We start from the raw sequence: 56499 nt of genomic DNA on the forward strand, positions 1-56499 counted from the left end.
TAGGGATGGCGAGATCAAAACCCGCTGCCTTACCGCTTGGCGATACCCCAACAGCGCTCCTCAACAGTCATGAGACTGGCAAAGAACTTTTAAAATGGCTGGGGTACTAGGATTCGAACCTAGGGATGGCGAGATCAAAACCCGCTGCCTTACCGCTTGGCGATACCCCAACAGCGCTCCTCAACAGTCATGAGACTGGCAAAGAACTTTTAAAAATGGCTGGGGTACTAGGATTCGAACCTAGGGATGGCGAGATCAAAACCCGCTGCCTTACCGCTTGGCGATACCCCAACTAGAGATGGTGGCTATGACGGGATTCGAACCTGTGACCCCCGCATTATGAGTGCGATGCTCTAACCAACTGAGCTACATAGCCAACCTTGCTTCCGGTGAGTCGTTACCTCGTCACCGTGCGGGCCGAATTATGCGTATCTGGCTCTGGGGCGTCAACCCTTTTTTTGCCAGAAAAACGCAATTTGAGTGCGTTTGACCAGTTATTGGTCTCTGTTGCGCAAAAGCCCAACAATCTGCTTTTTTTTAAGACATTGCCATGATTGCCCGGGCAATGGCAGATAAAAAACAGGCCAGCAAATGCTGGCCTGTCATGGGATTAGACGTTGAACAGGAAGTTGGTCTTGAGTGAGTCTTTTAGGGTGTCATGAAGTCTCATTTTTTAATTCAATCTCTTTATTATCAATAAATTAAAGAATTTTTGGTCTCACGATGTTTCAGGTGGAATCACTGGTAGCCAAGTATTTTGTGTACGCAGTTGCGTACTCAAAATGCTATTGTGTACACAGCTTGAACAAAGGGGGCTAGGGTGGCGCTTAAGACAGATCGGGAAATCGCCAATTTGAAGGCGGAGGATGGCCAACGACAGGTGGTTGCTGTTGCTAGTGGGGCTGGTGGTGGGTTGTGTATCGAGGTTCGCAGTGGTGGGCGTTCGAAAACATGGCTTTACCGTTATCGTATCAATAATAAGGCCCGAAAATTCACATTGGGCTCTTACCCAGCAATGAGCTTGGCGACTGCGCGAGTTGAGCACGGTAAGGCTGTTGCTTTGGTTAAGGCAGGAGAAGATCCTGCTGCTGTTGCCAAAGCATCCAAAGTGAAGCGGTCGGCTATGCCGACATTTGATGCGTTTTTTGAAGAGTGGTTGGAGTGGAAGCAAGTTGCCAAGCCTGCCCGAGCATCTACCATTGAAGCCTATCGTCACACACACCGACTATATATAAGCAAAGCCATTGGTAGTCTGTTACTGAAAGATGTGACGCGAGCAGTGTTGTTTGCTCACTTGTCTAAAGTAAGAGGACGTAGTATTCAGGCTGCACGTAAAGGGCTGACCATCTGCGCCCAGATGCTCGATTATGCAGTCAATCTAGAGCTGATCGAGTTGAACCCTGCCCGTACCATCAAACCATCAACGATCGGAGCTGATGCCCTACCGCCGCGCCAACGTTGGTTGTGTCGTGAAGAGGTGGCCGCTTTTTGGCAAGGGCTAGCAGAGGGGGGATACCATCCCGCACAGGCTAACTGTTTGCGCCTTATCCTGCTGACGGGTGTAAGGCGTGGGGAGGCTACGGGCATGACATGGGATCAGGTCATCGGCAACAAGTGGGTCATCCCGGCTAGTAATGCCAAGAATGGCAAAGAGCACACGATTACTCTTCATCACATGGCATTAGAGATCATTACTCATCAACGAGCAATCAGCTGTGGTAGTCCCTGGGTTTTTGAAGCTATTCGAGAGCATGAAGCGGGACAGGGACATATTGACGGCAATTCTCTGCGTTGGGTGATAAATAAGGTACGAGCTCTTGCTATGCCACAAAGTGAGCCCTTTACCGTTCACGACTTACGTCGTAGCTTTGCCAGCTGTTGCGCTGAATATTTAGATGCAAATGAAAGTGTGATTGAGCTGGCCCTTAACCACAGCAAACGAGATCGTCTTGTTGCTACTTATCAAGCAGGCAAACGTTCTGAACAGGTGGTTAGACTGTTTAAACAATGGGGTGATTTTGTTCAGATATTAACACGACTAGAGCAAGCCAAGCCTGATAACGTAGTTTCAGTTAATTTTAGAAGGCGTGAATAATTTTTTTGTGTTTGAGTCTGAACGAGTAAAGCGATTCGTCAGTCTGACGAGATAAGCGAAAACAGCTAGGAAGTATAACGTTATCTAGCTGTTTTATCACAGCTTGCAGTAAGTCAAGAGCTTGATATCTTCGCATACTCCGCTCTTATTAGGTTTTCAACGATTGAGTTTTTATTTTCATTTCGCTTCGTGCAAATCTCATCTAAAATATCGCCAATATCATGACTCATATTGATGCTGTATTGTTTTTTTGTTTTGTTATTTTCTCGATATTTTCTTTGGCTCCATGCTTTTTTAAAATTGATGACAAGCAGCTTGAATCTATCATCATTAACTATACAAAGTACGTCAAGGAATGAAATGATGTCGTTTTTGACCCCAATCGAACGGGGCATTACTAGCGGTGTATACCCTAAATTCAATGTATGGAGATAATCATAAAGCCAAGTGGCTTTTTTGTTTGATTCATCTTTAAACCAACTTACTACCTGTTGATTTTGTAAAGCATGTTCAGTATATTTTTGGATGTCTTTTATTAATTTAAGTTTGTCATGCTTCGCGTTGGGAAGTCTGTTGATTAGGTGGATTATGTTTTTTTTAGTGACTGCGTTATTGTAAATTCCATCCATTTTTACAAAGTGTTTTGCATTAAAGGCTTGGATGTTTATGTTGAGTGTGCATTGGTATTCTTTATGTCCAAACAAACCTTGACCTGAATCTATGCACTCCAAATGGCTCATTAACCTCCATATATAACAATGTAGCCTAGTGTACTGTTCATCTAACCAGTTAAAATCCTTTTTTGTAAGGCATTTTTTTTCAAATTCGCAGGCGAGAGTACTAATCCATTTGTCGATTCTGTTAGAGTCATTACTTCTGTGGTTATATGTCTCCATGAATATTTTTGATGCATCAGTCATGCAAGCACGCTGTAATTTATCTTCCAGTTCAGCATTACTTGGAACTCGGCACTCAGTGTATCCGTTTATCTCGCAAGTCCTATACCAGAGATAATCTACGAAAACTTCATCGTATAGTCTAGTCCTAACCATCTCGCCTTCTGAATAAACAGCCATATCCAACTCCTAAAAACTACATTGTAGTTTTTTTTGTCGCATTCATGTAGAGCTATGTGTAGTTTTTTGTGATTCATTTCACAGGTTTTTTAGATGTGGATTATCTACGTGATCTAGGCGAAACCCTTGCCTCTAATGGAGCCTACGCATGATTTTAGGTATATCTGAGTAATGATATTGCTCAGTGCCCCTCGCACTACGCGGCCAACATCTAGAAAGTAGAAGCTCCGCGATCATACTGCATGTACAATATTACGTTGTTGAACCAGCTATGAACCAATAGCAGGATAACAGACATGAAACTCATTAAATTGAAAGAAGTCACAGAAATGACCACTTTATCCAAGGCCACTATCTATCGTTTAATCAAACAAAGGAAATTTCCTGATTCCATATCCGTAGGACCACGAGCTGTAGCTTGGAGAACAATGGATATATTGGAGTGGGTCCAAAAAAAAGTGGATGCCCGTAGATGTGCTGATTGAATAACTCAAGAGTAATTTAAACATAACGAAATTAAGGGTTTTGTGAACTCTTCACGTATAGTCCTTGGTGTTTTCATGAATATAAGTGGTAACCAGTTCGGTATATGTATTATATATCTAAAATTCATGTTCATCTCTATTGTGAGATTTGTGTTACAGACGCATGAATGTTTATCTTCTCTATATTCTTGAGCTAAACATAAGCGGTATGTCAATAGGAAACATACCGCTTATGTTGCAATAAAAGATTGTAACTGTTTTAAAAAAGTCTGTTGATAGTCACTAGTCCTTACCTAGAAAATTACACCAACCATTAATCGGATGAGTGGAATAGCTTGCTAAAGATAACGTTGTACATGTCTCAAAAATGGCATGTGCGTACTCATGCCCGTAAAAGGAGGTAAGATGAATTTAGCATCGGATTATATACTTAGCCAACAAGAGTTAAATAATCTGCTCGCTGAAGCAGATTTTTACTATGGCTCCATCGAACGTGTTCAGTTAATTCGAATTATGCAGGTTGTTACAGGCTGTTTGGATATGTATTCAAGGGTCTGTGCGATGCGTGTGGATTTGCGTTTTCCACAAACAAACTGGAAAGGAGAACCAGATATTCCAATCTGCTTTCCGCGCGTGGACTCTCAGGTGATTACGCGCTTTTTTGAGTCACTAAAGAGCCAACTGAGAGCTGAACACTTACGTAAAGGTAGACGAGGTTCGCCATCTCTTCCTGAATATATCTGGGTTCGCGAGCAGGACGAAAGTCCCCTTCCTCATTACCATGTGGTGCTGCTCTTTCATAAAGATGTCTATGCGTTCTTGGGGAACTACACCAACCATGAAGCTGATAACATGGCGACGAGGATACAGCGTGCTTGGTGTAGTGCGTTATCGCTGTCCTACCCTGATTACTCATCCTTGGTGCATTTTCCTGCTAATCCGGTGTACGTATTTGATCGTCGTACAGCGGCGATATATTCCACCACGTATCACAAATTCTTATTACGGATCGCTTATTTAGCTAAAGTCCGTACTAAGGTGACTGGAACACGTAATTTCGGTTGCAGCCAGGGCACGGCCAGCCGGTAAGGCTTCTAGCCCCCACGCCTTCACTCCGATACCACCGAAGCCAACGGCCGATGGTCGAGCGAGCCGCGCCGGTAAGGTGATCAACATCAGTGATCGTGCGTCCTTTATGTAACAGCAAGATGGCCATCAAGCGACGAGCATGCCCTTTATCACGCGTGGTATGGATGATTTTGTGAATGCGGCGCCGTTGTGGTCGTGGCAGGGGTGGTAGGATAGGCATCAACTCAGTCCTTTGGGTGTGGCTTGTTTTGTTTGGCGACTAATGAGATCGCACAAACTGGACTGAGTTCCCTTCCTCCAATGATCTACTATTCGGAACAGCTATTTAGGTGAAACCTGCATATGTACATTGTAAAGTCATGCTGATTCAGTCTACACAATAAAATTGCAGATAAGGCTACATATGACACCTTGCAACCTCACCTGGGATCAGACCCTACGCTTTCGCCTGCTGGAAATCGTGTTGCAGTGGGAAGGGCGCCTCACCACCAATCACCTCTGTACCGCCTTCAATATTGGGCGTCAGCAGGCATCGCGAGACATCAACCTCTATATTAAGGAGTTTTCACCAGAAGGGTTGGAGTATGACCGTAGCCTGAAAGGGTACAAACCTACCGCCAGTTTCAAGCCCCGCTTCAGTGAAGGAAAAGTAGATGAGTACTTGATACTGTTGCACCGGGAAAAGCAGCACCTCAATCACCATGAGGAAGGGGTGCTTATCCTGCCTCTTATGGCTATGCACTACGGCCATATCGAGATCCTGACTGTACCCAACCGCTACATCGACCCTGTGATCGTGCGTGGCTTGGTGCAGGCTGCTCGTAGCCAACTGAGGGTGGATGTAGACTATGTGTCTCTCAGTTCTGAAGAAGAAAGTGGTCGCAATATCGTGCCCCACACACTGATCTACGACGGGATCCGCTGGCATGTGCGCGCTTACTGTGAGAAGCGTGGTGAGTATCTCGATTTTGTGATGAGTCGCTTTCGTGGCGAGCCCGAGTTACTTGATGTCTCGACGCATGGCCGCGATCAGGATGGTGAGTGGAATACCAAAGTGACTGCAATTCTGATCCCCAACCCAGCCCTGAGCCTAGGCCAGCAAGCCATCATTGCCACCGACTATGCCATGTTAGATGGCCAGCTACGGATTGAGCAACGGCTGCCGCTGATGCACTATGCACTGGAGCGGATGCAGGTGAGTTATGACGGTGACCATGGGGGTAACCCTCTGCTCCACCCTCTGGTGTTGGCCAACCGGGATGCGTTGATTGCCCAAGGCTGTACATTCAAGCTGAAGACCGCCGACCTGCTCACCCCCCAGTGAGCATGACTGGAGTAAGCCGTTGTTCTTGATCTCGCGAGTCAGCTAGCTACAAGGGAAAGTGCGAGAAGAGCCGCTATCGCTGGTACTATTAGCTTGTCGTTCTGCCTATTTTAACAGCCCTTTGGAGTTCTCTATGCCTATTCCCGCTGCGCCTATCACCTTCCATTGTCCCCATTGTGGCTGGAGCAAGACCACGGCTCCACGCAGTGATGTGATGCTTCGCGGCCGTACCTGGTTTGATAGTTGTCCGCTGTGTCAATGTGACAAGCTTGAGAGACGCAGCGCTACCATGGTTGAACTGTTGGCTGCCAAGGTTAGAGATGTGATTGGTAAATAAAAAGCATATAACGCGGCAGACTCATGCCTGCCGCGTTATAACTTGACTAATATGGCTTTTTATATTGAGGGAAGGTTCTTAGTTCGTCGTAATCTAGTCATTGCAGACTCGAGTACAGCATCAGATTCCGAATGCGCTGCATCTGATAGATCCAAATCACGCTCTGAAGCCTGCCACTGGTTCAGAACGTCTATCCGTTTAGCCATAGCAAGCAAGGTCTCTTGGGTATCGTCATATCCCTGCTTCATCCAGGACTCTATACGTTCCTTATCGAACCCCATCAGGTCCGTGATACCACGAGAAATAGCTTGTCTGGGTCTGAGTTCAACCACGGTAATGTTCGAGTCTTTCGGGCGTTCCCAAAACGAACCATCAGATAGCAAGGAGGCAAAAATCAGATTACAACCCTGATCAATCAGCGGTTTGATTGGCGTATTGCCCGATTCGGTAGCCCAGTCCCCCTGACCACCATCGGAATAGCGTTGACCACCGACCTTACGGTTTTTGTAGAGCAAGGGTAAAGCTGCCGATGCCAACAATGCCTCCCTCATCTGCTCGTCGGCCAGCGCTTGCAGATGCAAATAAGTTGATGCCTCTGTATTGCCAAGATTGATTGCCGCTTTGATGACGCAAAATAGGTCATCAATCCCTCCGGCAGATTCATAGAGGGAGACCCACACCGGCAACCCTTTTCTTAATAGTTCGGGATTGAGATAGGACTGCAGGAGCCTCTCGACCCGGCTGCTATCCAGAACCTCGTCAATCGTCGGATCAGGGACATCCACCCCCCACTCTTTAAGCAGCTTGATCGCAACTTGTAGCGATGAGAAGAGCCTGGGATTCATGCCATAGCCATAGAGCAGGAAAGGCACGACAGCCAACTTGTTGCTCACTCTAATAGGGGTGCTTGCTATCAGCTCTCGCCACAATTCTTCAAGATGCTGCGCCGCAATGTGGAGCGTATCGGCTGAAGCAACAATTGCTCCATTGAGGGCGCCAATACTGGCGCCAGCAACCATGTCCACCTTGATGCCTGACTCAGCGAGAGCCCTGATGACACCAACCTGATAGGCTCCCTTCGCACCACCACCAGATAAAACTAAGCCAACTTTCACCGCCTGCACTGCTCGCTCCTCAACCATCATGCTACTTCTCCCAACAACTCCTTGGTCATGGTGTCGGTAAAGCGTGACACCTTGGTAAGGTATGGAATAGTCAGTGGTTTTTCTAAAGGCATAAAAAGGGCATAATGGCTGATGGGTTGGTGGTGAAGATCCAGTTCACTACCCAAATAGCAGAGTGCATGCTGATAATCAGCGCTTAGGACACTCTGGGGCACGGTAAAAAGAAGTTCTGTCGGTAGGCGATCAGCATCTTCTGAGGAGTGTTCGGCATCTCTGGCGACTCTGAACTGCAGCTTGTTTTTTAGCCGCTCCAACAGTCTTGCTCGCTCGGTCAATGGGAGCGTCGACAAATGCTCGCCAAAGTCCCCCCAGGCCAACTCATCCAGCACAGCAAAACAGCGGCTTGCGATGGAAAGGTGACAAAAAAGCCCGGCATCCCAGCGGCCCAGCAGCAGATCGAGTTGATCCTCTGCGGCCACCTTTCCTTCAACGCGGCACAAGCGTTGCTCATGCTCGGCCAGTTTGTCGCGAGCAAAGGTGCTAAACGCCTCCATCGAGCTATGCAGATCGGCGGCAAAGTCAGCAACCTCCGCCAGTTGAGTCTTCAAATGCTGTACCGACTTATCAATACGCAACAAATGGCGGTTGGTCAGGGTTAACCCTTCGGTCAACGCCTCCAGATACTCACCTGTCTGTTGCAATCCAATTAACACCTCTTGATTAATCGCGGTTTGGCGGCGCTGGCTGGTTCCCACCAGACCATCCCAGAGGCGATTAAAATAGCCGCTGCGACATTTTTGTACCTTGATATGATCCTGTGCTACCTGTAAGCCATTGATCATGTCGAGGGCAAACTTGAATTTTAGGTTGGGTAACGTGTCAAACACGGCGTGATCGATGATTTCCATCAGCAAGCTCCTTCAGTGGTAAACTGAGAAGATTTATCCTTGACACCATTTTCATCGGTCAGATCCAGCTTTAGTTCTTTACTGTCTAACATGATGGCCGGAAGATCGCTCTTGATATCCCCAAGTTGCTTGGCTAATACCGTTTTTTGTTCTTGATTCAGCAGGGACTGTTTTTTACCCTGAATAAGATCGCCGCGAATTCGGTCAACAGTCACCATAAAATCATCAAAGAACTGTTCAAATGAACTTTCTATTGGTTCTGCAACTTCTTTCTCGATATAGCGGCTTAAATTGATAAATGTATTATTTATATTGTTTTTCGCATTTTCCGCTACCTTAACTACATCGATACGATAAACCTTCAGATTATATTTATATGACTCCCTGCCCCAGTCATCAGTATCAAAGACCTCGCAAATCCAGCCCCATACCCCGCTTTTATAACGATAGCCAGTTTTCTGCAGGTTTTTCTCTTCAATCATCTCATTAAGGATTGAGCTACCACTAAAATTGGCTGGGATTGGGTTAATATCTGGCAAACTCAAATTGACTTTGAGCCCCTTCTTAGCAAATCCCTGGTTGATGCCATCAATAATCAGCTGTGCCTCATCACAAAGTTGCTGCGATTGAGACTTAAGATCTTCTTTTAATTGATCGATAGCAGTCTGAAGATCATTTGTAATCTTTTCATGTAACTTATTGATTTCGGATTCAATCCCCTTGATCAAATTCTGAGCATCTTCCTGATTTTCAACATCGATCTCTGTCTTACCTTCTTGGAAATATTTCTCTTTTTGCTGTTCCCAGTCTTGCGACTCTGGCTCTCGAGATGCTGAAAAAATCTCTTTGATTAATGTTAAAAAAGACTTTTCTTTATCTTTCTTTTGTCTTTGTTTTTTAATCTTTTCTTCCTTTTCTTCCTTTTCTTCCTTTTCTTCCTTTTCTTCCTTTTCTTTCAGACTCTGACTAAATATACGATCAATTCCTTGTTCGAGCTGCGCATTTGTAGCGTCGCTACACACCTTTGAAAAATCCTTCAGTTTAGTTAACAGTTCGAGGCATTTCTCCAGTGCGTTCTCACGACTGGCTTCAATTTTTTTAATGTCCTGCTCAATACGATTGATATCTGATTCGAGAGTTGCAATATCACTCTTAAGAGCACTATCACGAATTTCAACAAAGTTATTCATTCGCTCACTCTGCTCCACCATCTTCGCGGCGCTGGAAGCCAGAGCCAACAAGGATGCCTTAGCATGGGCTTTTTTGATAACCTCGGTTAATGGAGCATCAAAACGGGAGTCATCCCAGAGATCACTGATGCCTTGCTTGACCTCATCAATATCATTAATTTTGTCTTGCCAATGACGACGATGGATGGCCGCTTTAGCAAAATCAACGACCCACTTATGCTCTTGGTGATCAGGCAGTTCACCTTGATGAATCAAGGCATGCTGGGCTCGGTTGGCTAAATAGGCAAATTTAGCTGATACGAGAAATATATTGGATTCAGGCACCTTACCCTGCAATAGCGTTTGGGAAATATATGCCTTATCAATAGAGTCATCCGCTAGATCGAACTTATTGACCAGAACATAGAGCCGATCCTCCACAATATCTGCTATAGATAGCACTTCACGGCGAACTTCGGCATCTGATTCAGATTTGACTTGTGTCGCATCCATAACCACCATGACGGCAGAAGCGCGTTGCAGTTGTTCGCGCATCATCTTCTTGAGTACCGCCATTCCCATCTCATTAGGGCCTGGTGTGTCCAGTAAGGTAAAGTGTCCTTGATTGGATGCCTGTTCATTCAGGTGGCAGAACGCCACCTCGATCATTGGCAGATCGTCAATATTCTGGTAATCGGCATAGGGAAATTCGCACTCCACCTTCTGACAGAGGCGTACCAGGTCATTAAGCTCTTTCAGAAAACTGAAAATATTCTCTTGACCTTGGTATTCAGATGCAAAGCTCATCCTGACCTTGATACGGTCAGCCAGAGACTTCAGGTCCTGCTCTTCGTGTTCAATCTTTTCATACTGTTCCGGTCTGGCCAGTTGGGTTGCAAGAGCGTGCAAAACTCGATTGAGCGGCTCAACGTTGGGTAGCTTCATACGTGGCTCTGGTTGACCCGGCACGTGACGGATGCGAGTTGGCAAGGCGGTCATCGGAGTGCTGCGGTTGGGCAGTACCTCTAGACCTACGATGGCGTTATTGGTCGTCGATTTACCCGCTTTCATGGTGCCCACAACGGCAAGCACCATATCCAATTCCTCAAGCTTGCTCAATTCTCCTTCCAGGATGGATATGGCATTGCGTACCTTGTCCGGGTCATAAGATTGTGCATCTTTGCTGTCGGCGATCAGAAGATTGGGGATCTGGGTAAGCTGATTGAGTTTTTCGATTTGCAGCTTGATAAGGCGTATTGCTTCGAGTCGGAGTAGTTCAACTGATTTGGGAGTCATTTTTTATCCTGTGATGAATAAACGTAAAAGTAGTACTTTGACTGCGCTCTTGATTCACTTCACGCCCAGTAAGAAGTCTCTTGTGAAGCCATCATACAGAAGCCCGATATCCTCTTAAATACCTGTATAAATCCACATGTCACATTTTCAGGCGTAATCCTGAGTGAACGGCACTATGCCGTGTTTTTGATATCGAGGCCTTGCCCCAACCCAAATCCCTCCGCCGTTACTCGACGGGGGGCTAATGAGTTCCTTTGTTGATGAGCTCAAGCTGATTGTCAGAGATGGCCACATGTGGCTACCGAGATCACTCTTTCTATCCCTTCGTACACCAGAAATCGCCCATTACTGCTGGGCAAATGATGGAAATCAAAAGAGGAGGCATTTGCCTCCTCTTGGATTGGGAATGGGTTGGTACTATTGGTCCCACATCTGGCAGCCAAACTCGGGGGTACCGGTGGCGGGTAGAACAGATGCCACATCTTTGGTTGGTAGTGCGAGCTGTTTGCCGTCAGCAGTTACGATGCTGATCGACTTGGCTCTACGCAGCTTGCCCCACATGTCAAAGAAATTGTTCTCACCGACCTGCGAGTCAGTCTCATATGGCTCATTGTATTGGCTGCCATCGACAATGATGGAGAAAGCCTGCCCAGCATAAGAGCCGTACTCCTTACCCTGCACGGTGGCAGTCATGCTGACCTTGCGGGTGTCATTGCAGGCGATATAGAGGTTATTTTGCTCGTTGACCACCGCCGTGTATTCGCTGGTGCCCTGACCCCAGCCACCACTCCAGCGTCCGGCCTCGCCATAGGCCAAGGCGTTATTGCTGCATAGAATTGTTACCGCCGATATGATAGAGAGAGTTTTCATTTTCCGTGCTCCTTGTTACTCCACCGGGACTGCCGATCATGACACTTATTCTTGAGCTACATCGTGAGCGATAAACAACAGTCTTCCGAACAAAAATGTTGTAAATAATTTTCAATTAGCTGAAGCAGTCTACCGCCCCTTGGGTGATTTATGGGCTATTCAAGCTCGAAGATTATCCCCTCCCTTTTTTTCCGCTCAATACTGGACGAAACCACATGTCGTATTTTCAGGCAGGTGGGCGATATCTCTAATCAGTTGCAGTTGACTGATCAGGTGCCGTTAACCTGATTTGTGGTAAACGCCTGCTTGCCGAGCTTGTGGGTTAATGGTGTCTTCCTCGGTTGTAGTTTGGGAGTCTCCATTGCTTGTTCAGAGGTAGAAGCAGTGCTTGAGTTCTCACCGTTTTCCACCTCGGGATAGAACTCCTTCAACAGCATCGGCACCTCTTCATCGATATCCTCAAACTGGCCGTTACGCAGCAACTCGCGAGCGGCTTGTTCCATCTGGTCGATGGCGAGCCCCGCCTCTTGGTCACGCTGGGCGGCCTCCTGTGCCTGTCTGACTGCCTCGGTCAGGTTGGTCTCTTCTCGCAAGGTCAAATCCACGTAGTAGACCGGTGTGCGGTAGGATTGGGTGGTGCTCTTGGCCCGCAACCGCAGGGTGAGGGGCAGATAGCGGGTATGGCCCCCGCTCACAGCCTCCAGGTACTTCAGTCGAGCCGCCAGAGTGCGCACTGAGTTGTAGCCGGTGGTGCGAAAGATAAAGCTGCCCAGCTCATCCCCTTGCCCCTCCACAAACAGGTTCAGTCGTCCGTACAGCTTGCAGCCCTGTTGGCCAGCAAAGGCGCAGCGTTCTGGCCCTGGGCAGCTGACCTCCTCCATGCCTTGCGCTCCCACTCGTCTTGCCACCTCCCCATTCCCGACACACAGCGGCCTGCCGGTTTGACGGTCAAACGCGCTGTATTCCGCCCGCAGATTCAAGTCGCTATCGTTGAACAGCACCCGCACCGGAATGGCGCGGATCTTGGTCTGCTCTTGCCCTTGGGCACTCTTTTGCGATGAGTAGTGTTGATGCAGGGGATGGAGCAACCATCCCCCTTTTTGTTGTACCTGGGTGGTGAGGGTGAAGCTGTCGTCCTTCTCCGGTACCCACTTATCCTGTTTTTGCACCAGCTTGCCGATGCAGATCCGCCCGATCACGGGTGGGGTTATTGCCAGTCCTTTGATCATGATGTTTGCCTCAAGGGTTGAATGGTGAAACGGCGCACGCCGGGCACCGGTTTGACGTAGCGGGTGAGCAGGTCGGGATGATCCTGACCGAGCTTATCCAGATCCGGTGCCAGCCGGTCTTTACTGCGCTTCCAGGTGATCTTGCCATCGGCAAATAGCCCGGCTGTCGCTTCACCCAAAGTGGCTTGCAGCCGCTGCTTGAGTTGTGACTCCTGCAGCTCGACGGCTTCCTTTTGCTGACGCAATCGCAGTAGCTCGCCAAACAGCTGGTTGAACTCGGGTGAATCGGAGAGATCCACCGTCTGGCCATCATCACGGGGGAAGAGCCAGCTCAGGGCATTGGCAGCATCACTGGAGCCGTCAGGCTCGGGCTGCTGGTCTTGTTGCACCATTTGCCAGAACTGTGCTTCCCGCTCGGTGAGATCCTGGATCTTCTCCTCATCGCGCTCGATGCGGTAAATCCGAAAATCCTGGCCGCCGATCAGCACTGCCACTTCTGCCCAGGCATGGCCGGTGACGGCCAGTTGATGCAGTACCTGACACTGGTAAGCCACCGGCACCCCTTCCTCCCACTGGGGGGCGCTGTGATAGCTGGCGGTCTTGATCTCCAGAATGCCCGGCCCATCGGGGTGGCCGACTACCTCCCGGTCGAGGTTGGCGAGCATGAAAGGATGCTCGGGGTGTTGCAGTACCGCATTGACCCGTCGCACCTTGTAGCCAGTGCGTTTGGCATAGACCTGCGCCAGCACTGGTTCGAGCTCGATTCCCCACAGCACCGCTTCCTTGTGGGAGATATCTTCCGGCTCCTTGCGACCGGTCTTTTCCAGCCAGAGGCTGAGCGGGCATTTGTAGGGGGATAGCCCCACTGCCACGGCAGCATCGGAGGAGCCGATGCCGAGTTTGCGGATAGCGAGCCACTGCTCGCGGGTTAACTGGGTAGTAGAGGCCAGCCGCAGGGCTTGGCCATACTTGGCTTTTGCTTTCATGACTATTCCTTGTTGACGGCATAAATGGCGACGCCCGGATTGGCTTGCGCCAGTCCGGGTGAGGTCGTTATGCGGTTTGAATGGGGAAGCGTAATTACTGCAGCAGAGTGAGTGCCTGATTCAAGGCTTGGGATTTGAGTTGGGCACCCTGACCGAACCAAGCGGAATCAAGCCGGTGGTCCTGGCTGCGGGCACGGCGGTGGTGATCCACGTATTCGGTGACCGCATTGACCAGCCCCCAGGCTGTATTGCGGGAGCTCGCAAGCTCTGAGCCCATGCCTGCGCCTTGATAGAGCTCATGCAGCCGTTGTACCGGCTTGGTGAGAATGATGTTCTCCTCATCGAGAGGTTGCGCCAACAGATCGCTGAAAAAGCGCAGCGCCTCTTCAGGGGCCACGGGCCGCTGTGCCAGTGCCTTGCTCTGGACTTTGAACTCATCCCAATGGGAGAGCCCGAGCCCAAGCGACTCTTTGACGGTCGCCGCATCGAACTGAGTGGAGTGGGGCACCTTGATGGCACCGGTAGCGCCGCGCAGTGCCATCTGCAGGGTGTTGTTGCATACCACACGTAGAGAAGTGAACTGCGCTGTGGTGCAGAGCGTGCCATCGCAGCTGGTTGCCAACAGCAGATAGGACTTTACCAAGTCATTGCCTTTGAGTTTTAGATCCTGGCCGGTCTTGGCCAGTGCCCACAGCTTGCGGCCGCCTTTAAGCGAGCCCGCGGTCTCTAGCTCAAAGCCACCGGCTTCCACTAGGTCTTGATAGAAGTGCAGCACCTCGTGAGGCTGTACCACGTTGTAGCGGCTTGAGACCACCGACAGAGGGGTGAGGGTATCGGAGCGATACAGCACCTTGCTATCGCTGTAGGGACGGATATGCAGTGCATCGGAGGCGACGTTAAACATCACGTCGCTCTGCTCGATGGTCCAATTCATCCCGGCTGCTTGCAGCCAGATATCGAGGGATTGTTGTGGGGGCAAGACATTTCCAAGGCCATGCCAAGGGGTTTGGCCGGTGTAGGCCATGGTGTCAATCAGGTGAGCCATATCTCCTCCAGGAATAGTGAAATGCAGACATTCAGCCTGCTAACTCATGGAGGTGATGTAGGTTTGAAAACTTATTGAATAGGATTCTTTTCGATAGTGTTTCGTATTTGGTATGAAGTGCGTTCTTTTGGGTTCGGAGTATGGAAGAAATTGATAAGGCATTTGGAGGGGGAGCATAGGGATGGAGAAAGGCCCATCTGACAACAGATGGGCCTTTTTATGAGAGCAATGATTTAACCTAGCACTGCGCAGTGTGTACGCAAATGTGTACTCAGTTCATTTATTGCTGCATCAACAGCGCATAATCATTTGATTTATAAGAGAAAAATCTAATTACACGTTGAACAGGAAGTTCATGATATCGCCATCTTTGACGATGTAATCTTTCCCTTCAGCGCGCATCTTGCCCGCTTCCTTGGCGCCTTGCTCACCCTTGTAGTTGATAAAGTCTTCAAAGGCGATGGTTTGGGCGCGAATAAAGCCTTTTTCAAAGTCAGTGTGGATCTTGCCAGCCGCTTGCGGGGCAGTGGCACCGACCGGAATAGTCCAGGCGCGTACCTCTTTCACACCGGCGGTGAAGTAGGTCTGCAGGTTGAGCAGCTGGTAGCCGGAGCGGATAACGCGATTCAGGCCCGGCTCTTCGATGCCCAGGTCAGCCATGAACTCGGCGCGATCTTCGTCGTCCAGTTCGGCGATGTCGGCTTCGATGGCGCAGCAGACCACGACCACGACCGCGTTCTCGGCGGCGGCGATTTCACGCACCTTGTCCAGATAGGGATTGTTCTCGAAACCATCTTCCGCCACGTTGGCGATATACATGGTGGGTTTCAGGGTCAGGAAGTTGAGGTGGCTCACGGCGGCCAGCTCTTCCTTATCCAGCTTCATGCCGCGGATCATCTGGCCGTTTTCCAGCGCGACCTTGATCTTCTCAAGCACTTCCACTTCCAGCTTGGCATCCTTGTCGCCGCCTTTGGCGCGCTTGGACTGACGGTGAATGGCGCGCTCGCAGGCGTCCAGATCCGACAGGGCCAGCTCGGTGTTGATCACTTCGATATCGTCAGCGGGAGAGACCTTGCCGGCAACGTGAATGATGTTCTCGTCGTCGAAGCAGCGCACTACATGGCCGATCGCTTCGGTTTCACGGATGTTGGCCAGGAACTGGTTACCCAGACCTTCACCCTTGGAGGCACCGGCAACCAGACCGGCGATGTCGACGAATTCCATGGTGGTCGGCACAACGCGCTGCGGATTGATGATGGCCGCCAGCTGATCGAGGCGGGGATCCGGCATCGGCACCACACCTGTGTTCGGCTCGATGGTGCAGAACGGGAAGTTGGCGGCTTCGATACCGGCCTTGGTCAGCGCGTTGAACAGGGTGGATTTGCCTACATTGGGCAGGCCCACGATACCGCATTTAAAACCCATGGATTGTTACCTTACTTGATGGATGCTGTTGGGGGTCGCCCGCAGGCGGCCCATGTCATGCTTGTTCTGGTCGTTGCTCATGTACCGGCACAATGCCCGTACAGGGTCAAAGCGACCTAACCCTTTTCCGCCTTGAAGCTGTGCAAGCGATTCATGGCCTTGGTCATATCTTGTTTGAACAGGATGTCGGTGGCGCGCAGAGACTCGTCCAGCGCGGCGTCGATCAGGTTCTGTTCACTGCTGGGGGCCTTGGTCAGGACGAAGCCAGCCACCTGCTCTTTGCTGCCGGGATGGCCGATCCCGAGACGCAGCCGGAAGAAGTTATTGTTGTTGCCCATCTTGGCGATGATGTCCTTGAGGCCGTTATGGCCACCGTGACCACCACCCTGCTTGAACTTGGCGATGCCTGGCGGCAGATCCAGTTCGTCATGGGCCACCAGCATCGCTTCCGGCTCAATCTGATAAAAACGCGCCAGTGCGGCCACCGCCTTGCCAGAGAGGTTCATATAGGTGTTCGGGATGAGCAGCCGCACATCCTGCCCCTCGACCAGGATGCGGGCAGTATGGCCGAAGAACTTGGGTTCTTCACGCAGGCTGACATTGTGCCAGCGGGCAAGTTGCTCCACATACCAGGCGCCCGCGTTGTGGCGGGTCTTGGCATATTCCGGGCCGGGGTTGCCCAGTCCGACGATCAGTTTGATTTCGCTTGTCACGCTTGATGTCTTCACTCGCAGCTGCCGTGGGCACACTACCCAGGGCAATAGGACGCAATATTCTAGCCGCCGAGTGGCGATCACTCAACCAATGCGCATGTTATGGCGGGATTTGCAGCATTATTGCGGCCAATGGGTGGCTAACGGTGGGCAAACGGGCCTCTTGCATGAGGCCCGTTTCAGCTTGCCGATGGGTTGTGCCCGGTTGACTACCGTCGTTATTTGGCACGCAGCAGGGTGACGGTCTCTTCATCCAGAGCGGTCAGGGTGGGACGGGCATCGCGCACATACTCCACGAAAGAGGCTGCATCGGTGCCGCAATCCACGCCGCTGGCTTTGCAATCGAGGGCCTGGCCCGGGGCATAGACGGCGCTCAGCAGTTCACCGTTTTGTGCCACCTTCAACACCGGGAAGGCGGTCAACTTGCCATTGACGCTGGCGATGTCGACCCGCTCGCTCTGGTGGCGCTGGGCATTGGCCAGTGCCTGCCAGCCATCGTTGCCGTTGGCGCTGTAGGCGTTCATCACTACCCGATAGCGCTGGCTATCCACCAGATCCTGCCACTCGCCGCTTGCGGTCTTGCGCTGCAATTGGGTCAGGGTGCCCGCTTTGCCTGCGTCGGTCTCCTGGAAGGTGTAACGCAGGTGACCGCCATAGGGGAACTTGCCGGCATGGGCGCTGGCGGGCAGGGTGGCGGTGATGGTCTCGGTCAGCAGGGTGCGCACCTCGGCGCCAGTCAGGGTAAGCACCGAGAGCTGGTTCTTGAACGGCAGCAGGGTGAGGGCACTATCCCCCTCACGCCATTCGCCAGCAGGCAGGTCGGCGCGCACGCCCCCCACCGCAACCAGAGAAAAATCGACCGGGCCGCCGGTCAGGGCTTGCACTGCTGGGGTATTGGCCCAGTAGAACTCCCCTTCGGCAACCAGCGGCGCTACATCTGAGCCGTGGCTGTCGCTGCCGTTGTCGCCGGGGCGACGGGCATTTTGCAGCTGCTCGGGGATGGTGCCGATCACCGGGCCGTAGGCTTTCTCCAGCGCCGGTTTATAGTGGCTGTCGATGATGCCGCGCAGGCGCGGATCTTCATCCACGGTCACCAGATTGGGCTGGTTGTCGACAAACTGGCTCGCCTCTTTGCTGCGGGCGTCGTCGAGCGCTTGCTTGCGCGCCGCATCGGCGAAGAAGTCGCGGCTGGCCAGCAGGCTGTTGTGGCCCTGGCAGTCGGTCACCTGACCCTGGCTGTCAAAGGTCACCTGTGCCAGACCGATGGCCTGGGCGTAGGAGCCCGCCTGCACCACGCAGGTTTTGCCGATGCCATCCGGATTGGTCACCAGCTTGGCGTAATCGCCGGTCTTGCCCCAGCCGATATTACGAAAATCGCCGAGCAGGCTGTGGGAGTGGCCGCCGACGATGGCATCGAGGCCGTTTACCTTGGCGGCCAGCGCCAGATCCCGCTCGTTGCCGATGTGGGTGAGCGCCACGATCTGGTGGATCCCCTTGGCTTGCAGCATATCCACCGTGGCCTGAGCCGAGGCGACCTCTTTGCCAAAGCGCAGCTTGCCGACGTTGGGGGCGATATTGCCCATGTCTTCCAGTACCAGACCGATGACGGCGACCAGCTGTTTGCCTTGTGGCAGGTTGTCGAGATCGGTGACCGGACTCTTCTGGTTGCCGTCAAAGGCGTAGACCACGAAGGGTTTGAGGTTGTCAGCCTTGCTAAGGGCCGGATCGGCTTTGGTGTCGAGGTTGGCGGCCAGCACCGGGAAGTTGACCCCCTCGATGAAGCGGGCCAGTTTCTGGTTATCCAGATCGAACTCGTGGTTGCCCAGCGCCATGGCATCGAGGCCGAACTGGCTCAGCAACTCGGCATTGGCCATCCCCTCGTTGAGCTTGAAGTAGCCGCTACCCTGCCAGGCATCGCCGCCGTGCAGCAGCAGCAAGGGCTGGTTCTTGGCCAGCGCCTCGGCCTGATAGGCTTTCGCCATGGTCAGCAGGCGCGGATAACCGCCAAAGCGGGTATAGAGCGTGTCCGTCTCCCCCTGCTGGGCAAAGATCTGCCCTTTGATCTCGGCATTGACCGGATCAAACTGGGAGTGGGTGTCGTTCATGTGAGCTAGGGTCAGCACGAAGGGCGGGTTCTCTTTGGCGGGCTGACAGGCGAACAGGGCGGAGGTGAGGGTCGCGAGCAGGAGGGGACGCAAGCAATTCATGGGTAAATCCTTAAGCCTGCCGGGGGCAGGGTCGTACCAGATAGCAGAAAGTTGGAAAGAGAAGGTCCAGAAAGACGAAAACCGCCTGATGGCGGTTTTCGTTATTGCTGAATCTATCAATGCTCAAACATGGCAGAGATGGACTCTTCGTTGCTGATGCGACGAATGGCTTCGGCCAGTACAGTTGACAGCGTCAGCTGCTTGACCTTGCCGACCGCTTTCATCTCCGCAGTGAGCGGGATGGAGTCGGTGATGATCAGTTCATCGATCACGGAGTTCTTGATGTTCTCGACGGCGGAACCGGAGAAGACCGGGTGAGTGGCGTAAGCAAATACACGCTTGGCACCGCGCTCTTTCAGGGCCTCTGCAGCTTTGCACAGGGTGCCGCCGGTGTCGATCATGTCATCAACGATGATGCAGTCGCGGCCGGCAACGTCACCAATCAGGTGCATGACCTGGGAGACGTTCGGGCGGGGACGGCGCTTGTCGATGATGGCGATGTCGGTGTCATCCAGCAGCTTGGCGATGGCGCGGGCACGCACGACGCCACCGATGTCCGGGGAGACAACGACAGGAGACTCGAGGTTCTTGGACTTCATGTCTTCCAGCAGCACCGGGCTACCGAACACGTTGTCTACCGGAACGTCGAAGAAACCTTGAATTTGCTCGGCATGCAGGTCAACGGTCAGCACGCGATCAACACCGACGCTGGAGAGGAAGTCAGCGACAACCTTGGCGGTGATGGGTACACGGGCGGAGCGGACGCGGCGGTCCTGACGGGCATAACCAAAGTAGGGGATAACGGCAGTGATACGGCCAGCTGAAGCACGACGCAGAGCATCCACCATGACGATCAATTCCATCAAATTGTCGTTGGTCGGGGCACAGGTGGATTGAATGATGAAGATATCGCCACCACGTACATTCTCATTGATCTGTACGCTGATCTCGCCGTCGCTAAAGCGACCTACGGCAGCATTGCCGAGTTTGATAAACAGGCGATCTGCGATCTTCTGGGCTAGTTCCGGCGTTGCGTTACCAGCAAACAGCTTCATGTCAGGCACGGTTTGAAACCTCGGGGTTGCATCCAGTATGTGGGGGAGTCTGAAATCAGACCCTATCGTTTTGGGGCAAACGATTTATCAAGATAACGTACAAGGTGTCTGCTGCCCAATGAATGTGATGATACCGGTAACCCGAATCTGTGGCCGAGTGCAAAACCGGCCACGTTAATCATCATCAATACCGTTCGGTAAAATTGGCTGGGGTACCAGGGTTTGAACCTGGGCACGTTGACGAGATCAAAGATCAGTCACCGTTTATCACAGCTAATTACCGATGCTCGAAAATTGGCTGGGGTACTAGGATTCGAACCTAGGAATGGCGAGATCAAAACCCGCTGCCTTACCGCTTGGCGATACCCCAATCATTTGAACTGTTGCAATGTGGAGAAGAGAGGTGATATGTTCTCGCCCTTGGCGACAAACCCATCAAGTCCCTTCGGCACGCAGGCCAACACTTCCCGAGCAGTCACTTCGTCTTCAAATTGAGCAAAGACGCAGGCTCCTGTGCCCGTCATTCTTGACGGCGCGTATTCTAGCAACCAGCCGAGCGCATTGGCAACCTCGGGGTGGCGCTTTTTCACCAGTGATTCGCAATCGTTTTTCCACTCGCCTTCCAGCAGGTTGTCCAGCGCCATTTTCGGCGTGGCTCTCGGCAGGTCCGGATCCTGGAATACGGCCGCGGTCGCCACATGGCAATCGGGCTTGAGCACCAGATACCAGGCATCGGGCAGTTCGACCGGTTGCAGCCGCTCGCCCACTCCTTCGGCAAAGGCCGCCTTGCCACGAACAAACACCGGTACATCAGCCCCCAACTGGACGCCGAGCGCAGCCAGTTCATCTTCACTCAAACCCGCTTGCCAGAGGTGGTTAAGCGCTACCAGCGTGGTCGCTGCATCGGACGAACCGCCGCCAATGCCGCCGCCCATGGGCAGCACCTTCTCCAGCCGGATATGGGCACCTTGCGGGCTCGGCAGGGTTGCCTGCAGCAGCCGCGCCGCCCGGATAATCAGATTCTGCTCATCCGGCACCCCGGGAATGGCCGGGTTCAGGGTGAGTGTGTCGCTATTCGGTATCACCTCGAACTCGAGCCAGTCGCTGTGGTTGAGGAAGATAAACAGGGTCTGCAGCTCGTGATAGCCATCGGGACGACGGCCATTGACGTGTAAAAACAGGTTGAGTTTGGCCGGTGCCGGCCAGCGTGTGGAAGCCATTAACGTGCAAGAGTCCATTGGTTGATCTGAAGCTTGAGGCGGCTGTTCTGGCCGGTCATGGTCAGCTGGTGCGGCAGGCGGTAGCCATCCTGATCCCGATAATCGCCATAGACGATCTGCCACTGGCCGTCGCGCACGCTGGCCAGACTGCTGTCGGGGTTGAGTTCAAACTCCGCCTGACCTGGCAGCCCCTTGATCCACTCTGGCAATCCCGCAACCGGAATATTCCAGCCGGTCAGTTGATAGATGAGCGCTTCGGCATCCTGGCTCTGGTGGCGATTGCCGTCGCTGTCGAGCAGGGTGATCTCCCCCTTGCTGCGGGAGAGTTCCAGAATGCTGGTGCCAATCAGGCTGGTGAGGTTGAGGCGATAATCCTCCCCATCCTGCTGCCAGTTGAGACGAGCGCTGCCCTTTTGCTGTGGCGTGATGATGGCCATCTTGCCGGATAGCTGCCAGTGGGTCAGCTGCTCGAGGCGGGTCCGCTCCTGGTTCCAGTTCACCTGGTCACGCTGGGGCTGGGTGGTGGCACAACCGGCCAGCAACAGCAGGCAGGTGAGGGTAAAAATACGTAGCAGCAAGAGACGGCTCCAGAGAGAGGAATTTGCCACAGTATACGGGGCGGCCGTATTGCTTTTAAAGACTTACCCTTTCTCGTACAATTGGCAGCCTTTGCACCCAGCGTATGAAATGATCGTCGCCCACTCATGAGTTTGCTTGCCCTCGGAATCAACCACAACACCGCCAGTGTCGCCTTGCGGGAACGGGTCGCCTTTGGCCCGGACTGCATCGATCGCGCCTTGCGTGAGCTGGTGAGCCAACCCGGTGTCAGCGAGGCGGTGATCGTCTCCACCTGCAACCGGACCGAACTCTATTGCAATCTGGACGGGGAGCGGCAGGAGCAAGTGCTTCGCTGGCTGCAGCAGTTCCACGGGCTGGACGCGGCCGAACTGGTCACTGCCATCTATCAGCATCACGATGAAGAGGCGGTGCGCCACCTGATGCGGGTGGCGTGCGGGCTCGACTCGCTGGTGCTGGGGGAGCCGCAGATCCTGGGGCAGATCAAGCAATCCTACGCTCATGCCCAGCAGGCGGAGTCGGTGAAGGGGGCGCTGGAGCGGCTGTTCCAGAAATCTTTCTCGGTGGCGAAAAGAGTGCGCACAGATACCGAGATTGGCGCCAGTGCCGTGTCGGTGGCCTTTGCCGCCGTCAGCCTGGGTCGGAGGATCTTCTCCGATCTCTCCCAGACCAAGGTATTGCTGGTCGGGGCGGGGGAGACCATCGAACTGGTGGCCCGTCATCTGCGCGAGCAGAACGTCACCAAGATGATGGTGGCCAACCGCACCCTGCAGCGTGCCCAGACCTTGGCGGCCGAATTCGGTGCCCAGGTGATGACGCTCGAAGAGATCCCCGACTATCTGCACGAAGCGGATATTGTCATCAGCTCGACCGCCAGCCCCCTGCCCATCATCGGCAAGGGGATGGTGGAGCGCGCGCTAAAGGCCCGCCGTTTCAAACCCATGTTTCTGGTGGATATTGCCGTGCCGCGCGACATCGAAGCCGAAGTCGATGAGCTCTCCGATGCCTATCTCTACACGGTGGATGATTTGCAGGGGATCATCGAGCAGAACCTCGAAACCCGTAAGCGGGCCGCCGCACAGGCCGAGGTGATCGTGCAGGAAGAGCGCGACGAGTTTATGGGCTGGTATCGCGGCCAGAGCTCGGTCGATCTCATTCGCGATTACCGCCATCAGTCCCAGCAAGTGGCTGATGAAGAGTTGCAACGGGCCCTGCTGGCATTGGCGCAGGGCGAGAGTGCCGAACAGGCGCTCAAGGCGATGGCCCATCGCCTCACCAACAAATTGATCCACGCGCCGACCCAGGCGTTGCGCCAAGCTGCCTCCCAGGGGGATCAGAGCGAGCTCTCCCGCTTGCGGCAGGCGCTGGGGTTGTCACAAGAGCCATAATTTTCGGGCAACCTGCCGGTTGTCCCGTCCTCCATTGAGAATGCAAGAGTTATGAATCCGTCACTGATCAGAAAGCTGGAAGGCCTCATCGAGCGCCACGAAGAAGTACAGGCCATGCTCGGCGAGCCGGATGTGGTCTCGGATCAGGATCGCTACCGCGCCCTGACCCGCGAATATGCCCAGCTGGAAGATATCGTTCACGCCTTCCAGCGTTACCGTCAGGCGCAGGATGATCTGGAGACCACTCAGATGATGCTGGAGGAGGATGATGCCGACCTGCGCGAGATGGCGCAGGAGGAGCTGCCGCTGGCCAAGGCCAATCTGGAGGCGCTGGAGCAGGAGCTGCAACTGATGTTGCTGCCCAAGGATCCCAAGGATGACAACAACTGCTATCTGGAGATCCGCGCCGGTGCCGGTGGCGACGAAGCGGCCATCTTTGCCGGTGACCTGTTCCGCATGTATTCACGGTTTGCCGAGCGTCAGGGCTGGCGCGTCTCCATCGTCAGCTGCAACGACGGTGAATACGGAGGCTACAAGGAGGTGATCGCCAAGATCGACGGCGAGCGCGTCTATGGCCGTCTCAAGTTTGAATCCGGTGGTCACCGGGTGCAGCGGGTGCCGGAGACCGAATCTCAGGGCCGGGTGCACACCTCCGCCTGTACCGTCGCCGTGCTGCCGGAAGTGCCGGAAGCCGAGCAGATCGAGATCAATCCTTCCGACTTGAAGATCGACACCTTCCGCGCCTCCGGTGCCGGTGGTCAGCACGTCAACAAGACCGACTCGGCCATTCGTATCACCCACCTGCCGACCGGGCTGGTGGTGGAGTGTCAGGACGAGCGCTCCCAGCACAAGAACCGCGCCAAGGCGATGTCGGTGCTCTCAGCCCGCCTGCAAGCGGCCGAGGATGAGCGCCACCGCGCTGCCGAGCAGAGCACCCGCCGCAATCTGGTGGGCTCCGGTGATCGCTCCGAGCGCATTCGTACCTACAACTACCCGCAGGGCCGCCTCTCCGAGCACCGCATCAACCTGACCCTCTATCGCCTCTCCGAAATTTTGGAAGGGGATCTGGACTGCGTCATCACCCCGCTGGTGCAGGAGTATCAGGCCGATCAGCTCGCCTCGCTGGCCGAGAACAACTGATGCAAATGGTGATCCGGCAAGCTCGCATTAAGTGTGCTGCCCATATGGTGGAGTGGCACTGATGCAGATCCAGCAGGCCCGCGCCCATATCATGACTGTGTTGGCCGGGGGGGAGTCCCCGCGCGCCGATGCCGACGTACTGCTCTGTCATCTGCTCGGGTGTCGTCGCAGCTATCTGATGACCTGGCCCGAGCGTGAGCTGGATGCCGCCCAGCAGGCCACCCTGCAGGGGTGGCTGGCTCGTCGTCTCAACGGCGAACCCATTGCTCATCTCGTTGGAGAGCGGGAGTTCTGGTCGCTGCCGCTGAAAGTGAGCCCGGCGACCCTGATCCCGCGCCCCGATACCGAGGTGCTGGTCGAGCAGGCGCTGACCAGAATCCCGCAAAGGCCGTGCGCCGTGCTGGATCTGGGCACCGGCACCGGCGCCATCGCGCTGGCGCTCAAGTCCGAGCGGCCCGAGGTCGATGTGTGGGCAGTGGATCGGATGGCCGATGCCGCGGCGCTAGCCCGCGAGAACAGCGCCGCGCTGGGATTGCCCATCGAGGTGCGCGACGGCAGCTGGTTCGAGCCCCTTGGCGAGCCGGATCGCGACAATACGCCACGTTTTGCGGTGATTGTCTCCAATCCCCCCTATATTGATGGCGCCGATCCCCATCTCGAGCAGGGTGACGTGCGCTTTGAACCCCGCTCGGCGCTGGTTGCCGATGACGCCGGGCTGGCTGATATCCGCCACATCGTGGCCCATGCCCCCGCTTATCTGCTGACCGATGGCTGGTTGCTGCTGGAGCATGGCTGGGATCAGGGGGAGGCGGTGCGTCAGTTGCTGCGTGATGGCGGCTACCGCGAGGTAGCCACGGTGCGTGATTACGGGGATAACGACAGGGTGACGCTGGGCCTCTGCCCGCTGCGCTGACAGCCCCTTACTGTTACACGGCGGGTTGCCTGTGCGCCCCCATGCAAGGATTGAATATGGTTTTTGTGCTCAAACACCTGCACCTCACCCTGATTGCCGGGGCCGTGCTGATGTTTATGCTCCGCTTCTACTGGGTACAGACCGCCACTGGCCGTGCTTACAGTGCGCCGGTGATGAAGGTCAGCGGTTGGCTCAACGGTCTGGTGGTGCTCTCCGGCGTATTGCTCTGCATGGTGCTGGATCTCAACCCGCTCAATAACGGAACGCCCTGGCTCAGCGAGAAGCTGATGGCCATTCTGGTGCTGGTATTTCTGGCGGCGATGGCGCTGCGGCTGGCCAAAAGCAATCTGGTGCGCTGGTGCTCCTTTCTGGGGGCGCTCGGCTGGATCTACTTTATTGCCAAGTTGGCAGTGCTCAAACAGACGAGTGTGTTCGGCTAAGGCATGAAGAAAATGTTACACATAGACGAATGGACCGATTTCGAAGCCCACGACATCACCGAACTGGCGTTGTCAGTCAGCGACGAGATTTATGGCTCGGTCGAGGAGGGGATGCGCGAGTTGAACCTGCTGGACGAGTGGCTGGATGAGCAGATCGAAGAGGGCACCTGCGACGAGGTGCGCCAGCAGTTGCTGCAAGGCTTCTACCACAGCCTCGGTTTTCATGGCGACTGGCAGGACTACTTCTCGGCCAACAACTGCGATCTCAATCAGGTGCTGGTTCAGCGCAAAGGGATCCCGGTCAGCCTCGGCATTCTCATCATCCAGCTGGGACGCAAGCTTGGGCTCGATGTGGAGGGGATCTGCTTCCCCGGCCACTTCCTGGTGAGCTTTGCCGGTGGCGAGGGGGAGGTCTATGTCGACCCCTTTACCGGCGACGAGCTGAGTCTGGCCCGCATCGAGCTGCTGCTGCGCGGTGCGTTGGGAGACTTGGCGACCCTCACTCCCGACTACCTGCAGCCCTCCGGCCAGTGGGAGATCATCGAACGGCTGCTCAACGTCAGCAAGGGTGCCCTGCTGCGGGAAGATCGCATGCCCGAGGCGCTGCGTTGCAGCGAGTTGTTGCTGCGGATGAAGCCTGGCGATCCGCTGGAGACGCGGGATCGCGGCTTTATCTACGAGCAGCTCGATTGCCCGCGCCAGGCCGCCGACGATTTTGAATATTTTATTGAACAATGCCCGGACGATCCGGTTGCCGATGTGCTGAAAGTGCAGCTGGCCACGCTGGATCTGAGCCCCAAGCCCCTCCATTAAGGGCGGCTTGAAACTGAAACAGAAGAATATCAAGGCCGTTGCGACCGGTCGCAACGGAGTAACTAGGCTTCAGGCCCTTTTATTAAGGATGTCTTAGATGGAACAGAAGAATATCAAGATCAACCAGATCGATGTTGCCAACGACAAACCGTTCGTGCTGTTTGGCGGCATGAATGTGCTGGAGTCTCGCGACATGGCGATGGCGGTGTGCGAGAAGTACGTGGAAGTGACCAGCAAGCTGGGCATCCCGTTTGTCTTCAAGGCGAGCTGGGATAAGGCGAACCGCTCCTCCATCCACTCCTATCGTGGCCCGGGTCTGGAAGAGGGGATGAAGATTTTCCAGGAGCTGAAAGCGACCTTCGGCATGCCGGTCATCTCCGATCTGCACGAACCCCATCAGGCCAAGCCGGTCGCCGAGGTGGTTGACGTTATCCAGCTGCCCGCCTTCTTGGCACGCCAGACTGATCTGGTGGAAGCCATGGCCCGCACCGGCAACGTCATCAACATCAAGAAGCCGCAGTTCCTCAGCCCAAGCCAGATGAAGAACATCACCGACAAGTTTGAGGAGTGCGGCAACGACCAGCTGATCCTGTGCGAGCGCGGTGCCAACTTCGGCTACGACAACCTGGTGGTGGATATGCTGGGCCTGGGCGTGATGAAGAAGAGCACCGGTGGCTATCCGGTGATCTTTGACGTGACCCACTCCCTGCAGTGCCGTGATCCGCTGGGTGCCGCCTCCGGTGGCCGTCGCGAGCAGGTGACCGAGCTGGCGCGCGCTGGCATGGCGGTCGGTCTGGCCGGTCTCTTTATCGAATCCCACCCGGATCCGAAAATTGCCCGTTGTGATGGTCCGAGCGCCCTGCCGCTGGAGAAGCTGGAAGGCTTCCTCAAACAGATGAAGGCCATCGATGACCTGATCAAGGGCTTCGAACCCCTCGATACGTCGGCCTGATCCCGACGCTGTCATGCCTGATGAAAATGCCCCGCAATGCGGGGTATTTTTTGATAAGGATGCGGCGACAAGCACGCATAAAAAAACGGCCGATTGGCCGTTTTTTTGTGCTGATACTGCGAGTATCAGCTGTTCACTGCAGGGCGCTGATTACAGGCTCTGGGTGAAAGTACGGGTAACCACGTCACGCTGCTGTTCCGGGGTCAGGGCGTTGAAACGCACTGCGTAGCCAGATACACGGATGGTCAGCTGCGGGTACTTCTCCGGGTTTTCGATAGCATCTTCCAGAGTTTCGCGACGCAGCACGTTGACGTTCAGGTGCTGGCCACCTTCAACAGCAGGCTCAGCCTGAACCGGCAGTTCGCGGTATTCGAACTGACCCAGGTCAGCCAGTTGCACTTCTTGATCGGCAGCGAAAGCATCGCCTTTGACGCAGATGCAGCGAGCTTGTTGCTTCTCTTCGTCCAGCAGCCAGAAAGAGTTCAGCAGAGCGGTGTTGGCGGCCTGGGTGATTTGAATGCCTTTGATCATGGTATGACTCCTCAATGGGAACGCGAATCCAACTGTAAGGAAATTACCCTGATGTATTTAAGCTACCGTCGATGGCGATGACTTAAAGGGCCCTTGCCTTACACCTTTTCTTTGATAGGGTCATATATACCACGGTGGTAATATTACCAAAATTGATCTAGATCAAGAAAATCCGACAAAGCGCCATTTCAATGGGATTGAATTCTTGAGTTGAATCAAAAATAGGTCATTTTTCTGATTTTGTAAGATATCCAGATTATGCATCTTTTATCTCGTCAATCTAGTAATTTAACTACATCTTTTCGGCTTTTTCTGAGGTTAATTGAGGGGTTGGCTACACTCAGCAAAAAAGCGAGGAGAGTGCCGGGTGAATAATGGGTGGCGAAAGTGGGCATGGCTGGCCCTGTGCTGTTGCTGGGCAAGCAGTGTTGCGGTGCGGGCCGAGACGGTGCGTATTGCTGTGGGCGAGTGGCCGCCCTATATCAGTGAGGCGCTGCCCAATCAGGGCTTTCTCTGTGAGGTGGTGCGCCAGGCCTTTGCCGAAGAGGGGCTCGATGTCAGCTTTCACTTCTATTCCTGGGCCGAGGCTTACCGACTGACTCTGGAGGGGCGCTATGTGGTCACCATGCCCTGGTTTCGCTCCCGCGAACGGGAGCAGCTTTTCTATCTCTCCGCCTCGCTCGGCCATTTCACCACCCGCTTGATGACGCTTACCGGTACGCCCGCGGTCAATCTGGGTGAGCTGAAACACGAGCCGGTCGGGGTAACCCGTGGCTATTTCTATGGCGATGGTTTTGCCGCTCGCCAAGCCGGGCTCACCCTCGAGTGGTCAGATTCCGATGAGGAGAGCATGGGCAAGCTGCTCGACGGGCGGATCCACTATCTGGTGATGGATGAGCAGGTGGCACAGACTCTGTTCCAACAGGCGCTCGTTCGTCATCCCCAATCGCTGTCACTGACCGGTGCCGCCGACCCCATCTGGTCGCAACCGGGATACCTGCTGATGCGCAAGGCCGATCCCGAGGCGCGCCGTCTGATGCTGCTGTTCAATAGCGGGCTGCGCAAGCTGGAGCGCTCGGGGCGCCTCGCCAGGCTCTGGAAAGCGTGAGCCACGGTTGCGTCTTGCGGGCTGGCCCCCTATCCTGAGCCCTTCGCCGTATCAAGTGAGGAGGCCGGGGTGCTGACCTGGAGTGATGTGATTGGCTCTGAGAAAGAGCAGGACTATTTCAAGAGTACGCTGGCAACTGTCAGAGCCGAGCGGGAAGCGGGCAAGGTGATCTATCCGCCAGCCACCGATGTGTTCAATGCCTTCAAGCTGACCGAGCTGGATCAGGTCAAGGTGGTGATCCTGGGCCAGGACCCCTACCACGGCCCCAATCAGGCGCACGGTCTCTGCTTCTCCGTTCTGCCCGGCGTGCGTACGCCTCCCTCACTGGTCAACATCTATAAAGAGATGCAGCGTGACCTGCCAGGTTTCGTCACACCCAATCACGGCTTTCTCGAATCCTGGGCCAAACAGGGTGTCCTGCTGCTCAACACTGTGCTGACGGTGCAGGCCGGTCAGGCCCATTCCCACGCCCATCTGGGATGGGAGACCTTTACCGATCGGGTCATCGAGCAGATCAATGCCAGTTGTCAGGGGGTGGTGTTCCTGCTGTGGGGTGCCCACGCCCAGAAGAAAGGACGTTTCATCGACCGCCAGCGCCACTATGTGCTGACCGCGCCGCACCCGAGCCCACTCTCTGCCCACCGCGGTTTCATCGGTTGCGGTCACTTTAGCGAGACCAATCGCTTGCTGGAACAACAGGACAAGAGTCCGATAGAGTGGAAATCTGTCTGCATCCCACTTGATTGAGTGCAAAGTTCGGGCGACAAATGACCGTATACTCAGGGACATAAGATTTATTCAGAGCCAAGGAGTGCCCATGTTATCCAGTCTGCACAAGGACCATCTCAACATCGCCCGACTTTTGGAGCTGCTCAAGCACAAGCTGGCAGCCATCCGTGCCGAAGAGCCCATCAGCTATTTTCTGGTGCGCGATGTCATCGACTACCTGCGGGAGGTCTCTGACAAGTACCACCATCCCAAGGAAGACCTCATCTATGACTACTACCTGAAATATCGGGTGGTGGAGGGTGAGGTCGCCAACCGCCTGCAGGAGGAGCACGTCAAGCTGCTGGAGGCCGGGGCCGATCTCAAGGAGATGGTGGAGATGATCCTGATGGATGCGGTGATCCCCCTCGATCAGTTCACTACCAAGCTGGAGCGCTTCGTGGAGCTGCAAGAGGCACACATGAACTATGAAGAGGGGGTGATCTTCCCCCATCTGCGTGACTCCCTGACCGAGGATGACTGGCGTCATCTGGAGCAAAACTGGCAGAACCGCGCCATTGGCGACCCCCTGTTCGGGGCTGAGGTGAGCCAGCACTTCCAGGCACTGGCCAAACGCCTCTCTTTGCCGCTCACGACCAGTTAAGACGAGCCCGAACCCGCAGCGCGGCGGGTATTGTGTGAGTGCAACTTGAGTGAAAACAGAAAGGCCTCCATTCGGAGGCCTTTTGCATGGTGGAGCAAGCTTACGCCTGTGGTTTCAGGAAGTTGCGATAGAGCATATAGAGGTGGGCCGAGCTCCAGCTGAAGTTGCTGGCCCCCTGCATGGCGCCGGTCTCCGGATTGTAGTTTTCGCGGATGGGGCCGCTGCCCGCCAAGCCCTCTGCGTTGTTGAACAGCTTGTTGACCAGAGCCTCGGCATCGCTGCGGTAGCCGTAGTTTTCGAGCCCCTTCACCCCGAAGTAGAACTGATCGAGCCATACCCGGCCGCGCCAGTAGATATTGGGATCGTAGGCCGGGTTGGTCAGCGCCGCTGTGCCCAGCGGGATCTTTGTGTTGAACTCCTGGGCGTTGAGCATGACCTCACGCACCCGCGCCGCTTTCTCCTTGTCGGCGACCTCTGCCCAGAGCGGGCTCCACCCTTCCGGGCCACGGCCGCGGGCGGTCAGCAATTTGCCGACGCAGCCGTTGCCGTCAGCAACATCCCCCTGAGCAATCTGGCGATCGTAATAGAAGCCTGATGCCTCATCGAACATGCAGCTGTTGATGTAACCAGCCAGCTGGGTCGCGCCATCGCGGTAGCGGCTCGCGTCGTCCGGCTTGCCAAGCAGGTCGGCCATATCTGCCAGAATGCGTTTCTCTTTGGCGAGGAAGGCGTTGAGCTCCACTGACTCCTGATCGATGGAGAAACCGATCAAATCGCCATTGTCCTGATGGTTTTCAAAGAAGGCGACGTTCCAGTCCTGACGCGCCTTGGCCAAATCTCCGCCATAGGTCTTGTCGGCATAACGTTGCAGCTGGCCCGGTTCGATAAAGCCGAAGCGGGCGGCGTTGTCCATGCCGGACTCCCAACCGGCGCCGTGCTGGGCACCGATATCCATGTCGCTGTAACCGCCCACGTTCAACACCTGTTGATAGAGCGGCATTCCGGCGCAGGCATACCAGCCATCCCCCTCACTGGTACAGCTGGAGAGATCCAGCCCGGCGGGAATACCGTTGGAGTACTGCACCTTGAAGGTGATATTGCCGTACTCGTCATTGTGCTCCACATGCTTGGTAGCGCCATATTCGATGATGCCGTTGCGGTTGTTGTCCCGCGCGCGGTACCACCAGTCGTGGTAGGCCTGCAGCTTGGGATACATCTCGGCGATAAAGGCCTTGTCCTTGGTAGCGTTGTAGATTTCCCAGATGGCCCAGGCGGAGAGGGGCGGCTTGGTGTCGCGCTCGTTCCAGTTGCCGCCATCGCCACCGCGATCCGCCAGCTTGTTGTAGAAGACTGCGTCGATCACCATGCCCGCATCCTGTGGTCGCACCGGATCATCCGGCTGTACCTGATAGTCATACATGGCGCGCACGTTGTTCTTGGCTACCTCAGGGTTGAAGTGCGCCATGGCATAGGCGTGCTTCCAGCTGTCCCAGGCCCAGACGCCGTCGAACCAGCGGGCGGTATTGGAGGGGGTCACCCCGTCGTGGAGGATGGCGCCAGCCGGGGAGCGCCAGTTGCCGCTGAGGGTCTCCATCGCTTTGACGGCGATACGACGCTCCGACTCGGTGATCCCCTGATTGGAGAGACCCTTGGCAAGGTAGCCCTCCCAGCGGCGGATGGAGTCGGCAAAATAGCTGGCCGGGTTGGCCAGCAGTGCCTGACGGCTCTGCTGATGGCGGCTGGCGTCATCTGCGGAGTGGAGATAGCTCTGCAGGGTGTAGATATCCTCGCTCCCCTTGGCGGCCAGGGTAATGCTGGCGTCGCTTTGGTAGCCCAGTGTCTTCTGGTCGAGGGTGGTGCGACTTGGCAGGGTGCGGTCGATGCGATAGCGGGCGCTGCCGCTCTGCATGATGTTCCAGGTGCTGCGCAGTTTACCGAACTGGAATTCGATTCCTTTGTCGCTCTCGCTGATGGTGCGTGTCCAGCCTGGATATTTGCTGGCAATCGTATCCTTGGCATCCCATTGATTGAGCAACTCACCCTGCCAGTTGAGGTTGAGGGTGAGCGGTGCATCGGTCTGGTTGATGAGTCGGGTGCGGATAAGGGCGGTGCGGGCATCGCCATAACGCAGCTCCAGCTCCAGCGTGAAGGGCTCGAACTCGAAGCGTTGCACCAGCGCACCGGGAATGGCGTACACCTCCTGCTTGCGGGCGCTGGTGAGCGGGAACGGGCGGCCGCTCGTATCGCTCAGGGTGAGCTTGTCCAGCTCGCTGGCAAAGAAGAGGCTGTACTCCTCGGAGATGACCATGGGGCCGGTAAAGCCCCCCCACTCCTTGTCGCTGGCAGGCAGCAGGAAACCGTGCCAGGCCCCCAGATCGAGCAGCGGGTTGTATTTGAGGTTGGAGTAGCTGTCAAAGTCGCGGAATTGGGTCGGTGTTCCCCGACGGTCGATCACGTCCTTGTACTGGATGGCCTGCTCCGGTTTGGCGACTGTGCTGCTCTCTGTCTGGTTATCGTTGCAGGCAGTCAGTCCGAACAGGGCGGTGCCTAGGGCTACCGAGAGTAAAGTTTTACGAAACATTTCTCGCTCCAATTCCGTTTATGTAGGTTAAAAGGAAGATTTTTTACGCTTATTTTTAGTGAAAAGGTGTTCGGTAGCCATTGTATGGCAAGGGAAAAGGGAGCGTTGGCGCGAGATCACACTCTGAAGAGGCGACAATGTGAGCGGGATCACCGGGTTACATCAGGTTACATAAGATTGGATTTAAGTAATATTTTACTTGCCGTTGCTCGCCAATCTGGCAGGGCAGGTGTGCAGGTATTGGTGGGGCGTCAGGCCGAACTCCTGTTTGAAGCGGGCGGCAAAGCGACTGGGGGAGTCATAACCGCAGGCGAGGGCGACTTCCAGCGGGGTCAGGCCCTGTTGCAACAGGTTGAGGGCGTGGCTCATGCGTACCTGAGCCAGCAACTGGCGAAAGCTGCGACCTTCGGCGGCCAGCTTGCGCACCATGGAGGCGCGGCTCATGGAGAAGTGGGGGGCCACTGCCTCCAAGGTGTGGTCGATGCCGGGTTCCACCGCCAGGTAGCGTGCCAGCCGCTCTGCGAGGGTCATGGTGCTGGCGGGAAAGAGTAACCCGAGGGCGTTGGCTGCCCGCAGCTCGGCATAGAAGCTGCGTAGCAGTTCGGCCTGGGTTGCCTCGCTCAGTCCCCGTTCGGCCATGGTGCTGATGAGTTCAAAGCAGAAGGTGAGCCCGGGGGTGACCTTGACGGCGGGTTCCTCCAAATCGGCGTGGGAAGGGGCTGACTCGGCCAGCCACTCCGGCGGTGGTGGAGTGAGCAGCGTGATGGCGTGGGAGCGAAATTTGCCCTGCTCCGGCTGATTGACGAAGGTGAGCTGGTGGCCTGCCGGGATCAGCAGCCACCGCTCCCTGTCAAACGACAGACGTCGCTCGCGCCACCACAGTTGCTTGCTCCCCTGGGTGACCCAGATGAGGGTCGGGGCGTAGATGAGCACCCGGTGCAGGGGCTGCTGGCGGATCCCGAGATAGTGGCTCTGTTGCAGCAGGGGAGTGCTCATCCGGTTGGCTCCTAGGGGGTGACGAAGGTGGCGGTCAGGGTGGCTTTGCCAAGCGCCATGCTGTTAAGCATGTAGCCTACCATAGCGGGCGGGGTATCAGCCTTTACCTCGAGATCATGGGGAAGGGCCCAGGCGGTGAACTGATAGCGGTGCATGCCGTGACCAGCGGGCGGGCAGGGGCCGCCGTAACCCTGGCTGCCAAAGTCGGTGCGGACCTCCAATCCCTGCTTGAGCTTGCCGGAGGCATTGCTGGCCAGTTCGCTCTGGGTGGCAGGCAGGTTAACCACCAGCCAGTGCCACCAACCGCTGCCGGTAGGGGCATCGGGGTCATAGGCGGTGATGGCAACACTCTTGGTGCCTGCCGGCAGATCCTGCCAGCTAAGTTGGGGCGAGTGGTTGTCGCCGCTGCAGCCAAAGCCGTTGAAGCTGAACTGTTTGTCCATCAGCTGGCCTTCGTGAATGTCCGTGCTCTTTAGGGTCATGGCAAAGGCTGGCATGGCCGTCAGGCAGAGCAGTGGCAACAGGGCACTCTGTTTGAGCAATTTCATCGGGTGACTCCTCGTGTGGTAACGGGTTCACTTTAGCGAGAGCAGGGCAGAATAATATTGCAGAACGGCTCAATGTGAGGTCTATTGTTGAGTTAATTGAGCCTTTGGGTGGTTTTTATGGCGATAAGGTAAATAGCAGCCATAAAAAAACCGGCATCAGGGATGCCGGTTTTTTGTTTGACGATAAGAGGTGCGGCTTAGCGCAGGATCATCTCGTCGCGGCCCGGGCCGACGGAAACCATCGGAACCGGTACGCCGAGCAGCTCTTCGATACGCAGCACGTACTGCTGGGCCGCTTTGGGCAGCTCTTCGAAGGTGCGGCAGCCGGTGATGTCTTCGCTCCAGCTTTCCATCTGCTCGTAAACCGGCTTCAGGGCTGCAGTTTGCGGCCAAATCGGGTTCTCGGTGTGGGCACCTTCGTAAGCTACGCAGATCTTCAGATCCGGCAGACCGGTCAGGCAGTCCAGCTTGGTCAGTGCCACTTCGGTGGCGGCTTGCAGCTCGACACCGTTCTTGGTGGCGACGGCGTCGAAGTAACCGACATCACGGGGACGGCCGGTGGTGGCACCGAACTCGTTGGTGATCTTGCGGAACTCGTCCTGGTTCTCCATGGCGGTCAGCAGGGTGCCGGTACCGACAGAGGAGCTGAATGCCTTGGCCACTGCGATGACGCGCTCCGGGCGCAAACCCGGCAGACCGCCACCGATACCGGCGTAGGCGCCAGATACGTGGGAGGAGGTCACCCAGGGGTATTCGCCGTAGATCAGGTCACGGCCAGCGCCCAGCTGGGCTTCGAACAGCAGGGTCTTGCCTTCGGCCTGCAGCGCTTTGAGCGGCATACTGACGTTGCAGACGGCGTCGATCCAGGGGGCAGAGACTTCCAGCAGCCAGTCGGCCATCTCCTGGGCAGTCTGGGTGAATTCGAAGGAGGGGTAGATAGCCTTCATCTGCGGCAGTTTCCAATCCAGCATGAACTGGATGCGCTCGACCAGTACGTCCGGCTGTTTCAGCCAGCCGACCAGGATCGCTTTCTTCATGACGCGATCGCCGTAGGCAGGGGCGATACCCTGACGGGTGGAGCCATAGGCGCCGTCACCCAGACGTTGCTCTTCCAGGGTATCTTCCAGTGCGTGCAGCGGCAGGCACAGGGTTGCGCGGTCAGAGATGGCCAGCTTCGGAGTCACGCCGGAGGCTTTGACTTCCTCGAGCTCGACGGTCAGTTTCTCGGGGCTGATCACCATGCCAGGGCCGAGGACAACCAGGCAATCCGGGTTGAATACGCCACTCGGAACCTGGTGCAGCTTGAAGGTGCCAAGGTCGTTGACCACGGTGTGGCCAGCGTTGTTGCCGCCCTGGAAGCGAATGCTGGCGCCAGCTTGACCTGCCAGATAATCCACGATGCGGCCTTTGCCTTCATCACCCCAGTTAGCACCTACGACTACGATAGACGACATGACTCTTTCTCCTAAGACGTTAGGCGTCCATCCTAGGAGCCTGATGCGGATTAGAAAAATTAATTATCTTTATAATTCCGATAAGAGAACCATATAATTATGGCCAATTAAACGGCAAACCGTCCGATTTTGCCTGGCAAGCCCCGCACATCGCGGGTTGAGGGACTCTTATGCTGGATATTCACTGGCTGCAAACCTTTGTCACCCTGGCCAGATTGCAACATTTTGGCCAGACCGCCACCGAGCTGCACATGACCCAGCCCAATGTCAGCCTGCATATCAAGCGGCTGGAGCAGGCGACCCGGGTGCGGCTGATCGAGCGCAGCCCGTTTCGCCTGACTCAGGCGGGAGAGCGGCTACTGCAAAGCGCCGAGCGCACCATTGCCGAGTTGCAGCTCTGCCAGTCCGATCTCAATGCCCTCAACCAGCTGAGTCAGGGAACGCTGGCCATCGCCGCCAGCGACATCATTTCCCGCCTGCTGCTGATCCAGCCGTTCCAGCGCTTCAAGCGGGAGTTTCCCGGCATCGACCTCACTCTGTTCAACACCACTTCGGATCAGGCGGCCGAGCTGGTCAAGGCGGGCAAGGCGGATCTGGGTTTTGTCATGGCGCAAAAGCGCAGCGAACCGCTCTTCTATACCGAGCTGCAACAGGTGACCTGGTGCGCCCTGGGGCACGGCCTTGCCCGCTGGCAGGCACGGGCGGTGGCGGGGGAGAGCGACCCCCTCGACGAGCCGACCCTGATCCTGCTCGGTCACGACACCCGCACCCGAGCGCTGATCGACCCGTCCCTGCCGCTGTTGGCCTTGCCTCCCTGCCGCATCATGGAGGTGGGCAGCGTGGACGCCCAGCTCGATTGGGCCGAGGCTGGCTTTGGTGTCGCCATCGTGCCGGACTTCTCCCTGCATCCGCGCCTCAACCTCACCGCGCCGGTCACCAGCCTCGGCGACTTTCCCGGTACCAGTCTGGGTTATGTGGTGCGTCAGAATCAGGTGTTGTCGCGGGCCATCAAGCAGTTGCTGCACTGGGTGGAGGAGGAGATCCAGAAGCCCAACCCCTATCTGACCCGGGTGATGGAGCAGTAGCGGGGCGGCAAGGTGAGCAGGCCAATCGACTTCGCCACTGTCGAGCGCATATCAATAATCAGGGCAGCCGAGGCTGCCCTGATGCGTTTGTGGGTGCTGACCACTCAGTGCTGCGGCGGTGTGGCTGCACTGGTGGCAGGAGCGGGAGGTATATCGGTTTTATCCTGCGGTGGGGTTTCGCCAGTCACTGCGCTGCTGGCAGGCTGGGTTGCCTGCTCTTGCGGCGCAGTGGCTGCAGAGGCGCTTTGCGGCAACTGAGCCAAAACTGCAGCCGATGGTGCTGGCGCAGTTGACGCTGCGGCAGAAGGAGCCATGCTCTCACCCTCGGTGGTTGGCGTAGCAGTGAGCTCGGAGGTGACCTCAAGTGCCTCTTCGGGCAAGGGATTAACCTCTGTGGCTTCTGTTGCCACTGCGGCACTGCTGGTGGCGGTCGCGTCAGAGGGCGCAGTCGTCCCGTTGGCGGCGCTCACCGGCCCTGTCGTGGGCACCGCCTCCGAGGCCGATGGCGCTGGTGCTAACGGCTCCGGCATCAGCTGTTCCGCGGTTAACTGCTCGGGGGTCAGTGGCAAGGGGGCTGGCGGTTGATCCGACATCCCCGCATGGAGGGGCAGTTCGGTTTGCGCCTGCAACTGCTCGGGGGTCACCTTGCTCAGGGCAGGATGCAGCCGGCTGAACTGTTTGACTCGGGCCAGCAGGGTATCGCGCACGGTACGGACGATGGGGTCCGGCAGGCTGGCCAGCGCCACCAGTTCGGCACTCATCCCGATATTGTTGATGGCTGTGGTCTGTCCCGGATAGAGGTTGGCGGCGATACGGCTGCGCTGGTAGTAGGGGTGTTGCTTGAGCAGCGTGTCGATCTGCTCCCCTTCGATGGGGATGAGGCGCACCTTGCAGCGGCTGATCAGATCGCCGACCGCCAGACTGGGGTGACCGGCAACCACAAAAGCGGCATCCAGCGAGCCGTCGCACAGCCCTTCCAGCGGTTCGCTGTCCGATTTGAGCTGATAGGCAGCAAACTGCCCGGATTGCCATCCCATGGCCGCCATCAGGGCCTGGCTGGTGATCTGCTCACCGGCGCCTTTGTTGCCCGGATAGATCCGCTTCCCTTCGATATCTGCCAGGGTGGTGATGCCGCTATTGGGGGCGGCCAGCAGGGTTAACGACTCCTGATAGAGGCGAAACAGGCTGCGCAGCTCATTGTTGGCCCCCTGCCCGCTGAAGGGGCCGGTGCCGTGCAGGGCGTGGTGCAACACATCGGACTGCACCAGCGCCAGCTGTACGTCCCCCTTGTCGAGTGCCTTGAGGTTGGCCATCGAGCCACGGGTGCTCTGCACGGTGCAGCTGTCCCCATGCAGGGCATGGCCGGCATTGAGCACCCGGCAGATGGCGCCACCGGTCGGGTAGTAGACCCCGTTGAGCGGGCCCGTTCCGATAGTCAGCGCCTGGCTGCCAAAGGGGAGCAGCGCAGAGAGTGCACAGAGGGGGAGCAGAAGGTGATGCAAGATCCGTAGAGACATAATTGACCGTTGACTGAGTTGACCGCTGGCTGATGACACAGGGGAAAAGGGATGGGGCTTGCCCATCCCGTTGCTGGCTGATCAGGGCTTGTTGTGGTTGAGGATTGCCCGCTCCATCCGCGCCAGTGCGTCGGTCAGTCGTGTCCTGGTGCAGCCGAAGTTGAGCCGCACAAACTGACCATCGCCAAACTGAGCGCCGGGGGAGAGACCAACGCCGGCCTGCTCGAAGAAGGCGATGGGATCGGCAAGGCCAAGGCCGCTCACATCAATCCAGGCCAGATACGTCGCCTGATGGTTGGCCAGCTTGACGCCGGGCCAGCGGGCAACCGCCTGCTGGATCAGGTCCAGATTGGCCGCCAGATAGTCGAGTTGCTCGGTCAGCCACTGTTCGCCACCCTCATAGGCCGCTTCGGCGGCGACAAAGCCCAGCAGGTTGACGTCGGCGCTGATGCCGCGCATCGCCTGTTGCAGCCTGAAGCGCAGACGGGCGTTGGGGATAATGGCGAAGGAGCAGCAGAGACCGGCGATATTGAAGGTCTTGCTCGGGGCCATCATCACCGCGCAGCGCTCGGCTGCTTGTGCACTGATGGCGCCGTAGGGAATGTGGCGGGCATTCTTATCCAGCAGCAGATCGCAGTGGATTTCATCGGAGCAGATCACCAGATTGTGGCGCGCAGCGATGGCATCGATGGCCAGCAGCTCGTCACGGGTGAAGATGGTGCCGCCCGGGTTGTGGGGATTGCAGAGCAGCAGCAGATCTGCGGCGGGGGCCTGACGCTCCAGCTCTTCAAGATCCAGCACCCAGCGACCGGCTTCTTCAATCATCGGCACGGTGAGCAGGGGACGATCATTGAAGCCCGGCGCCTGCAGGAAGGGGTAGTAGACCGGCTTGGGAGTGATGATACCGCGGCCATGCTGGCTCCACGCCTTGCAGGCTAGGTTGAGCCCCGGCACCACGCCCGGCAGGAATACCAGCCATTCGGGCTCGATGGCCCAGCCATAGCGGGTCGCCATCCGTTCGATAATGAGTTCGATCAGGCGCGGCGAGGGGCGTGAATAGCCGAAAATGCCGTGGGCGACCCGTTTGGTCAACGCCTCAATCACGGACGGGGGGGAGACAAAGTCGGTATCGGCAACCCACATGGGCAGCACATCCTGACCCTTGTACTTGTCCCATTTCAGGCTCATGGTGCCACTGCGGTCTACTTCCTGATCAAAATCAAACATGCGAACTCCTTGTGCTGGCAGGATGGGCCTTCACTCTACGGGGTCGCGGCCTCCCTCGCAAGGCGCACACCCGCTTATGCCATCCTTGAGCCCGCTCTTGATAGTGACATAAGATAGGCGCCGAATTTTCATACGGCTGCCGCCCGTTAGCCCGTATCGTCCTTCCAATCAGTGGTAACCCTATGAGCTTGTCGATAGCGGCGGTCAAACGCCCGGACCCCGTATCTCTTTCGTTTCTTGCCGTGACCTTTATGACCGGCGTCGCGGTGGCATTGCAGGTGCCTACCTTAAGTCTGTTTCTGGCCGAGGAGGTGCAGGTGCGCCCCTTTCTGGTCGGGCTCTTCTATACCATCAATGCTGTGGTGGGCATTTTGGTCAGCCAGTGGCTGGGCCATCGCTCCGACAACAAGGGGGACCGCAAGCGACTGATCCTGCGCTGCTGCTTTGCTGGGGTGGCGCTCTCCTTGCTGTTTGCCTGGAACCGCAACTACTGGCTGTTGGCGAGTCTGGGGGTGATGCTGGCGGCGCTGGCGGCCACTGCCAGCCCCCAGCTGTTTGCGCTGGCGCGGGAGTATTCCGACAGCCGCAACCGGCGGGCGGACATGTTCAGCTCGGTGATGCGGGCCCAGTTTTCGCTGGCCTGGGTCATAGGCCCGCCCATCGCCTTCGCGCTGGCCATCGGCTACGGTTTTGAGCTGATGTATCTGGCCTCGGCACTGGCCTATCTGCTCTGTGCTCTGGTGGTGTGGCGCTGGCTGCCCTCGCTGCCTTTGCCCAAGATGGCTGAAGAGACAGAGCGGGTCAGCAGCTGGCGGGATCCGGCGGTGCGGGCGCTCTTTATCGCCTCCACCCTGATGTGGACCTGCAACAGCATGTATCTCATCAATATGCCGCTCTACATCACCCGCGAGCTGGGGTTGGATGAGAAGCTTGCCGGTATCCTGATGGGCACGGCAGCGGCGCTGGAGATCCCCTTCATGCTGCTGGCGGGTTATTACACGGCGCGCTTTGGCAAGCGCCCCATGATGTTGCTGGCGGTGCTGGCTGGCGCGGCCTTTTACACAGGTCTGGTGACCCTCACCGACCAATACGCCCTGATCGCCTTGCAGCTGTTCAACGCCATCTTCATAGGTATCGTGGCGGGGATCGGCATGTCTTACTTTCAGGATCTGATGCCGGGGAGAGCCGGGGTGGCGACTACCCTGTTTGCCAACAGTATCCGCACCGGCTCCATCATGGCGGGGGCCATCGCCGGTGTGGTGGCGGAGGTGTGGAGTTTCCACGGAGTCTTTATGGTGGCGCTGGGATTGGCGCTGGTGGCACTGGCCGCCAGCTGGCGGGTGCCCAACGTCTGACGGGGGATCTGGCTGTTATTTATCGTGCTGGGACTGGGCGTGCGGAAGCGGCGCTGATTCGCCCTGATATTCGTTGCGCAGGCAGCGCAGCAGCAGCTCGGTCGCTGGGCCGAGAGATTCGGGGGAGAGGGTCAGCAGATAGGTGTAGAGGTGGCGCTCGTTGCCGCTCTCCAGAGCCAGCTGTATGAGTGACCCTTCCGCCAGCTCCCGCTCTACCAGATGGCGCGGCAGCCAGGCATAGCCGAGGCCAAGGCGCAGCATGGCGAGCACTTCGTGGTAGTGGGTGGCCTTCCAGCCGGTGTCATCCGCATCGTTCCAGTCTACCGAGCGATGAATGGGGGGGTGAAGGCTGATCTGGTTGTGGCTGGTCAATATATCGCTGCGGATCGCCCCCTCCTCCTGTGCCAGCGGATGGCTGGCGGCGCAGAGGGGCAGCAGGCACACCTCGTCCAGCAGCAGACCGGTGCGATCGCCGGGCAGGTGCTCGGAGAGCATCAGATCCCCCGGTTGCAGGGCGTTGAAGTGGCAGTGAATGCGTTCGTGCAGGTTGACCCGGCAACCCCGACTGCGGGGATAGAAGCTGGCCAGCGCCCGATAGAGGCGATCCCTTGGCTGCAGCGCCGAGACATAGAGGTTGATCTGCGGCTCCCACTGCCGCTCCAGGTTGTTGGCCAGATTTTCCAGCTCTTCCACCTGTTGGCTCAACTGACGGGCCCGCTTGAGGAAGATCTCGCCCGCCGGCGTCAGCACCGCCTTGCGGCCGCGCACCTCCAGCAAGGGCACCCCCAGACTCTGCTGCAACTTTGCAACCGCATGATTGAGGGAGGACTGGCTCTTGTTCAGCGCCTCGGCCGCCTGGGCGTAGCCGCCGCAGTCGACCACCGCCTGAAAGATCCGCCATTGCTCAAACGTGCTCTTGGGACGAAACATAGTTCAACCTGATTGGAGATAGAATGGTCAGTGGTTCGAACAGGGAGCCTGTGCCCCCTATTCAATTTAACCCCTGCCGCACAACACTCTGGGTATTTTATTGATTTATTTGGGCTGGGCCACGCAACTTGTTTATTTTGGCTGAGCCACAAAGGTCTGGCCGGTTTTGCCGCGGCTGTCCGACCCCATCAGGTAGAGGTAGAGCGGCATCAGGTCGGCCGGAGTCTTGAGGTTCATGGGATCTTCCGCCGGGAAGGCGCTGGCGCGCATCTTGGTACGGGTACCGCCCGGATTGAGGGTATTGACCCGCACACCGGTGTTCTCAAGCTCGTCGGCCAGCACTTCCATCATCCCCTCGATGGCAAATTTGGAGATGGCATAGGTGCCCCAGTAGGCGCGCCCCTTGCGTCCCACGCTGGAGGAGGTGTAGACGATGGAGGCATCGCCCTGCGCCTTGGCAGTCTGGCGCAGCAGCGGCAGCAGCGCCTGGGTCAGCAGGAATTCCGATTTGACGTTGACCTGCATCACCTCGTCCCACTCCTTCTCCTGAATATGTTCAAACGGAGAGAGGGTGCCGAGCAGACCGGCATTGAACAGCACGCCATCGAGGCGGCCAAACTGCTGGGCGAAGGTTTCTGCCATGCCGCGGTAGTGGGCGGCGGTGGCCCCTTTCAGATCCACCGGCACGATGGCGGGCAGCGGATAACCGGCCGCTTCAATCTGGTCATACACGGCTTCGAGTTTGGCGCTGGTGCGGCCGAGCAGGATCACGGTGGCACCGTGAGCGGCGTAGGTGAGGGCGGCTTCGCGGCCGATCCCGTCGCCGGCACCTGTGACCAGAATGACTTTATCCTTGAGCAGATCGCGGGGTGCCTGATAATCGAGCATGACAACTCCTGTTAACAAATTCCGGCCATAAGTGCATGGCAATCGGCGCCAAGTGTACTGATCCGCGCGCCTGTTTGACCAGCCAGCGGCAAGAAAAATGTGAAGAAAATAGAGAGGTTGTGATGCTCTGGTTGGTTTTTCCGGGCACTGGCTGCGATTTTTTGCGCGCCTCCATCAAACTCCCTAGAATGTGACGAAAACCGATCCATTCTGGAGTCCATCGTGACATTTCTGACCGAATATGGCCTGTTTTTGGCCAAGATAGTGACCTTCCTGCTGGCCATCGGCGCCATCATCCTGATGATCGTCAGCACTCGCCAGCCGAAAGCCCGCAAGGGGGAGCTGGTGGTGACCGATCTCTCGAGCGAGCTGGAGCAGGGGCAGTTTGCGCTCAAGAGCGCGCTCGCCAGCAAGGCCGAGCGCAAGGTACTGGAAAAGCAGCAGAAGGAAGAGCAGAAAAAACGCACCAAGGCCGGTGATGAGCGCAGTCGTCTGTTCGTGCTCGATTTCAACGGCAGCATGGATGCCAAAGAGGTGGCCTCCCTGCGCGAGGAGGTGAGCGCGGTGATCGGCGTCGCCCAGCCTGGTGACGAGGTGCTGCTGCGACTCGAATCCGGTGGCGGCGTGGTGCATGGCTATGGCTTGGCAGCCTCCCAGCTGCAGCGGCTGCGCGATCGTGACATCAAACTCACCGTTGCGATTGACAAGGTGGCGGCGAGTGGCGGCTACATGATGGCCTGCGTGGCGGACAAGATCCTGGCTGCCCCCTTTGCCATCGTCGGATCCATCGGGGTGATCGCCCAGCTGCCGAACTTCAACAAGTTGTTGAAAAAGCACGATATCGAATTCGAGATGCACACCGCCGGCCAGTACAAGCGCACTATCACCATGTTTGGCGAGAACGACGATCTGGGGCGCGAGAAGTTTCGCGAGGAGCTGGCGGCGATCCACGAGCGCTTCAAGGCCTTTGTGGCCGAACACCGCCCGCAACTCGATATCGATCAGGTCACGACCGGCGAGCACTGGCTGGCGAGTCAGGCCAAGGGGCTGGGGTTGGTGGATACCCTCTGCACCAGTGATGATTACCTGCTGGCGCAGGCCAGCCACCACAAGGTGATCGGCATCAGCTATCGCAAGCCAAAAAGCCTGACCCAGAAGCTGGGGCAGCAGGGCGCGCAGGCACTGGAAGCCGGACTGGGGCGGCTGTGGCAACAGAGCCCCTGGCGCTAAGCGCTAGCCTGAGGGAACTCCCGTGATAAAAAGGCCAGTCGATGCCCATCGGCTGGCCTTTTTGCATCCGGTTGCACCTTGCTGGTGAGCAAAGGTTGTTTCTATTGAGACCCTCTGTTACAACTGAATGCTTTCCCCGTTTATGACAGGATCTTGTGGTAAGAGCTGCGGGGCATGGAGCATAGCGATGTCATGGAGCACCTTCAGGCAATTTACCCCGCTGGTCTGGATCGTCATTCTGGGTACCTTTATGGTGCGTACCAGCTACTACATGGTGTGGCCCTTCCTCTCCATTCTGCTCTATCGGGAGTATGACCTTTCGGCCACCTTCATCGGCCTGTTGCTGGGTGGCTCGATGGCCCTCTCTACCCTGGTCAGTTTCTACGGCGGCTGGCTCTCTGATCGCTTCGGGCGGCGCAGCATACTGCTGGCCGGTTGTCTGGTGGCGATGATCTGTTTCGGCCTGCTCGGTTTTTCGCACGAGGTGTTCTGGCTCGGGGTCGGGGTGATGGGCAGCGGCCTCTCGTCGGGGCTCATCGATGCGCCCGGCAAGGCGCTGATGGCCGACAGTCTGGCCTCGGCCAAGGCGCGGGAGCTGGCACTGCACCTGCGCTATTTTCTGCTCAACCTGGGGGCCGCGCTGGGGCCGCTACTGGGGGTGACCCTCGGGATCAACGCCCAGCAGGAGACCTTCCTGTTTCTGGTGGTGAGCTATCTGCTGCTGGCGCTGGCCTTTGGCTGGGGATTTCGCCGGGCTGGCAGCACAGGCAAGCCGGGGGCGGCAGGCCCCGGACTGCGGGATGCCATCAAGGTGTTGCTGGCGGATCGCGCCTTCCTGCTGCTGGTGATGGCCAATCTCCTGATGGTGCTGGTCTACTCCCAGTTTCACTCGCCGCTGGTGCAATACCTGACCCGAGCCGGTATGCCGCAGGTGGCCGAGCTGGTTGCTCTGCTGGTGGCGACCAATGCCCTGACCGTGGTGCTGCTGCAGTTTCCGCTGCTGCGGTTGTTGTCACGCTGGCCGGTGCGGGTACGGCTTCATATCGGCATGGCGCTCTTTCTGGCTGCCCAATTGCTCTTCGCGCTGGGGGATCCGATGGTGCGCAGCCACTGGTTTGGCGCCGTGCTGCTGCTCAGCATCGGCGAGACCATCCTCTTCCCCCTGCTCAACGTGCTGATCGACCAGATGGCTCCCGCTCATCTCAAGGGGAGCTACTTTGGTGCCAGCGCACTGGCCGGGTTGGGAGGAGCCGCCGGCGCCCTGCTGGGAGGCTGGATCCTCGAGCAGTGGAGCGGGCAGTTGCTCTATGTGCTGATGGCGCTGCTTTGTGTGGCGATTTTTGCGCTTTATGAAGCTGGCGCCCGACATCATGGTCGGCGAAGTGCCCGGCAGGAGTCGGTGATAGGCTAACCGGGCTGACTTCGCCGCTGGCCAGCCCCTTATGGTTCAGAAGGTCAGCACCTTGTCGGCAGCCAGGGTCCATTGGGCCAGCATCGGCAGGTTGCCGACCTCAATGCCCTCGATCAGCGGCAGGGCGGTAATGCCACGGGCATCGGTGCAGGTCTTGCACAGGCGAATGGTGACGCCCTGTGCCAGCAGGATCTCCAGCATCTGGCGCAGGTTGTACCCTTCGGCCGGAGCCTGACCGGCCAGTGCTGCACTCACCGCATCGGACATCAGGAACAGCTTGAGGCTGGCTCCACCCTGCTCCTTGAGGGCGATAGTGAGACGCAAGGCGTTGAACAGGGATTCGCTGCCATAGGGGGCACCGTTGGCAATGACCACAATTTGTTGATTCATAACAGACTCCCGATTGGAAAGAGCGCCATTGTAGAACCAACAGGGTGCCAATTGCGTGATGTTGCACAACTTCTGTCGCACCTTTTTCCCGCTTGCTTGACCCTGCTGCCGATCGAGGTTTTTATGGTCAGCTCGCAAACAAGACCGGATGAATCGAGATGTGGAAAGTATTGGGAGCCGGCTTGCTGCTGTTGGCGGGTCAGGCCTTTGGCAGTGAGGCGGTCGGTTGCAAGGCCCGTCTGCAGGCCGTCAACGACCAGCTGGTGTTTGCCAAAGAACACAAGAACGCCGGGCAGATTGCCGGACTGGAACAGGCCGCGCGCAATATCAAGGCCAACTGTACCGATGAAGGTCTGCTTAAGGAGCAGAAAGAGCGGGTTAACAAACTGCGCGGCGAGGTGGACGAGCACCTGCTCGAGCTGCAGGAGGCGAGAGTCAGTGGCAAACCGGAGAAGATTGCCAAGCGGCAGGCCAGGCTGGAGGAGTCCCAGACCCGGATGCTGGAGGCCCAGCGTGAGCTGGACAAACTGATCCGGCTGGTCGGCAAGTGATGGCCAGCCGCTGCACGCAGGATCAAAAAAGGCCGATTGCTCGGCCTTTTTTCGTTTTACCGTCTGTGCATCAGCTACTGCCGGTGCATCCGCACAAACTTCTCCATCAGCTGATCTTCGGTCTCCACATGAGCGGGATCCCAGATGATGCAGTCGATAGGGCAGACACTGATGCAGGTCGGCTTCTCATAGTGACCGACGCACTCGGTGCAGCGACTGGGGTCGATCTCGTAGATCTCCTCACCCAAGCTGATAGCCTGGTTGGGGCACTCGGGATCGCACATGTCACAGTTGATGCACTTGTCGGTGATAAGCAGCGCCATTTCAGGCCGCCGAGTGGGGCTGACGAGTATCCTCGCGCTCGCCCAGATTGCGCAGCAGGATGCCGTAGTTCACATCCAGATCTTTCGGGACCGGCACATAGACTACGTGACCGTTGCCCGGCGCGGTGTCGATAAGCTCGCCCTTGCGGTTCTCCATCTGCTCCAGATTGAAACGGACGTTGCCCTGCGGGGTCATCAGCTCCAGATTGTTGCCCACCAGGAACTTGTTCTTCACTTCGACCTCGACCATGTCACCTTTGCGACCGGTGATCTCGCCGACAAACTGCTGGGTGTCGGAGACGGAGTAGCCGTAGTCGTAGTTCTGGTATTCGCTGTGGTTGTGACGGCGCAGGAAGCCCTCGGTATAGCCGCGGTGGGCCAGATTTTCGAGGGTGCCCATCAGGCTGCGGTCGAACGGACGACCCGCTACCGCATCGTCGATGGCCTTGCGGTAAACCTGAGCGGTACGGGCGCAGTAGTAGAAGGATTTGGTGCGCCCTTCGATTTTCAGGGAGTGAACGCCCATCTTGGTCAGTCGCTCGACGTGCTCGACGGCGCGCAAGTCCTTGGAGTTCATGATGTAGGTGCCGTGTTCGTCCTCGAACGCGCTCATGTACTCTCCCGGGCGGTTGGACTCTTCCAGTAGCACCAGCGCATCAGTCGGCTTGCCAAGGCCCAGGGTGTTGTCCGGACGCACTTTGATCGGCTCCTGACGGTGGACGATCTGGCCCACGTCATCTTCTTTACCTTCGTGCACCTTGTACTCCCAGCGGCAGGAGTTGGTGCAGGTGCCCTGGTTGGGGTCACGCTTGTTGATATAGCCGGAGAGCAGGCAGCGGCCGGAGTAGGCCATGCACAGCGCGCCGTGAACGAACACTTCCAGCTCCATCTCCGGCACCTGCATGCGGATCTCTTCGATCTCGTCCAGCGACAGCTCGCGGGAGAGGATGGCGCGGGTCAGGCCCATTTGATGCCAGAACTTCACCGTGGCCCAGTTGACCGCGTTGGCCTGCACCGAGAGGTGAATGGGCATATCCGGGAAGGCTTCACGCATCATCATGATAAGACCGGGGTCGGACATGATCAGCGCATCCGGCTTCATCTCAACCACAGGGCGCATGTCGCGGATAAAGGTCTTGAGCTTGGAGTTGTGGGGCTGGATGTTGGCCACCACATAGAACTGCTTGCCCAGTGCATGGGCTTCGTTGATGCCCAGCTGCAGGTTTTCATGATCGAATTCGTTGTTGCGCACCCGCAGGCTGTAGCGGGGCTGACCGGCATAGACGGCATCAGCGCCATAGGCATAGGCGTAACGCATGTTCTTGAGGGAACCTGCGGGGGAGAGCAATTCTGGTTTAAACATGGCGGACTCTTTATATCTGATTGCAAATCAGGACGATGCCACCTGATGGCATCGTAGTGGTTGAGCTGCGGTGCAAGATGCACTCCGAGAGGAGGCTCAATGCAGCGCAACCCGATGACGGCATACCCGGGCCTATCTACAGAAGATGCGCCGGATATTCGGGGTGCGAGATTGTACTCGCCCCCACGTCATCATGCAATTTGGCAGGAATATCATGCGAATGGAAAATCAGTTTTTAGGTAATCTGTGGTGGTGGGTTAGCGATAGTTGCTGATGTTCAATTATCTAGTGCGAGTTGAAAATCGGGAAACTGTTCGCTCATAAAATTGCGGGGGCTGTGGCCATTGCCTGCGCTGGCCAGCCATTCCCAATCCAGTCTTGGCGAGCCCGCTTTGAAGCGTTGATAGGCAACGCCCTGATGAATGGTCAGAAAGAGGGTCGTGGGGAGTCCCAGCTTGTTGCTGTAGCGCACCATCAGATCACCCTGATAGTCGTTGCTGATTCTGACTTTGAGCGCCTGCAGTGTCAGACCGGTGGCGTGACCATGCTCGTCCCAGACTTCAAACATGATATGAACACTCTGATGTCGATGATGCCACGATGAGCAAGATGGGATGCAATTGCAACTGTCAGATCTGACAAGGTCGGGAAAATGTGATGAGAATGGCAGAAAGCGAAAACCCGGCGCTAGGCCGGGTTTTCTTGAATGATGGTGGAGGGAGAAGGATTCGAACCTTCGAAGGCAGAGCCGTCAGATTTACAGTCTGATCCCTTTGGCCGCTCGGGAACCCCTCCACAGGGGCAAAGCAAATTGTATTCAGCCGTTGTAATCAGGGAAATGGTGGAGGGAGAAGGATTCGAACCTTCGAAGGCAGAGCCGTCAGATTTACAGTCTGATCCCTTTGGCCGCTCGGGAACCCCTCCACGGGGTATTTCCTGATTGTCACTACTTTTGCACTTGAATGGTGGAGGGAGAAGGATTCGAACCTTCGAAGGCAGAGCCGTCAGATTTACAGTCTGATCCCTTTGGCCGCTCGGGAACCCCTCCCCAAGTGCGAGGCGCATACTATCAGATCCAGAGGCTTTGTGAACCCCTTGATGAGGCATCTGGCAGTAAAAAATGACTGTTCGTCTATTTTTTGATACATCCAGCTCAAAATTCAAGCTTATCAGCAAGTTGTGCGCTGCTTTTCTGCACAAAACAGCATCCGTGCAAGTTGGCAATCGCGCTGAAGAGAAGGCTGATAATAGCAGAAGACCGCCAGCGTTGGCGGTCTTGCCGGGCATCACATTTAGCGCTGGAACGGGTAGACCGAACCCAGTTTCAGGATCTGGGTCAGCTCGTCCAGTGCGCTGCGGGACTCCTGCACCAGTGCCGGATTCCGCAGGTCATCGAGGGTCAGGCGGTCACGGTAGTGGCGATCGACCCAGCCATCGAGGCGTGCAAACTGGCTGTCGTTGATGAGGCAGGCCGGATTGACCGCCGCGAGTTCCTGATCGTTCATGGCAACCCGTAGTCGCAGGCAGGCCGGGCCGCCGCCATTGCGCATGCTCTGTTTCACATCCATGTAGTGGACCGCCTTGATCGGGGTCTCCTGCGTCAGCAGCTTGCCAAGATAGGCAGAGACAGCCGGATTGTCGCGGCACTCGGTGGGGGCGATGATGGCCATCTCGCCGCTCGGCAGGGTGAGGATCTGGGTGTTGAACAGATAGGATTTCACCGCATCCAGCACGGATACCTCGGCGGTCGGCACTTCGATAAAGTGCAAATCCCCCTCGCCAAACTTGTCGCTTATCTCGGCCAGCACCGCTTCGGTGTTGAGGAACGCTTGCTGGTGGAAGAAGAGCACGTTCTGGTTGCCCACCGCGATCACGTCGTTATGGAATACCCCCTGATCGATCACCTCCGGGTTTTGCTGAATAAACACCACGCTCTCCTCGCCAAGGCCATGCAGGCGGGCGATGGCTTGGCTTGCCTCCAGAGTCTGGCGGGCCGGGTAGCGCTTCGGCGCCGGGCGGGAGTAGTCAAAGGCACTGCGGCCATAGACAAACAGCTCGACACCCGCCTCGCCATAGGCGCGGCAGAGCCGGGTGTGGTTGGCTGCACCCTCGTCGCCGAAGTGGTCATTTTCCGGCAGATGGAGGTGGTGGCTGAAGTGGCGATCATTGTTGAACACGGCGCGCAGGATGTGACCTGTGACGTCCGGCTCCAGGGAGCGGTGAAACTTGTTGGTCAGGTTGGCGGGGGTGAAGTGAATGCGGCCATCCTGGGTATCGGCACTGGGAGAGACGGTGGCGGCGTTGGCAGTCCACATGCTGGAGGCCGAATAGCAGGCAGCCAGTACTGCGGGAGCCTGTTTGGCGGCCTGCTCCAGCACCCGGGCATCGTTGCCGGTGAAGCCTAGGCGGCGCAGGGTGGCGAGATCGGGACGCTCTTGTGGCGCCAGTACCCCCTGGGTCATGCCAAGCTCGGTCAGCGCCTTCATCTTGCGCAGCCCCTGTTTGGCGGCCTCTTTCGGATTGGAAGCCTCCTGGGCATTGCTCTGGGAGGCAACGTTGCCGTAGGAGAGGCCAGCATAGTTATGAGTCGGGCCGACCAGACCGTCGAAATTGACCTCGAAGTGCTTCATTGAGTACATCCTTTCGATTTTTATGATGGGTAGCGGTTCCTTCCGCGCGCAATGCGTCGGGGTTGGGCCATTATAAAGAGATTTTATGTTTTTGTAACAAGCCGGTAACCAGCAGACGTTTTTATGTCGTTTCAGATATAAAAAGAGGGGCGGTATGGCAGAAAATTGAAAAAGCGGTTGCGTCCGGCCTGTTGCCTTCGCATTAATAAATAAAGAAGCAATAAAAGAAGCCGTGTGGTTCGGGCTGGTCAGGCAAATTTGCTCACAAGATTGCTTTTTCGCGCCAAATCTCTTATACAGCCCCACAAAACCGCACACCAACCCCGTCGGGTGCAATGAGGATAATAGTTACAGCATGGGCAAATCACTGGTCATAGTGGAGTCTCCGGCCAAGGCCAAGACGATCAACAAATATCTGGGCAAGGACTACGTGGTGAAATCCAGCGTTGGTCATGTTCGCGATCTGCCCACCAGCGGCAGCGCCAGCACCGAGCCCAAGAAACCTGTCATTCGCGGCATCAAGTTGAGCGAATCCGAGAAGGCTGCCAAGGATCGCAAGGCCCTGTTTGCCCGGATGGGTATCAATCCGACCGCTGGCTGGCAGGCTAATTACCAGATTTTGCCCGGCAAGGAGAAGGTGGTCAGCGAGTTGCAAAGTCTGGCCGAGAAAGCCGACACCATATATCTCGCAACCGACTTGGATAGAGAAGGAGAAGCGATCGCCTGGCACCTGCGCGAGATCATCGGTGGCGATGACAGCCGCTACAAGCGCGTGGTGTTCAACGAGATCACCAAGAGCGCCATCAAGGAGGCGTTTGCCCAGCCGTCCGAGCTGAATATTGACCGCGTCAATGCCCAGCAGGCCCGTCGTTTCCTCGACCGCGTGGTGGGTTACATGGTCTCCCCGCTGCTGTGGAAAAAGCTGGCTCGTGGCCTCTCTGCCGGTCGGGTACAGTCCGTTGCGGTGCGTCTTATCGTCGATAAAGAGCGCGAAATCAAGGCGTTCGTTCCGGTCGAGTTCTGGGATCTCAATGCCGACCTGCTGACCGGTGACAAGGCTGATCTGCGGATGGAAGTGGTCAGCCGCAACGGGGCCGACTTCAAGCCGGTGACCCAGGCCGAGACCTTTGCCGCTGTCGCAGCCCTGGAAGGGGTCGACTACAAGGTGGTGAACCGGGAAGACAAGCCGACTGGCTCCAAGCCGTCCGCGCCGTTTATCACCTCTACCCTGCAGCAGGCGGCCTCTACCCGGCTGAGCTTTGGGGTCAAGAAGACCATGATGATGGCCCAGCGTCTCTATGAAGCGGGTTACATCACCTATATGCGTACCGACTCCACCAACCTCAGCAAAGAGGCGGTTGAAGCGGTGCGTGAATATATCGGCGAGCAGTATGGCGCGGCCTATCTGCCAGCCGAGCCGAATCTGTATGGTGCCAAGGCCAATGCTCAGGAAGCGCACGAGGCGATCCGTCCCTCCAACGTACAGGTGACTGCCGAGATGCTGGAAGGGATGGAGCCGGATGCCATGCGTCTGTACGATCTCATCTGGCGTCAGTTCGTTGCCTGCCAGATGACCCCCGCTCAGTACGACTCCTCCACCCTGACCGTCAAGGCGGGTGAGTTCGAGCTCAAGGCCCGTGGTCGTACCCTGCGCTTCGCCGGTTGGACCAAGGCGCTGCCGCCTATGGGTCGCAAGGGCGAAGATAGTCAGCTGCCGGCGGTGACCGTTGGCGAGGTGCTGAAGCTGATCAAGCTGGATCCGCGCCAGCACTTCACCAAGCCGCCTGCCCGTTTCACTGAAGCTGCGCTGGTGCGCGAGCTGGAAAAACGCGGCATCGGCCGTCCGTCAACCTACGCCTCCATCATCTCCACCATCGTTGATCGCGGTTATGTGCGGGTCGAGAGCCGCCGTTTCTTCGCCGAGAAGATGGGCGAGATCGTCACCGATCGTTTGGTGGAGAACTTCGTCGAGCTGATGAACTACGAGTTCACCGCCAAGATGGAAGACAAGCTCGATGGCATCGCCGAAGGGAGCCTGGAGTGGAAGAAGGTGCTGGACGCCTTCTACGCCGAGTTTACCCAGGAGCTGGAGAAGGCTGACAAGGCGCCCGAAGAGGGCGGCATGCGTGCCAACCAGATGGTGATGACCGACATCGACTGCCCGGATTGCGGCCGCAAGATGGGTATTCGTACCGCCACCACCGGCGTGTTCCTCGGCTGCTCCGGCTATGCCTTGCCGCCGAAAGAGCGCTGCAAGAAGACCATCAACCTGGTCTCTGCCGACGAGTTTGTCTCCGCCACTGACGGCGAAGAGGCGGAAACCGAAGCGCTGCGCGCCAAGCACCGCTGCGGTGTCTGTGGTACAGCGATGGATGCCTACATCATCGATGACAGCCGCAAGCTGCACGTCTGTGGTCGCAACCCGGACTGCGATGGCTACGAGATCGAGAAGGGCCAGTTCAAGCTCAAGGGCTACGAAGGGCCGAGCATCGAGTGCGACCGTTGCGGAGCCGAGATGCAGCTCAAGAACGGCCGTTTCGGCAAGTACATGGGCTGCACCAACGAGACCTGCAAGAACACTCGCAAGATCCTGAAAAATGGCGACATCGCGCCGCCGAAGGAGGATCCGGTGCCGCTGCCGGAGCTCAAGTGCACCCAGTCCGATGCCCACTTTGTGCTGCGTGACGGGGCTGCCGGTCTGTTCCTGGCGGCCAGCAACTTCCCCAAATCCCGCGAGACCCGCGCGCCGCTGGTGGAAGAGCTCAAGCGCTTCAAGGATCGCATCTCCGCCAAGCACAAGTATCTGGCCGGTGCCCCGCTCACCGATCCGGACGGCAACCCCGCTATTGTGCGCTTCAGTCGCAAGACCAAGGAGCAGTACGTGATGAGCGAGGTCAACGGCAAGGCGACCGGTTGGACCGCTCACTACGACAACGGTACCTGGCAAGAGAGTTTGCCAAAGGCTAAAAAAGCCTGATGAAAAGAGGCCCCGACAAGGGGCCTCTTTGCTTATGGATAGCGGTATACTGAGACAGCTGCAAGGAGTGCAGCTGTCGTCAATCGCGAAGTAGACAAGGAGGTTGAGATGGAGATTAACGAGATCCGGCCAGGCATGAGCTGCATGACCCGGGAAGGGGCGGCCTATGTGCTGGAGGTTGACCGGCAGAGCCTGCTGGTGCTGCTGCAGCGCGCGGATGAGACCATACCGGTGCAGGTGCGCAGCGACGAGATCCTGGCGCCGCTGGAGTGATCCGGCTGTGCTCCCCTCAAAAGGGCAGTAGAAAAAGCAGCTCGGCCAGATCGGGCTGCCATTGCCACTCCTTCATTCTGACCCGCCCACCGATCACTACGACGCCTTCTTGCTGCAGACGCCCAATCTGTTCGGCAAAGCCTGGCGATCCTTTCGGTAACGAGATGGTGCCCGCTGCGCCCAGCACCCGATGCCACGGCAGTACCTTGTCGGTTTCCCGCAGCACCTTGCCCACCAGTCTTGCCCGTCCGGGCAGCCCGGCCAGATCGGCCACCTGACCATAGCTGACCACCCGGCCTGCCGGGATCAGGGCGATGATCGCTTCGATACGGGCAGTTTTGTTCAATGGGGGTGGACTTGGTTCAATGCTCATAGACCCGATTCGTCAAAAACAACAGAAGCGCCATTGTGGCGCTTCTGTCATGAGGCTGGCAATGATTCAGCCGAAGGTCTGGCTAAGCCCCTTCAGTTGCTTGGCCCGTTCCAGCAGGGCCTGGCTGGAGTGATCGACATCCAGCATCTTCTGACTGTTGGCGTGGGAGTACTCGGAGATCTGGTGGATGCTGCGGCTGATCTCCTCCACGACCGCTTGTTGTTGCTCTGCAGCGGTGGCGATCTGGGTGGAGTGTTCGGTGACCAGCTCTATCTCTGTCAGCACGGTATGGAGGCTGCTGGCGCCCTGGCGGGTCATCTCGGCACATGCGCGGGTCTGTTGCAGGTTCTCCTGCATCATTCCCTTCCAACGTCCCAGCGTGTGCTGGATCTGCTTGATGCTGCCCTGGATCTGCTCGGTAGCCTTGTGGGTGCGGGTCGATAGAGTACGCACTTCGTCTGCGACCACCGCAAAACCACGGCCCTGCTCCCCGGCTCGAGCCGCTTCGATGGCCGCGTTGAGGGCCAGCAGGTTAGTCTGCTCGGCGATGCCCTGGATCTCGCCCATGACACTGCCAATCCGTTCGGATTCACTGGCGAGCTCTACCGCCGAGTTGAACGCCAGCTCTGCCTGTTTGGCGAGCTGTTCGATCTGTTGCTCGGTCTGGTTCAACTGCTGGTTGGTTTGTTCACAACGATTGCGAGCTTCGTTGACCTGACCGTTGGAGTCCTGAATGTTGCGGGCGATCTCGTGGGCCGTGCTGGCCATCTGAGTCATAGCCGTAGCCATCTGCTGGGTCTGGGCATCTTGCTCGTTGATATCGAGACAGGCTTGATGAGAGGCCTGCTTCAGATTGATGGCCAGGGTTTGCAGAGGTGCCGTGGCATCATTGATCCTCCCCAACACGGTTCGGATGCGGGCCTGCAGCATCTTGATATGAAAATCGGCAATGGCGCCGGGGTTGTCACCGGAGTAGACCAGCCGGGTCAGACTGTCATATTCGCGGCCCAGTTGCTGCATATAGTGGGGCAGGGCAAAGAGCTCGCGCCAGTAGGCTCCGCCAAGAAGCAACAGGGGTAGCAGCATCAGCAGGACGGTCATGGCCCCTTGGCTGGCGAAGGTCCAGCCCATCAGGCCGAGCAGCAGCAGGGTAATGGCCGGGGTGCGCACTCTGGCAAGAGAGGGGAGGTTGCTGCTGTTGCCGCGCTCGGCCTTGAGCAGGGCTTGGTAGGTCTCAGCGGCGATGCGTTTGAATTGGGGCTCGGGCTTGCAGCGTACCGACTGGTAACCACTGATCCGCCCTGCCTCATAGATGGGGGTCACATAGGCATCGACCCAGTAGTAGCGGCCATCCTTGCAGCGGTTTTTCACCATGCCGCGCCAGGGTTTGCCCTCCTTGAGGCGAGCCCAGAGATCGGCAAAGGCCGCTTTGGGCATGTCGGGATGGCGCACCAGATTGTGGTTGTGTCCCACCAGTTCATCGACCGAGTAGCCTGCGATGTCGCAGAAGGCAG

50 protein-coding genes, 7 tRNA genes and 1 pseudogene (1 of these 58 only partly in view) are annotated in these 56499 nt (G+C 56.9%); 20 read left to right on the forward strand and 38 right to left on the reverse strand.

Going from position 1 to position 56499, the window contains the following annotated elements:
• Nucleotides 1-95 precede the first annotated feature (95 nt).
• From AB5Y84_RS18500 to AB5Y84_RS18510, 3 genes are all read right to left on the reverse strand, one after another.
• A tRNA-Gln gene (locus AB5Y84_RS18500) sits at nt 96-170 on the reverse strand.
• Nucleotides 171-216: 46 nt separating this feature from the next.
• A tRNA-Gln gene (locus AB5Y84_RS18505) sits at nt 217-291 on the reverse strand.
• Nucleotides 292-299: 8 nt separating this feature from the next.
• Nucleotides 300-376 (reverse strand) — tRNA-Met (locus AB5Y84_RS18510).
• Nucleotides 377-820: 444 nt separating this feature from the next.
• On the opposite strand from AB5Y84_RS18510, the gene AB5Y84_RS18515 reads away from it, so the two are divergent.
• Complete coding sequence (locus tag AB5Y84_RS18515) at nt 821-2095, forward strand: tyrosine-type recombinase/integrase (RefSeq protein ID WP_368177539.1); 1275 nt, start codon at nt 821-823, stop codon at nt 2093-2095.
• Between the two features lie 113 nt (nt 2096-2208).
• Here the strand turns inward: AB5Y84_RS18515 and AB5Y84_RS18520 are convergent, their stop codons facing one another.
• Nucleotides 2209-3171 carry a hypothetical protein gene (locus tag AB5Y84_RS18520; protein WP_201904832.1) on the reverse strand — a complete coding sequence of 321 codons (963 nt, stop codon included), beginning with the start codon at nt 3169-3171 and terminating at the stop codon, nt 2209-2211.
• A 296-nt stretch (nt 3172-3467) separates the two neighbouring features.
• On the opposite strand from AB5Y84_RS18520, the gene AB5Y84_RS18525 reads away from it, so the two are divergent.
• Nucleotides 3468-3656, forward strand: a complete 189-nt coding sequence (locus tag AB5Y84_RS18525) for an AlpA family transcriptional regulator (protein ID WP_324003230.1) — start codon at nt 3468-3470, stop codon at nt 3654-3656.
• Between the two features lie 513 nt (nt 3657-4169).
• Nucleotides 4170-4745 (forward strand): inovirus Gp2 family protein, encoded by a 576-nt coding sequence (locus AB5Y84_RS18530; RefSeq protein WP_324003310.1) that lies wholly within the window; start codon nt 4170-4172, stop codon nt 4743-4745.
• Here the strand turns inward: AB5Y84_RS18530 and AB5Y84_RS18535 are convergent.
• Nucleotides 4728-4965, reverse strand: a pseudogene (locus AB5Y84_RS18535) (helix-turn-helix domain-containing protein); the annotation flags it as partial. The gene AB5Y84_RS18530 and the pseudogene AB5Y84_RS18535 overlap by 18 nt on opposite strands.
• Nucleotides 4966-5148: 183 nt before the next feature.
• On the opposite strand from AB5Y84_RS18535, the gene AB5Y84_RS18540 reads away from it, so the two are divergent.
• Complete coding sequence (locus tag AB5Y84_RS18540) at nt 5149-6069, forward strand: WYL domain-containing protein (RefSeq protein WP_324003231.1); 921 nt, start codon at nt 5149-5151, stop codon at nt 6067-6069.
• A 396-nt stretch (nt 6070-6465) separates the two neighbouring features.
• Here AB5Y84_RS18540 and AB5Y84_RS18545 read toward each other — a convergent pair whose 3' ends face one another.
• From AB5Y84_RS18545 to lolB, 14 genes are all read right to left on the reverse strand, one after another.
• Nucleotides 6466-7551 carry a patatin-like phospholipase family protein gene (locus AB5Y84_RS18545; RefSeq protein ID WP_324003232.1) on the reverse strand — a complete coding sequence of 362 codons (1086 nt, stop codon included), beginning with the start codon at nt 7549-7551 and terminating at the stop codon, nt 6466-6468.
• The gene (locus AB5Y84_RS18550; RefSeq protein ID WP_368177540.1) at nt 7548-8438 is read right to left on the reverse strand and encodes a diguanylate cyclase regulator RdcB family protein; all 891 of its coding nucleotides are present in this window, start codon (nt 8436-8438) and stop codon (nt 7548-7550) included. The genes AB5Y84_RS18545 and AB5Y84_RS18550 overlap by 4 nt, the downstream gene beginning before the upstream one ends.
• Nucleotides 8438-10903 carry a dynamin family protein gene (locus tag AB5Y84_RS18555; RefSeq protein ID WP_368177541.1) on the reverse strand — a complete coding sequence of 822 codons (2466 nt, stop codon included), beginning with the start codon at nt 10901-10903 and terminating at the stop codon, nt 8438-8440. The genes AB5Y84_RS18550 and AB5Y84_RS18555 overlap by 1 nt, the downstream gene beginning before the upstream one ends.
• A 417-nt stretch (nt 10904-11320) precedes the next feature.
• Nucleotides 11321-11773 (reverse strand): hypothetical protein, encoded by a 453-nt coding sequence (locus AB5Y84_RS18560; RefSeq protein ID WP_324003235.1) that lies wholly within the window; start codon nt 11771-11773, stop codon nt 11321-11323.
• A gap of 269 nt (nt 11774-12042) precedes the next feature.
• A complete protein-coding gene (locus AB5Y84_RS18565; RefSeq protein ID WP_324003237.1) occupies nt 12043-13002 on the reverse strand; it encodes a hypothetical protein in 960 nt (319 codons plus the stop codon).
• Complete coding sequence (locus AB5Y84_RS18570; protein ID WP_368177542.1) at nt 12999-13988, reverse strand: YqaJ viral recombinase family protein; 990 nt, start codon at nt 13986-13988, stop codon at nt 12999-13001. Before AB5Y84_RS18570 ends, AB5Y84_RS18565 begins: the two co-directional genes overlap by 4 nt.
• A 94-nt stretch (nt 13989-14082) precedes the next feature.
• Entirely contained in the window at nt 14083-15033 is a 951-nt protein-coding gene (locus AB5Y84_RS18575) for a DUF932 domain-containing protein (RefSeq protein ID WP_368177543.1), read from the reverse strand.
• A gap of 333 nt (nt 15034-15366) precedes the next feature.
• On the reverse strand, nt 15367-16458 hold the full coding sequence (gene ychF, locus AB5Y84_RS18580) for a redox-regulated ATPase YchF (RefSeq protein WP_005353921.1): 1092 nt from the start codon (nt 16456-16458) through the stop codon (nt 15367-15369).
• Between the two features lie 116 nt (nt 16459-16574).
• The gene (pth, locus tag AB5Y84_RS18585; protein WP_005334960.1) at nt 16575-17171 is read right to left on the reverse strand and encodes an aminoacyl-tRNA hydrolase; all 597 of its coding nucleotides are present in this window, start codon (nt 17169-17171) and stop codon (nt 16575-16577) included.
• A gap of 218 nt (nt 17172-17389) precedes the next feature.
• Nucleotides 17390-19378: a bifunctional UDP-sugar hydrolase/5'-nucleotidase gene (locus tag AB5Y84_RS18590; protein WP_368177544.1), complete on the reverse strand. Its 1989-nt coding sequence runs from the start codon at nt 19376-19378 to the stop codon at nt 17390-17392.
• Between the two features lie 116 nt (nt 19379-19494).
• Nucleotides 19495-20442 (reverse strand): ribose-phosphate pyrophosphokinase, encoded by a 948-nt coding sequence (locus tag AB5Y84_RS18595; RefSeq protein ID WP_005343846.1) that lies wholly within the window; start codon nt 20440-20442, stop codon nt 19495-19497.
• A gap of 286 nt (nt 20443-20728) precedes the next feature.
• Nucleotides 20729-20803: transfer RNA gene (locus AB5Y84_RS18600), tRNA-Gln, on the reverse strand.
• A 1-nt stretch (nt 20804) separates the two neighbouring features.
• Entirely contained in the window at nt 20805-21653 is an 849-nt protein-coding gene (ispE, locus tag AB5Y84_RS18605) for a 4-(cytidine 5'-diphospho)-2-C-methyl-D-erythritol kinase (RefSeq protein WP_005353910.1), read from the reverse strand.
• A complete protein-coding gene (gene lolB, locus AB5Y84_RS18610; RefSeq protein ID WP_005353907.1) occupies nt 21653-22231 on the reverse strand; it encodes a lipoprotein insertase outer membrane protein LolB in 579 nt (192 codons plus the stop codon). Before lolB ends, ispE begins: the two co-directional genes overlap by 1 nt.
• 126 nt (nt 22232-22357) lie before the next feature.
• Here lolB and hemA point away from each other — a divergent pair, with 126 nt between their 5' ends.
• From hemA to kdsA, 6 genes are all read left to right on the forward strand, one after another.
• The gene (gene hemA / locus AB5Y84_RS18615; RefSeq protein ID WP_139463482.1) at nt 22358-23617 is read left to right on the forward strand and encodes a glutamyl-tRNA reductase; all 1260 of its coding nucleotides are present in this window, start codon (nt 22358-22360) and stop codon (nt 23615-23617) included.
• Between the two features lie 51 nt (nt 23618-23668).
• On the forward strand, nt 23669-24757 hold the full coding sequence (gene prfA, locus AB5Y84_RS18620) for a peptide chain release factor 1 (RefSeq protein ID WP_005353897.1): 1089 nt from the start codon (nt 23669-23671) through the stop codon (nt 24755-24757).
• A gap of 61 nt (nt 24758-24818) precedes the next feature.
• Nucleotides 24819-25670, forward strand: coding sequence for a peptide chain release factor N(5)-glutamine methyltransferase (gene prmC / locus AB5Y84_RS18625; protein ID WP_257725299.1), 852 nt, complete (start codon nt 24819-24821; stop codon nt 25668-25670).
• 56 nt (nt 25671-25726) lie between these two features.
• Nucleotides 25727-26110 carry a SirB2 family protein gene (locus AB5Y84_RS18630; RefSeq protein ID WP_005334939.1) on the forward strand — a complete coding sequence of 128 codons (384 nt, stop codon included), beginning with the start codon at nt 25727-25729 and terminating at the stop codon, nt 26108-26110.
• Between the two features lie 12 nt (nt 26111-26122).
• Nucleotides 26123-26923: a SirB1 family protein gene (locus AB5Y84_RS18635; RefSeq protein WP_257725300.1), complete on the forward strand. Its 801-nt coding sequence runs from the start codon at nt 26123-26125 to the stop codon at nt 26921-26923.
• A gap of 97 nt (nt 26924-27020) precedes the next feature.
• Complete coding sequence (kdsA, locus tag AB5Y84_RS18640; RefSeq protein ID WP_005334937.1) at nt 27021-27875, forward strand: 3-deoxy-8-phosphooctulonate synthase; 855 nt, start codon at nt 27021-27023, stop codon at nt 27873-27875.
• A 150-nt stretch (nt 27876-28025) separates the two neighbouring features.
• On the opposite strand, the gene grcA is transcribed toward kdsA, so the two are convergent.
• Nucleotides 28026-28406, reverse strand: a complete 381-nt coding sequence (grcA, locus tag AB5Y84_RS18645; protein ID WP_005334936.1) for an autonomous glycyl radical cofactor GrcA — start codon at nt 28404-28406, stop codon at nt 28026-28028.
• Between the two features lie 367 nt (nt 28407-28773).
• Here grcA and AB5Y84_RS18650 point away from each other — a divergent pair, with 367 nt between their 5' ends.
• From AB5Y84_RS18650 to AB5Y84_RS18660, 3 genes are all read left to right on the forward strand, one after another.
• Nucleotides 28774-29514, forward strand: coding sequence for an ABC transporter substrate-binding protein (locus AB5Y84_RS18650; protein ID WP_005334935.1), 741 nt, complete (start codon nt 28774-28776; stop codon nt 29512-29514).
• A gap of 69 nt (nt 29515-29583) precedes the next feature.
• A complete protein-coding gene (ung, locus tag AB5Y84_RS18655) occupies nt 29584-30261 on the forward strand; it encodes a uracil-DNA glycosylase (protein ID WP_005334934.1) in 678 nt (225 codons plus the stop codon).
• Nucleotides 30262-30331: 70 nt separating this feature from the next.
• Nucleotides 30332-30883, forward strand: coding sequence for a hemerythrin domain-containing protein (locus tag AB5Y84_RS18660; RefSeq protein ID WP_005334932.1), 552 nt, complete (start codon nt 30332-30334; stop codon nt 30881-30883).
• A gap of 100 nt (nt 30884-30983) precedes the next feature.
• On the opposite strand, the gene ygjK is transcribed toward AB5Y84_RS18660, so the two are convergent.
• The 4 genes from ygjK to AB5Y84_RS18680 form a co-directional block, all read right to left on the reverse strand.
• Nucleotides 30984-33464 carry an alpha-glucosidase gene (gene ygjK, locus AB5Y84_RS18665; RefSeq protein WP_257725301.1) on the reverse strand — a complete coding sequence of 827 codons (2481 nt, stop codon included), beginning with the start codon at nt 33462-33464 and terminating at the stop codon, nt 30984-30986.
• Nucleotides 33465-33659: 195 nt separating this feature from the next.
• On the reverse strand, nt 33660-34460 hold the full coding sequence (locus AB5Y84_RS18670) for an AraC family transcriptional regulator (protein ID WP_159157396.1): 801 nt from the start codon (nt 34458-34460) through the stop codon (nt 33660-33662).
• 11 nt (nt 34461-34471) lie between these two features.
• Nucleotides 34472-35008, reverse strand: coding sequence for a YbhB/YbcL family Raf kinase inhibitor-like protein (locus AB5Y84_RS18675; protein ID WP_181223863.1), 537 nt, complete (start codon nt 35006-35008; stop codon nt 34472-34474).
• Nucleotides 35009-35205: 197 nt separating this feature from the next.
• On the reverse strand, nt 35206-36462 hold the full coding sequence (locus AB5Y84_RS18680; RefSeq protein ID WP_005362191.1) for an adenylosuccinate synthetase: 1257 nt from the start codon (nt 36460-36462) through the stop codon (nt 35206-35208).
• 170 nt (nt 36463-36632) lie between these two features.
• On the opposite strand from AB5Y84_RS18680, the gene AB5Y84_RS18685 reads away from it, so the two are divergent.
• Nucleotides 36633-37547: a LysR family transcriptional regulator gene (locus AB5Y84_RS18685; protein ID WP_182963453.1), complete on the forward strand. Its 915-nt coding sequence runs from the start codon at nt 36633-36635 to the stop codon at nt 37545-37547.
• A 104-nt stretch (nt 37548-37651) separates the two neighbouring features.
• On the opposite strand, the gene AB5Y84_RS18690 is transcribed toward AB5Y84_RS18685, so the two are convergent.
• Together AB5Y84_RS18690 and AB5Y84_RS18695 are read right to left on the reverse strand one after the other, a co-directional pair.
• Entirely contained in the window at nt 37652-39064 is a 1413-nt protein-coding gene (locus AB5Y84_RS18690; protein WP_368177545.1) for a TAXI family TRAP transporter solute-binding subunit, read from the reverse strand.
• Between the two features lie 81 nt (nt 39065-39145).
• The gene (locus AB5Y84_RS18695) at nt 39146-40291 is read right to left on the reverse strand and encodes a MalY/PatB family protein (RefSeq protein WP_368177546.1); all 1146 of its coding nucleotides are present in this window, start codon (nt 40289-40291) and stop codon (nt 39146-39148) included.
• A 182-nt stretch (nt 40292-40473) separates the two neighbouring features.
• Between AB5Y84_RS18695 and AB5Y84_RS18700 the strand changes: the two genes are divergently transcribed.
• Nucleotides 40474-41646: an MFS transporter gene (locus AB5Y84_RS18700; RefSeq protein ID WP_323911576.1), complete on the forward strand. Its 1173-nt coding sequence runs from the start codon at nt 40474-40476 to the stop codon at nt 41644-41646.
• Between the two features lie 15 nt (nt 41647-41661).
• Here AB5Y84_RS18700 and AB5Y84_RS18705 read toward each other — a convergent pair whose 3' ends face one another.
• Together AB5Y84_RS18705 and AB5Y84_RS18710 are read right to left on the reverse strand one after the other, a co-directional pair.
• The gene (locus AB5Y84_RS18705) at nt 41662-42576 is read right to left on the reverse strand and encodes a LysR family transcriptional regulator (protein WP_368177547.1); all 915 of its coding nucleotides are present in this window, start codon (nt 42574-42576) and stop codon (nt 41662-41664) included.
• Nucleotides 42577-42708: 132 nt separating this feature from the next.
• On the reverse strand, nt 42709-43464 hold the full coding sequence (locus AB5Y84_RS18710; protein WP_005334909.1) for a YciK family oxidoreductase: 756 nt from the start codon (nt 43462-43464) through the stop codon (nt 42709-42711).
• A 222-nt stretch (nt 43465-43686) separates the two neighbouring features.
• On the opposite strand from AB5Y84_RS18710, the gene sohB reads away from it, so the two are divergent.
• On the forward strand, nt 43687-44694 hold the full coding sequence (gene sohB / locus AB5Y84_RS18715; RefSeq protein WP_368177548.1) for a protease SohB: 1008 nt from the start codon (nt 43687-43689) through the stop codon (nt 44692-44694).
• Nucleotides 44695-44881: 187 nt separating this feature from the next.
• A complete protein-coding gene (locus AB5Y84_RS18720; protein ID WP_257687859.1) occupies nt 44882-46105 on the forward strand; it encodes an MFS transporter in 1224 nt (407 codons plus the stop codon).
• A 36-nt stretch (nt 46106-46141) separates the two neighbouring features.
• On the opposite strand, the gene AB5Y84_RS18725 is transcribed toward AB5Y84_RS18720, so the two are convergent.
• Nucleotides 46142-46495, reverse strand: a complete 354-nt coding sequence (locus AB5Y84_RS18725; RefSeq protein ID WP_042054520.1) for a DsrE/DsrF/TusD sulfur relay family protein — start codon at nt 46493-46495, stop codon at nt 46142-46144.
• Between the two features lie 158 nt (nt 46496-46653).
• On the opposite strand from AB5Y84_RS18725, the gene AB5Y84_RS18730 reads away from it, so the two are divergent.
• Nucleotides 46654-47046, forward strand: a complete 393-nt coding sequence (locus tag AB5Y84_RS18730; RefSeq protein ID WP_368177549.1) for a DUF1090 domain-containing protein — start codon at nt 46654-46656, stop codon at nt 47044-47046.
• Nucleotides 47047-47120: 74 nt separating this feature from the next.
• On the opposite strand, the gene AB5Y84_RS18735 is transcribed toward AB5Y84_RS18730, so the two are convergent.
• The 7 genes from AB5Y84_RS18735 to astB form a co-directional block, all read right to left on the reverse strand.
• Nucleotides 47121-47369 carry a YfhL family 4Fe-4S dicluster ferredoxin gene (locus AB5Y84_RS18735; protein ID WP_005334896.1) on the reverse strand — a complete coding sequence of 83 codons (249 nt, stop codon included), beginning with the start codon at nt 47367-47369 and terminating at the stop codon, nt 47121-47123.
• A 1-nt stretch (nt 47370) separates the two neighbouring features.
• A complete protein-coding gene (gene yegQ, locus AB5Y84_RS18740) occupies nt 47371-48732 on the reverse strand; it encodes a tRNA 5-hydroxyuridine modification protein YegQ (protein ID WP_021229833.1) in 1362 nt (453 codons plus the stop codon).
• 277 nt (nt 48733-49009) lie between these two features.
• A complete protein-coding gene (locus AB5Y84_RS18745) occupies nt 49010-49300 on the reverse strand; it encodes a hypothetical protein (RefSeq protein ID WP_167556875.1) in 291 nt (96 codons plus the stop codon).
• A gap of 142 nt (nt 49301-49442) precedes the next feature.
• Nucleotides 49443-49527 (reverse strand) — tRNA-Tyr (locus AB5Y84_RS18750).
• A 44-nt stretch (nt 49528-49571) separates the two neighbouring features.
• Nucleotides 49572-49656 (reverse strand) — tRNA-Tyr (locus AB5Y84_RS18755).
• 39 nt (nt 49657-49695) lie between these two features.
• Nucleotides 49696-49780, reverse strand: a tRNA-Tyr gene (locus AB5Y84_RS18760).
• Between the two features lie 244 nt (nt 49781-50024).
• Nucleotides 50025-51362, reverse strand: a complete 1338-nt coding sequence (gene astB, locus AB5Y84_RS18765) for an N-succinylarginine dihydrolase (RefSeq protein WP_368177550.1) — start codon at nt 51360-51362, stop codon at nt 50025-50027.
• Between the two features lie 355 nt (nt 51363-51717).
• Between astB and topA the strand changes: the two genes are divergently transcribed.
• Both topA and AB5Y84_RS18775 read left to right on the forward strand, forming a co-directional pair.
• Nucleotides 51718-54339 (forward strand): type I DNA topoisomerase, encoded by a 2622-nt coding sequence (gene topA / locus AB5Y84_RS18770; RefSeq protein ID WP_106842764.1) that lies wholly within the window; start codon nt 51718-51720, stop codon nt 54337-54339.
• A gap of 108 nt (nt 54340-54447) precedes the next feature.
• Nucleotides 54448-54612 (forward strand): hypothetical protein, encoded by a 165-nt coding sequence (locus tag AB5Y84_RS18775; RefSeq protein WP_005334891.1) that lies wholly within the window; start codon nt 54448-54450, stop codon nt 54610-54612.
• Nucleotides 54613-54628: 16 nt separating this feature from the next.
• Here the strand turns inward: AB5Y84_RS18775 and AB5Y84_RS18780 are convergent, their stop codons facing one another.
• The gene (locus AB5Y84_RS18780; RefSeq protein ID WP_368150230.1) at nt 54629-54985 is read right to left on the reverse strand and encodes an MGMT family protein; all 357 of its coding nucleotides are present in this window, start codon (nt 54983-54985) and stop codon (nt 54629-54631) included.
• 66 nt (nt 54986-55051) lie between these two features.
• Nucleotides 55052-56499, reverse strand: the 3' portion of a protein-coding gene (locus AB5Y84_RS18785; protein WP_368177551.1) for a methyl-accepting chemotaxis protein. 106 nt of this gene lie beyond the right edge of the window; only the last 1448 of its 1554 coding nucleotides appear in the window; the start codon falls outside the window, past its right edge; the stop codon is at nt 55052-55054.

The organism is Aeromonas sp. s11, from assembly GCF_040907945.1.
In the GTDB taxonomy this organism is placed as follows: domain Bacteria; phylum Pseudomonadota; class Gammaproteobacteria; order Enterobacterales; family Aeromonadaceae; genus Aeromonas; species Aeromonas veronii.

Coding starts and splice junctions, on each gene's coding strand:
- AB5Y84_RS18520 (WP_201904832.1), bottom strand. CDS start 3,171: ATGGCTGTTTATTCAGAAGGCGAGATGGTTAGGACTAGACTATACGAT.
- AB5Y84_RS18525 (WP_324003230.1), top strand. CDS start 3,468: ATGAAACTCATTAAATTGAAAGAAGTCACAGAAATGACCACTTTATCC.
- AB5Y84_RS18530 (WP_324003310.1), top strand. CDS start 4,170: ATGCAGGTTGTTACAGGCTGTTTGGATATGTATTCAAGGGTCTGTGCG.
- AB5Y84_RS18540 (WP_324003231.1), top strand. CDS start 5,149: ATGACACCTTGCAACCTCACCTGGGATCAGACCCTACGCTTTCGCCTG.
- AB5Y84_RS18545 (WP_324003232.1), bottom strand. CDS start 7,551: ATGATGGTTGAGGAGCGAGCAGTGCAGGCGGTGAAAGTTGGCTTAGTT.
- AB5Y84_RS18550 (WP_368177540.1), bottom strand. CDS start 8,438: ATGGAAATCATCGATCACGCCGTGTTTGACACGTTACCCAACCTAAAA.
- AB5Y84_RS18555 (WP_368177541.1), bottom strand. CDS start 10,903: ATGACTCCCAAATCAGTTGAACTACTCCGACTCGAAGCAATACGCCTT.
- AB5Y84_RS18560 (WP_324003235.1), bottom strand. CDS start 11,773: ATGAAAACTCTCTCTATCATATCGGCGGTAACAATTCTATGCAGCAAT.
- AB5Y84_RS18565 (WP_324003237.1), bottom strand. CDS start 13,002: ATGATCAAAGGACTGGCAATAACCCCACCCGTGATCGGGCGGATCTGC.
- AB5Y84_RS18570 (WP_368177542.1), bottom strand. CDS start 13,988: ATGAAAGCAAAAGCCAAGTATGGCCAAGCCCTGCGGCTGGCCTCTACT.
- AB5Y84_RS18575 (WP_368177543.1), bottom strand. CDS start 15,033: ATGGCTCACCTGATTGACACCATGGCCTACACCGGCCAAACCCCTTGG.
- ychF (WP_005353921.1), bottom strand. CDS start 16,458: ATGGGTTTTAAATGCGGTATCGTGGGCCTGCCCAATGTAGGCAAATCC.
- AB5Y84_RS18590 (WP_368177544.1), bottom strand. CDS start 19,378: ATGAATTGCTTGCGTCCCCTCCTGCTCGCGACCCTCACCTCCGCCCTG.
- ispE (WP_005353910.1), bottom strand. CDS start 21,653: ATGGCTTCCACACGCTGGCCGGCACCGGCCAAACTCAACCTGTTTTTA.
- hemA (WP_139463482.1), top strand. CDS start 22,358: ATGAGTTTGCTTGCCCTCGGAATCAACCACAACACCGCCAGTGTCGCC.
- prfA (WP_005353897.1), top strand. CDS start 23,669: ATGAATCCGTCACTGATCAGAAAGCTGGAAGGCCTCATCGAGCGCCAC.
- prmC (WP_257725299.1), top strand. CDS start 24,819: ATGCAGATCCAGCAGGCCCGCGCCCATATCATGACTGTGTTGGCCGGG.
- AB5Y84_RS18630 (WP_005334939.1), top strand. CDS start 25,727: ATGGTTTTTGTGCTCAAACACCTGCACCTCACCCTGATTGCCGGGGCC.
- AB5Y84_RS18635 (WP_257725300.1), top strand. CDS start 26,123: ATGTTACACATAGACGAATGGACCGATTTCGAAGCCCACGACATCACC.
- kdsA (WP_005334937.1), top strand. CDS start 27,021: ATGGAACAGAAGAATATCAAGATCAACCAGATCGATGTTGCCAACGAC.
- grcA (WP_005334936.1), bottom strand. CDS start 28,406: ATGATCAAAGGCATTCAAATCACCCAGGCCGCCAACACCGCTCTGCTG.
- AB5Y84_RS18660 (WP_005334932.1), top strand. CDS start 30,332: ATGTTATCCAGTCTGCACAAGGACCATCTCAACATCGCCCGACTTTTG.
- ygjK (WP_257725301.1), bottom strand. CDS start 33,464: ATGTTTCGTAAAACTTTACTCTCGGTAGCCCTAGGCACCGCCCTGTTC.
- AB5Y84_RS18670 (WP_159157396.1), bottom strand. CDS start 34,460: ATGAGCACTCCCCTGCTGCAACAGAGCCACTATCTCGGGATCCGCCAG.
- AB5Y84_RS18675 (WP_181223863.1), bottom strand. CDS start 35,008: ATGAAATTGCTCAAACAGAGTGCCCTGTTGCCACTGCTCTGCCTGACG.
- AB5Y84_RS18680 (WP_005362191.1), bottom strand. CDS start 36,462: ATGTCGTCTATCGTAGTCGTAGGTGCTAACTGGGGTGATGAAGGCAAA.
- AB5Y84_RS18685 (WP_182963453.1), top strand. CDS start 36,633: ATGCTGGATATTCACTGGCTGCAAACCTTTGTCACCCTGGCCAGATTG.
- AB5Y84_RS18690 (WP_368177545.1), bottom strand. CDS start 39,064: ATGTCTCTACGGATCTTGCATCACCTTCTGCTCCCCCTCTGTGCACTC.
- AB5Y84_RS18695 (WP_368177546.1), bottom strand. CDS start 40,291: ATGTTTGATTTTGATCAGGAAGTAGACCGCAGTGGCACCATGAGCCTG.
- AB5Y84_RS18700 (WP_323911576.1), top strand. CDS start 40,474: ATGAGCTTGTCGATAGCGGCGGTCAAACGCCCGGACCCCGTATCTCTT.
- AB5Y84_RS18705 (WP_368177547.1), bottom strand. CDS start 42,576: ATGTTTCGTCCCAAGAGCACGTTTGAGCAATGGCGGATCTTTCAGGCG.
- AB5Y84_RS18710 (WP_005334909.1), bottom strand. CDS start 43,464: ATGCTCGATTATCAGGCACCCCGCGATCTGCTCAAGGATAAAGTCATT.
- AB5Y84_RS18720 (WP_257687859.1), top strand. CDS start 44,882: ATGTCATGGAGCACCTTCAGGCAATTTACCCCGCTGGTCTGGATCGTC.
- AB5Y84_RS18725 (WP_042054520.1), bottom strand. CDS start 46,495: ATGAATCAACAAATTGTGGTCATTGCCAACGGTGCCCCCTATGGCAGC.
- AB5Y84_RS18730 (WP_368177549.1), top strand. CDS start 46,654: ATGTGGAAAGTATTGGGAGCCGGCTTGCTGCTGTTGGCGGGTCAGGCC.
- AB5Y84_RS18735 (WP_005334896.1), bottom strand. CDS start 47,369: ATGGCGCTGCTTATCACCGACAAGTGCATCAACTGTGACATGTGCGAT.
- yegQ (WP_021229833.1), bottom strand. CDS start 48,732: ATGTTTAAACCAGAATTGCTCTCCCCCGCAGGTTCCCTCAAGAACATG.
- AB5Y84_RS18745 (WP_167556875.1), bottom strand. CDS start 49,300: ATGTTTGAAGTCTGGGACGAGCATGGTCACGCCACCGGTCTGACACTG.
- astB (WP_368177550.1), bottom strand. CDS start 51,362: ATGAAGCACTTCGAGGTCAATTTCGACGGTCTGGTCGGCCCGACTCAT.
- topA (WP_106842764.1), top strand. CDS start 51,718: ATGGGCAAATCACTGGTCATAGTGGAGTCTCCGGCCAAGGCCAAGACG.
- AB5Y84_RS18775 (WP_005334891.1), top strand. CDS start 54,448: ATGGAGATTAACGAGATCCGGCCAGGCATGAGCTGCATGACCCGGGAA.
- AB5Y84_RS18780 (WP_368150230.1), bottom strand. CDS start 54,985: ATGAGCATTGAACCAAGTCCACCCCCATTGAACAAAACTGCCCGTATC.